Raw genomic sequence first — 57671 nt, 5'->3', positions numbered from 1 at the left:
ACCAGTTCCAGGGGATTAAACCGTAACCCCCGGTGGCAAATCAGGTAACGGTAAAAACGGCGCAGTGCCGAGAGGAGACGGTTGATGGTGGCTGCCGACCGGTCCCGGCCCTTCAAGTTATTGACTAGGTCCATGATGGCGTATTGGTCAACCTTTTCCCACTTGTTAATCTGGCGTTCTTTTTCAAAAAAGGCCATCGCCTGCTTCAAGTCCCGTTGATAGCTTTCCAGGGTGTTTGCTGCTAGCCCCTTGCTTTTTAAATACTGAATGTAAGTAGCTATAGTTTTGTTCATCACTAATCATTCTTTTTCAAAAGAACCAGCTGACCATTTTCTTCCTTGACTAGTCGCTCCTTCAGCAGGTGACCCACCGCCCGTTTAAATTGACCCTTGGAAATACCAAACACCTGGCGAATAATCTGGGGATCAGTTTTATCGGTATAGGGAAGCCGGTGGTTTAGGTCATGATCAAGCATTGTCAAAAGCATCTGTGCATCTTCACCGATTGCTTGGTAGGCCCGGGGCTTAAGTGAAAGGTTTAAACTACCGTGAGCTGACAGGCCAATGACCCGGGCCTTGACCCGTTGACCAAGCCGGGGTTCTTGGTCCCGCTCACTAGGGTGAATAAAGCCCAGGTGGTAGTCGTCGGTAATCACATGGGTTCCATTAAGCTTAAGGCGGTAAACAGTGGCCATTATATCCCGGTTTAAGAGCTTTTTGCTGGGGGCTTTTGAAATTGTGTTATAGATGGCGTCGTCTGCCAATTTTCCCCAAATCCGGTCCTTATCATCTACCTGCAGGGCCATTAACAGCCGGTCACCTGGCTGGGGCCAAAGGTGCTTTAGACTCGGCAGGTCATCTAGTGAAACAACGATATCCTTGTTGGAAAGGCCGATGTCGACAAACACTCCTAGATCACGACGAACACTGACGACTGTGCCGTAATCATAGTGGTCAACCTGCACTGAGGGAATATACGCACAGGTCATCTGTAATTGGTGATCTTCGTTTTCATAAACAAAGCCGCGGACCTGTCCTCCAATGTGAAGTACTTGTGGGCTCTCCACTTTAGGCAAACGATAAGTCTGGCCGTTACGGTCCGGCTGGACAAAGTAGTCCTGTTCATTTTCATCAATTATCACCGCGGAAACAACTTTTCCTAATGCTGAATTCATAATTTACCCCGTTCTTTACTTTTATAATCCTGCTTATTATTTTACACGGCCACCCTTAATTTGACCAGGACTGCTTTTACGACAAAGGTGAGATATTATTAGTTCGTTTTTCCGACGCGAAACAGGCCTGTCGGGAACCCCGCCGACGCAAAGCTCGTGGAAACACAAAGAGGACTCTAGTGTTCGGGTTTCCCGAACTCTAGAGCCCCTTTGTGGATTACACTGTAGCATTTTCAACTATATAAGAGACTTATATCACAGCTTTTTATTCTTAGATTAACTATTAATTAGTCAATCGTCTTAACACGCATCATGTTGGTTGCACCTGGTACACCCAGTGGAACACCAGCAACGATGATAATCTTGTCACCCTTCTTAGCAAAGCCAAGTTCAACAGCCTTTTGAGCAGCAAGGTCAAACATCTTATCAGTGTCCTTCATTTCGTCAACAACGTAAGGTTGAACACCCCAGTTGATCATCAAGCCACGTTCTACCCGTTCATTAGGAGTAAGGGCAACGATATCAGCATTTGGACGGTACTTGGAAATCATCTTAGCAGTGTAGCCAGAAGCAGTGTAGGCAACGATGGTGTGGATGTCTAAGTCCTTAGCGGCATTGGAAACAGCGGAACCAATGGTTTCAGTTACGTCAGACTTATCCCAGTCAAAGGTTTCAGTACCGAATTCCCAAAGGTGGTTTTCAGCCTTGATGTCGATGGCGTTCATCATGGCAACAGATTCTACAGGGTAGTCACCGTTGGCACTTTCACCAGAAAGCATGGTTGCGTCAGTACCATCAAAGACGGCGTTAGCAACATCAGAAACTTCGGCACGAGTTGGCCGTGGGTTTTCTTGCATGGAGTCCAGCATTTGGGTAGCAGTGATAACTGGCTTACCTAATTCGTTGCACCGCTTGATCATGTGCTTTTGAACGATTGGCACGTTTTCAGCAGGAATTTCAACCCCCATGTCACCACGAGGAACCATCAGACCATCAGCAACTTCAATGATTGCTTCAAAGTTGTCAATACCTTCTTGTGATTCAATCTTTGGGAAGATTTGAACGTCTTCCATGTTCTTTTCCTTGAGAAGTTCACGAATGTCAAGGACATCTTGTGGCTTCCGAACGAAGGATGCGGAAATAAAGTTGATCTTGTTGTCAAGACCGAAACGAATGTCGCTGGAGTCCTTCTTGGTAATTCCTGGCAGGTTAATGGAAACACCAGGAGCGTTAACACCCTTCCGAGAACCAAGAACACCGTGGTTCAATACCTTGCAGACCAGTTCCTTGTTAGCGTCATCCTTTTCTTCAATTTGCATGTCAATCAGACCATCATCGAAGAGAACGTGACCGCCAACGTGGGTGTCATCGTAAAGGCCTGGGTAGGTAACAGCAATCTTATCATGCGTACCTTCAATAGAATCATCCATTGAAATCCGTACTTCATCACCAATGTTGTATTCGATCTTACCTTCCTTTTGAACGGTGGTCCGAATTTCAGCACCCTTAGTATCAAGCATAATACCAACGTGCTTGCCGGTGATTTTTTCGGCCTTCTTAACGTTTTGCATCCGGCCCAGGTGTTCTGGGTGGTCACCGTGTGAGAAGTTGAAGCGGAAAACATTTGCGCCCGCTTGGATCAACTTAACGATTGTATCAACATCAGTACTTGCAGGACCAAGCGTACTTACAATCTTGGTTTTCTTCATAAATGAATCTCTCCTTTGCATTTATGCATCAACTGCGGTCTGCCATTTGCATCCCTCATTTGCACACTTGTATAATAGCACTTTTCAAAATTGGTGTCTGTAATTTTTATGCAAACTTTCCCAAGAAAACGCTACCATCGCAAAATTATTATTATTTCTAATCAATATTTAATGTTTTAACTGTTGAAGAACAACGTTTGCTGGTCCTAAAATTTGTCCTAATCCCTGCTGAGTCGCGGTACTGGTGTCAAGCCAGCGGCTAGCAGGCTCCAACATTTTAACATCCGTCTGCGGGTAGTAAAGAAGGACGGGGACCCTTCCCCGGTGTTGGGCCATGAACTGATGGAGCTCTTTTATTATCGTGGGCTGGTCCTTCGCCGGGTTAATCCGCAGAACCCACCGAGCGTGGGGGATAAATTGCTGACGAACTTGTTTAGCATCCCGAATCGTCTTAGCGATTACCTGTCGCCCATGACCGGGGCGTTGCTCACCATGACCAGTGATTACTAGGACCCGATTTTTCACTAGTAGTTGACTATTTTCCTGATACTGGCGGGGGAAAACGGTTATATCAACCAGCCCACTTTCGTCTGAAGCCGTGATAAAGGCCATTTGCCGGTGGTCCTTCTTAGTATAAATTGTCTTTACCCGGTTAACAAAAACGATCAAGGTCACCGGCTGGCCGGGTTGTAACGCTTTAACCGACGTTACGTTTAACCGCTGCGCCAGGTCGCGATACTGGCTAACCGGGTGACCCGACAGGTAAACCCCAAGATATTCATTTTCCTTGGCTAACCGGGTCGTTAGCGGGAATTCAGACCGGCGGCTAATCGAGGACTGGAGACTTGGATCCGCGGCAAAATCACCGAGCATCCCCAACAGTTCGATTCCCGACAACAATTTGGGCAAGCTGGCAATCATTTCCGCTCGGTTGTAGCCCAGGCCATCAAAAGCCCCAGCATAAATTAAGGGGGCGATTAATTCCGCCTTTTGCCACTTACTCGGCAAGCGGTTAATAAAATTGCGGATATCCGTGAAGGGGCCGTTTTGGGTGCGTTCCTTAAGAAAATCGCTAACAAAATAACGGCGGGCCCCCTTGATGGCACTAAAGCCAAAGTATATTTCCTGGTCCTTGATGGTAAAGTTCTGCTGGCTCACGTTGATTTTAGGCCCGTTAACCTTCACGTTCATCTTCTGAGCATTGGTAATGTGCTGGCGAAGCTTGGCCACATTCCCCTCCGCATTCATTAGAGCGGTGTAAAATTCTGCGGGATAGTGACATTTAAGATAGGCCATTTCAAAGGCCATCTTGGAGTAAGCAACCGCGTGGGAGCGATTAAATCCATAGTTAGCGAAGCGGGCAATATAGTCAAATACCTGGTTTGCCAGTTCTTGACGGTAGCCCTTTTTCTCGGCGCCGGTCATGAATTTAGCCCGCATTCCCGCCATTGCTTGCTTTTTTTTCTTACTCATTGCCCGCCGCAGCAGGTCGGCCTCACCAAGGGTAAATCCCGCCATTGCCGAAGCAAGTTGCATTACTTGTTCCTGGTAGACCAAGATTCCATAGGTAGGCCCCAAGATTGGCTGAAGGGCATTATCAGGGAGCCTAACCGCCTCTTGACCTTGCTTTCTGGCAATAAAGTGCGCGATATTTTCCATCGGTCCTGGACGGTAGAGGGCATTAACCGCCACGATATCTTCAAAGCAGTCCGGATGAAGGCTAACCAAGACGTTGCGAATCCCAGCCGATTCAAACTGGAAGACCCCGTCTGTCATTCCCCGTTGGAACAAGGAAATCGTCGCTTGGTCATCTAATTTTACCTTGGCCAGGTTAAAGTTTGGCTGACGCTTTTTAATCAATTTGATTGTGTTATCCATAATTGACAGGTTGCGTAGGCCCAAGAAGTCCATCTTCAATAGCCCGAGGGCTTCCACCGTGTCCTTAGGGAACTGGGTCATCAAAAGGCCGTCACTCCCCTCTTGCAGGGGGACGATCTTATGCAACGGTTCTTCGGAAAGGACAATCCCGGCTGCGTGTGTTGAATAGTGGCGGGGAAGGCCTTCCAGTTTCTGGGCCACATTAAAGAGTAACTTTATCTTCGGTTGGTCGGTCAGCAGGTTACGTAATCGCTGCGACTCAGCGACTGCTTGTTGCAGGGTAAAGTGCAAGTTCTTAGGTAAAGTTGCCATAACCGTGGACAATTCATACTGGGTCAAGCCAAAGACCCGGCTGACGTCACGAATAACCTGCTTTGCCGCAAGGGTCCCAAAAGTAATAATCTGAGCGACCCGGTGGTGACCGTACTTATGGTGGACATACTGGAGAACCTCTCCCCGGCGATTATCCGGGATATCCAGGTCAATATCAGGCATCTGTGCTCGTTCCGGGTTCAGAAAACGCTCAAAGAGTAAGTGGTACTCTAGTGGGTCAACCTCGGTAATGGCCAAAGCATAGGCCACAAGGGACCCAGCTGCTGACCCTCGCCCGGGATCAGTCGTTATTTTCATCTGGTGGGCATAATTCATTACATCCCAAACGATTAGGAAGTAATCATCAAAGCCCATCTGGTGAATTACCTTTAGTTCCCGGTCTAAACGCTGCTGGTAGTCAGCGGCCGTGAAACCGCTAGCGACGGGGCGCTTCTTTAACCCCGCAAGGCACAGGTCCCGCAAATATTTCCCCGCCCTTTCACCATCTTGAGTTGGGAAATGCGGTAAAACTGGCGACTTAAACTGCATGGTAACGTCACACTGGGCCGCAATCCGGTTTGTTTCCGCAGCTGCCGTCTGCAGGCCAGCACGCTGGTAGTCAGTAATCACCTGTTCTTTAGGAGACAGAAAGTTTTCCCCCACCTCCTTAGATTGATTGGCAAGATCCTTTAGCTGGGCTCCCTGACCAATCGCCTGGAGGACTTTAGTGGCAAAGAGGTCTGTTGGGTTTAGATAGTCAACCGGGGCGGTGGCCACTAATGACACGTCATTCTGGTGGGCAAAATCGTCCAATGCGGCCCGCTCAACGCTATCTAAGCTGAGGTTCACCCCTAGGTAAAAATTATTGTGCGCAATTGATCCCTGAAATTCATCCAGCCAACTATTTCCCTGGCGTAGGAGGCTGAGCAAACCCACCTGGGTCGGGACTAAAACGATAACGTCCCCTAGGTGCTTGCTAATGGTTGCCAGGGAAAGTGGCAGCTGGTCATGGTCCCTTGTTTGGTGGATTGTCGAAATATCCATCAGGTTTTGATACCCGATCTGGCTTTTGGCTAGTAAAGTAAGCTGCAGGCGGGTTTGGTTAATATCTGCCAGGTGTACTGTCATCTCTAGACCAATCAAGGGCTTGATTCCGGCCTCTTTAGCGGCGTTATAAAACTCAACAGCTCCGTACAAAATGTTTTCATCAGTCAGAGCCATTGCCGAATAGCCGCGCTCTTTTGCAGCCTGAACCAGGTCATTAATCTGGATGGGACTTTTCAAAAGACTGTAACTACTGTGCACCTGTAATGGTACGTAATCCACGAAGGCCACTCCTTTCATGAGAAAATTATAACAAAAGTTCACCTTACTGGTGACTTTTTGCCCCTGCCTTTCTCTTTTAATTGTGCTAAAATGAAGTTTATACAGAGGGGATGAAATTCATGAAGACCTTATCAAAGAACATCATTGCTGCACTGTGGGGACTAATCCTCGCTGAAGTGTTAGCATACATCACTTCCCAACTTGAAGGGATGACACCTAACTACAAGTTAATGGCAATCATCGGTGCCGTCATGGCCATCATCGCCGTTAACTGTGTAAATGCCATTACCGGCAAGGCTGACCCTGCTAAACAAGAAAAGTAAAACTCAGCTTTTATTAAAAAATAAGGGACCACGAACATTGTGGCCCCTTATTTTTTAATAAAAAGCGGTTACTAGTGGTCAGCCAGGTTTAATTCGTTAATCTTGAGCAAAACATCCAGTGCCCGTTCCATCGTTTGTAAGGATACGTATTCATACCGACTGTGCATGTTTTCGCCCCCCGCAAAGAGGTTGGGCGTCGGCAATCCCATATAAGAAATTGTCGACCCGTCGGTTCCACCCCGGACCGGGTAGATGTCAGGCTTTATGCCTAGTTCTTCCATTGCCCGCTTAGCAAGGTCGACCACGTCCATGTGATCCTTTAAGGCATCCTTAAGGTTGTAATACTGGTCATAAAGTTTCATCGTGATCCGCTTTTCGCCGAGTTCAGTATTCAAGCCAGCGACGATTCTTTGCAGGAGGTGCTTCCGTTCTTCAAAGGTCCGCCGGTCATGATCACGAATCAAGTAGGTCAATGAGGCATGGTCAACGGTCCCATTGAACTTGTAGAGGTGGAAGAAGCCCTCTTTCCCAGTTGTTTTTTCAGCCCGTTCGTGGCTTGGCAAACTATCATGGAGGTCAATGGCTACTTGGATAGCGTTGACCATTGTTCCCTTGGCCACCGCCGTATGAACGTCCTTTCCCGCGATTTCAATTTCCGCCTGGGCGGCATTAAAAGTTTCGTATTCAAGCTCGCCAAGTGGCCCCGCATCAACAGTGTAGGCAAAGTCAGCGCCAAAGTCCGCCACATCAAAGTGGTCAGCCCCGGTGCCGATTTCCTCATCTGGGCCCAAGCCAATCTTAATCTCACCATGCTTAACTTCCGGGTGCGCCTGTAAATAAGCGGCCATCGTGACAATCTCGGCCACCCCAGACTTGTCATCAGCGCCGAGGAGGGTTGAACCGTCGGTGGTAATCAGGGTGTCACCCTGGTACTTTTTCAGCGAAGGAAAGTCCGCCACCGTTAACCGGTACTTGCCATCCTGGTCTAACTGGATATCTGAATGACCATCATAATCTTTTACAATCTGCGGATTTACATTATGGGCATTGAAGTCGGCCGTATCAACGTGGGAAATAAAGCCAACCACCGGAACATCTTGATCAACGTTACTTGGGATGGTCCCCATTAAATAAGAACTCTGCTGGTTAATGTGGACATTTTCAACTCCCAAATTCCGCAATTCATCTGCCAGTTCATTCAGAAAAGCAGTTTCCTTGGGGTCTGACGGAATGGTTGACGAAGCCGGATTGGAGCGGGTCTCGGTTTTGACATATTTTAAGAAACGGTCTAATAGGCCATCATATTTTTCAACAGACATCAGAAAAGTCCTCCTTACTGGTTAACGATAAAGGTAAACGGGTCGGTATTGATAGTATTTTCACAGATATCAAATTCCCAACCGTTTTCCCCCTGCCACTGCTTAAATAGGCGGGCAAGTTGGTGTTCACAGATAGCTTCAATGTGGTGACCAGGGTCAACCACAGTCAGGTGATTAGCAATCATATCATGGGCAAAGTGGTAGCTAACATCCCCCGTTACGTAGGCATCCGCCCCCGCTTGAACTGCCTGCTCATAGAAATCCTGGCCGGCACCACCCAAGACGGCTACCCGGTGGATTGGCTTTTCGAAATCAGCAGGATTGACAATCAGCCGGAGGCCAGGAACCTTGAAAAGCCGTTGACAGAAGTCGGCAAATTCGCGCGCATTCATCGCCCCATTGATGGTGCCTACCCGCCCCATTCCGACGGGTTCGTTACTTACCGGGTCATTACCAGCCGGTACCAATGGCTGGCAATCTGTCAGGCCCAATTTAGTTGCCAGCCAATCGTTCATCCCGCCGTTAGCAGTATCCAGGTTGGTGTGGGCAGCGTAGACCGTGATGCGGTTAGAAAGGATTTTAGCATACATTGCATTTTGGGGGTTACGGGTATCTAAGTCCTTAGCGGGGTGAAACATCACCGGGTGGTGGGCAAAGATAAAGTCAACCCCCTTGCTAACGGCCTCATCGACCGTTTCGGGGCGCACATCTAAAGTTGTCATTAGCCGATGGATTGGCTGGTCCGGATCCCCTATCTGCAACCCGACATGGTCCCAGTGCTCCGCCAGCTGTGGGCTGGCAAATCTTTCAAAACGTTTGATTAACTCCGTTCCCTTAGTCATACTGTATGGCCTCCTCTACCATTGTTAATCGTTTCTTCAGTTGACTAATCTTCGCTTGTGGTGGCTGTTTAGCCGCCGCCATCTGCCGAAGGACCCTGTTCTGGCGTTGCTGATATTCTTGCCACTTTTGCTTGAAGATGGGGCCCTTCTTTTCCAAAAGGAAGGGGCCAAGCATTAGCTCATACTCGCTGTAGGTGAAAGGAACCACTGACGGTTCCGCCACAATGATTTCATAGATGTGGTCATCTTCTTCGATTAACCGTTCGTCCATAATCTGGTAGCTATTTTTTAAGAGCCACTGCCGTAACCGGTATTCACCAACGTTCGGTTGTAAAATCAGGCGCTTAACACCCGCTAATTGGGCCCGACCCCTTTCTAGGATGTCGGCAATCAGTGCTCCACCCATTCCCGCAATTACAACCGTATCGACCTTATCTGTTGGCCGAATTGCAGATAGACCATTGGCAAGGCGGGGACTGATTGTCTTTGTCAGGCCATTTTCTGTAATTTCCTTAACCATGTTGTCATAGGGGCCGGCAGCAACCTCACCGGCAACTGCAAATTGAATCCGCCCTTTTAGGGCCAAAGCTGCTGGGAGGTAGGCATGGTCCGACCCAATGTCGGCCAAGCGGGCACCCTTGGGGACAAATGCAGCCACTTGGGTTAGCCGTTTTGAAAGGTGTTTCTCGTCCACGTTATCATTTCCTTTTTTCTTATTCACTTACTAGTATACCAAAAGGATAAGCGGACTTGAACAGGACAGATAATCATCAGTTTAAAAGCACTTAGGGGCTGCCCTAAAGTGGCCAGGCCCTAAGTGCTTATCTTCTTGTTAATTTCTAGCTAAGTTGCTTAACGTATTCACTGATTCGCCGTAACGCTTCCTTGATATCCTCATCAGATGAAGCATATGAGAGACGAATATAGCCTTGTCCACCAGCACCAAAGGCACTACCAGGTGTGACCCCAACTTTGGCTTCCTTGGCCAGATTACGGGCAAACTTTTCATCATCCATTCCGAAGAATTGTGGAATCTTAGCAAAGATGTAGAAGGCCCCTTGAGGAGTTGCCATCTCAAAGCCTGCCTTGGTTAGCCCGGCAATAATCATGTCCCGCCTGCGTTGGTATGCCTTCCGAAAGGCAATTGGATCATCCAGACCATTCGTAAGGGCTTCAGCAGCCGCTACCTGGGTGTTGTCCGTAACTGTCGTAACCAGGTATTCGTGCATCTGCAAGATCTTCTTCGCAATCTTTGCCGGAGCGGCAACATAACCAATCCGGTAACCGGTCATGGCATGTGACTTTGAGAGCCCTGAAATCAGAATTGTCCGTTCTGGAATAATTGATGCGATTGAATAGTGTTGTACATCGTAAACTAATTCGCTGTAAATTTCATCTGCAATTACATAGAGGTGGTGCTTTGCAATTACCTTTGCTAACCCCTCCAGAACTTCCTTTGGATATTCACGACCGGTTGGGTTATTCGGGTAATTCAGTAAGACGGCCTTGACACCATCACCCTCCTTTTCGATAGTCTTTTCTAACCGTTCGGGGGTCAGAACAAAATTATCAGCAGAGGTATCAACTTGGACCCCGGTAGCTCCCGTCATTGAAATCAACGGGAAGTAAAGGGCAAAGGTTGGGGTTGGAACAATTACCTTATCACCAGTATTGAAAAGCGCGAAGAAGGTCGAGTCAAGGGCTTCAGTTGCCCCAACCGTGACCACAACTTCGTTATCCGGGTTGTAATTTACCTGGCGCGTCTTTTGGACATAATTACTAATCGCCTGCAGCAACTCCGGCTTCCCGGCCTGTGGTGCGTAGTGGGAATCGTTATTTTCAATACTCTTAATAGCCGCCTGCTTAACGTGTTCCGGTACGTTGAAATCGGGTTCTCCGATTGTCAACTTAATAATTCCCGGAATCTTAGAGACTTCCTTATTGAATGCCCGAATCCCCGAGGGCTTCAAAGCGTTCAACTTATGACTAACGGTACCATAAAGATCTGATGATAATTCAGGCATATTCGTTCTCCTTTTGTAAAATAAACTATAAACAACTTGCTTTAATTCTAATATTATGTGAAAAAAGCGTCAAGGATTTTCTAACAATATTCTAATCTTAGTTTAAAAATGAACGAGGATTAGATCACTAGTTTACCTTGCCGCCTACCAACACAAAATAAGCCTTCAGTTCAGAAAAATCTGAAAACTGAAGGCTCATGTAGTAGTATTTTCAACTATTTAGACAGCTGCTTAATTATTTTACGTATATATTAACTAGGACAGCTTATTCCAGGAAGTCCTTTAGCTGCTTAGAACGGGATGGGTGACGGAGCTTCCGTAAGGCCTTGGCTTCAATCTGCCGAATCCGTTCACGAGTAACGCCAAAGACCTTTCCCACTTCCTCAAGGGTCCGGGTTCGACCATCATCAAGGCCAAACCGCAGTCGTAAGACGTTTTCTTCCCGGTCAGTTAACGTATCCAAGACGTTTTCCAACTGTTTCTTCATCATTTCGTAGGCGGCATGGTCAGCTGGACTAGTAGCATCTTGGTCTTCGATAAAGTCACCCAGGTGGGAGTCGTCCTCTTCACCGATTGGCGTTTCCAATGAAACTGGTTCCTGGGCAATCTTCAAGATGTTCCGGACCTTTTCAGTTGGCATGTCCATTTCGGCACCAATTTCCTCCGGTAGAGGTTCCCGACCAAGGTCCTGGAGTAGTTGCCGCTGAATCCGAATCAGCTTATTAATGGTTTCGACCATGTGGACCGGAATCCGAATTGTCCGGGCTTGATCAGCAATTGCCCGGGTAATCGCCTGCCGAATCCACCAAGTTGCGTAGGTAGAAAACTTGAAGCCCCGCCGGTAGTCAAATTTTTCGACAGCCTTCATTAACCCCATGTTACCTTCCTGGATCAAGTCAAGGAATTGCATTCCCCGACCGACGTAACGTTTAGCAATGGAAACCACCAGCCGCAAGTTGGCCTCAGCCAGCTCCTGTTTAGCGACCTCGTCCCCTTGTTCAATTCGCAGGGCCAACTGAACTTCCTCGTCCGCTGTTAAGAGGTTAACTCGGCCAATTTCCTTAAGGTACATCCGGACAGGGTCATTGATTTTGACCCCCGTTGGCGCGGAGGTATCTTTCATTGCCTTCTGTGACAGTTTTTCCGTTGCCTTAAGTGCCCGGGGGTCAGGGTCACCATTCTCGTCAACCACACTGATACCGGCATCCTCAGCATTTTGCAACAGGTTATCGATACCATCGGCGTTCAGCTCGTATGGTTTAGCAAGCTTTTCTGTTAATTCATCATAGCGAATTTCCTTTTTCTTCTTGTATTGACGAATCAGCTTCCCAACAGCAGTATCATATTCTTGTTGGTCAAAATCATCACTATTTGAAATAACAAGACTCTTTTTCTTACTCTTTGCCATATTAATTAGTCTCCTCTGCTTTATACTGTTGCTGCTTTTTCAATAAATCAACTAATTTAACCGTTAGCTGCATCACCAATTCCGTATTGTTCAGCGTGTTAGCTTCCTTCAGTTTCCTTTGTACCTGGTCAATTTGGCTAGCGAGCGGGGTCTGGTGCATGATGATTCGCACACAATCATCAATTACCGGCATTTTAATTACCGGGTTGACATTTAACTGTTCAATCAGACTAAGGGTATTACGCAGGTCATCCTCATTTAGGTAATTCAAGAAGTCGGCTACCGAATAGTCACCATGTTCAGTGAAATAGCTTGCTGCTAATAGATACAGCGTCTGATAGCGTTCATGGACGAAGTGAAAGTTATCTTCCGCCGTAACGTGTGCCCACACCTCTTGACTATGAAGCATGTAATACAAAAGCATCCGTTCGGCCAGTTCTGTCCGGCTAAGTGCCTTTGCCGACTCCTGAATTGCCGGCTGGGTGTACTCCTGGCGCGATACCACCTGCTGTTGGTAACTCTGCCCCGGCGTTTGCGGATGAATTCCTAATTGTTCCGACAGCTGGGCTAACTGACTCTTCAGAGCCGCCTTATCAAGGGAAAACTCCTCCGCAAGCTGTCCTAGGTACATATCCTGTTCGACCGGCGATGTTACCTTAGCAATTACCTTCAACGACTGGTCAAGGTAGTTGATCAACTCACTCTGTTGGCTTAAGTTACGGTCATTGCGGAAGAAACGCAAGTAAAAGTCAACCACCGTTTCTTCGTGCTGGCTGAGGTACCGCTGAAACTTCTCACCACCACATTTCTGGACATACTCATCTGGATCAATTCCCGCCGGTAACTGGACAATCCTAGTCACCATGCTGCCAGTGACTTTCTGGTCAACTAACTTAATCGCGCGGTCAATCGCGTTTTGCCCCGCACTATCACCGTCATAGCAAATATCAAGTTGGGGTGTTGACCGCTGGATAATGGCCACCTGTTCCTCGGTAAAACTAGTCCCCATTGAGGCAATCCCGTTTGAAACACCAGCACCATATGCTGAAATAACATCCATAAAGCCCTCAAATAGGTACATCTTGCCCGTTTGTTTTGCACCCTTTCGGGCAACGTCAAGGTTAAAAAGGGTTCGCCGCTTATTAAAGATTGGGGTTTCAGGACTATTCAGGTACTTTGGCAAGTCATTATCTGCAGTACTGAGTAGTCGTCCGGAAAAGGCAATTACCTGCCCCCGTTGATTTTTTATCGGATAAATTACCCGGTCAACAAAACGGTCATGTAGTTCCCCTGCCTGATCTTCTTTAAACAACCCCGACTTGCGGAGAATCTGGTAATCAGTCTTTTGCTGATCACAAAATGCCTTCAGTACCCGCTGCTCCGGAGCGTAACCAAGCTGGAATTGTTCCACCAGGTCATCGGTCATTCCCCGCCGTTTTAGGTAGGCCCGCGCGGGGGCACCAGCGGGGGTGTTAACCAAAATATGGTGATAGAGCTGGGCAGCTTTTTGGTGCAGGGCAATTAATTGGCCACGTTCACTGTTGGCAAATTGGGAAGTGCCCTGGTTAGTGTCTGCCTGGTATTGCTGGGGCAGTTCAATTCCACTATCCTTAGCAATCTTTTGCACTGCCTCGACAAAACCAATATGCAGGTAATCCATTAGAAACTGAAAAACGTTACCGCTTCGTCCACAACCAAAACAGTGGTAATACTGCTTTTCTTCGTTCACCGAAAACGACGGGGTCTGCTCCTCATGAAAGGGGCACAGGCCGGTAAAGCTTTTCCCCGCTTTTTTTAACTGAACGTACCGCCCAATTACATCAACAATATCAACCGAATTACGCACCCGATCGATTGTATCACGTGGTATGCGCGCCATTGAACCACCCCACTTGATTAATCTGCGTACAGTAACGAAAGGTCGCAACCATACGGAATGCGACCCTCCTCTACTTATCAACACATAATTCACTTAATATATATGATACCACAAGTCAACGGTAAAACAATCAAAAAGCTTACTTAACAATTAAATCATTTAAGTTCCCCATAATACCAGCAAGACGGGCAAGAATCCCCAACTGGGTAAGCCGGTTGTTACGAATATCTTCGTTCTTGTCCATAATCATGTTTTCATCAAAGTAACTGGTAATCACTGGTTCTAAGGAACGAAGCGCAGCAAAGTTCTCCGCAACCGTCCGGTCCGCAGCCTGCTTTTGCAGGTCATTAACCGCATCGTAAAGCTTTTGCTCGGACGGATTTTTAAATAACTCGGGGTTAACCCTGGCAGCAGAATCTTGGTTACCCTTCTTAGCAATCCGCAGGACCCGGGTCAAAGCTTCAATGGCGGCCTTAAAGTCACCATCATTCTTGTGCTCGTTAATTGCTTGGGCCGCCTCAAAAATGTTTGCCAGGTCGTTAACCTTCGTATCACTAACAGTATCAATAATATCGTGACGAAGCTTCCGTTCACTTAGGGCCTGCTTAACCCGGTCCAAGAAGAATTGACGAACAGCATCAGCATTCTTTGAAAGGTCAAAATTAGTCTTAATATTAGCGGCGGCAAAGGCCTTGATAATGGCTGCCTGAATACCGAGCAATGGCAGGTGCCAATTTCGGTCGTTAATAATCCGCACGATTCCAAATGCCTGACGACGCAGAGCATATGGGTCATTTGATCCAGAAGGAATCATGCCAACCGCAAAGAAACTTAAAATGCTGTCGAGCTTATCAGCGATTGCAAGGATAGCTCCTAACTTTGTTTGTGGTAGTTCCCCTTCAGCTGAAATTGGCATGTAATGTTCCCGAATAGCAGTGGCGACATCATCTTTTTCACCGAAAAGCTTAGCATAGATTTCACCCATTACCCCCTGAAGTTCGGCAAACTCACCGACCATTTGGGTGGTCAAATCAAACTTGTAAATATGGGCAGCCCGATCAAGGTCAGCCAGCTCATCATTTGTCAAGTTAAGCCGCTTACCAATTAACCCCGCAATCACAGCTGTCCGCTGCATCTTGTCATACACGGAACTAATCTTGTCGTGGAAACTGACCCGTTTCAGACGCTCAACATACTGGTCAATCGTCAACTTCTGGTCTTCCTCGTAGAAGAACTTAGCATCTTCCAGCCGCGGAACCAGAACCCGCTCGTTCCCTTTAATGATGTTTTTCAGGTATTCCTTGTTTCCGTTCCGTACGGCGATAAAGTTTGGCAAAAGGTTACCGTCATGGTCGCGAAGGTAGAAGAAACGTTGGTTATCCTTCATTGAAGTAATCAAAACTTCATCTGGCAGCACCAAGTACTTCTTATCAAAGGACCCCGCAAAAGCGGTTGGCCATTCAACCAGGTTGTTGACCTCTTCCAAAAGGTCCGGATCTTTATCAATCACCCAGTCGTGTTCTTCCACAATGGCGTCAATTTGATCGTTGATAACCTGCTTACGCTTAACAGGATCAACGATTACGTAATCTTTATACAAGGCACCTACATAGTCAGCAGCCTTTTGCAATTCAATGTCATGTCCCAAGAAACGATGCCCGCGGGTAGTCCGGCCGGCCTTAACATCGAGAATCTGGAACGGAACAACCTGGTCATTAAGCAGGGAAACCAACCACCGAATTGGGCGAATGAATTGCAGGTTGTGGTAACCCCACTTCATCAGTGTTGGAAAGGTCATTGCAGTAATTACGTCTGGTAAGCCCTTCAGTACATCGGCAACGGGCTTACCGGCAATGTGCTTTTCAACAAAGACGTATTCAACACCCTTGACGTCCTTAAATTCAATATCATCAACGCTGGCCCCTTGGCCCCGGGTAAAACCGATTGCCGCCTTCGTCCAGTTACCATCAGCATCCTGAGCAATCTTCTTAGCGGGTCCCTTGACGGATTCATCAATATCTGGTTGCTTGTCGCTCAGGCCACTGATCAAAAGTGCTAGCCGCCGTGGGGTTGCGTATTCCTGAATGTCGTCAAACGAAATCCGTTGTTCCTTCAGGTAATTAGCTACCCGTTGGTGAAGTTGCTTAATACTTGGCGTAACAACATGCGCAGGCATTTCTTCAACGCCCACTTCTAACAAATATGAATTAGCCATCTTACTTGTCCCCCTTCTGCGCTTTTTTAGCCTTCTTGGCTGCTTTTTTAGCAGCGCGTTGCTTGGCCTTCTCAGCCTTCTTGGTATACTCATCAAGTGTCTTTTGCCGTAGCTTATCATCATGGATCAATGGGAAGCCCCGTTTCCGCCGCTCTTCGACAAAGGCCTTAGCGATGGACTTAGCCATGATCCGAATCCGGTGTAAGTAACCTGCCCGTTCAGTAACGGAAACTGCTCCTCGGGCATCCAAGAGGTTAAAGGTATGGCTGCACTTCAGAACATAGTCATATGCCGGGTGCACTAGGCCCAGCTTAATTAGCCGCTTAGCTTCGGTTTCGTAATCATTAAAGGCCGCTAGCAACATGTCCTGGTTACTTTCTTCGAATGCGTACTTGGAGTGCTCGTATTCTGGTTCCTTAAAGATATCACCATATAAGACCCCGTCAGCCCATTCCAGGTCGTAAACAGAGTCAACATTTTGAATATATTCAGCGAGTCGTTCCAAGCCATAGGTAACTTCTGAAGCCACGGGGTTCATCGGCAATTCACCGACTACTTGGAAGTAGGTAAACTGGGTAACCTCCATGCCGTCGAGCCAGATTTCCCAACCAACACCGGCACAACCCATTGATGGATTCTCCCAGTTATCTTCTACAAACCGAATATCGTGTTCTAGAGGGTCGATTCCAAGTTCCTTCAAGCTTCCCAAGTACAGGTCTTGAATATTATCTGGTGATGGTTTCATGATCACTTGGAACTGGTGGTGCTGGTAAAGGCGGTTCGGGTTTTCACCATAACGACCATCAGCGGGCCGCCGGGATGGTTCGACATATGCAGCGTTCCATGGCTCTGGGCCAATTGCCCGTAAAAAGGTGTACGGACTCATTGTCCCGGCACCCTTTTCCGTGTCGTAGGCCTGCATCAGCATACAGCCCTGCTTTGCCCAGTACTGTTCAAGCGTGAAGATGATATCCTGAACACTCAGCTTCTTTGTTGTCATCTGAATACTTCCCTTCATATCAAAAAATCCCTACAGTTACGGAATAGTAACTGCAGGGACGAGATTACATCGCGGTTCCACCCTGCTTTTTTGCATCTCTGCAAAACAGCTTAGTTAAAGATGACTGGTAGAGGGCCTACAACGGGACCTTCAATAGGGCTTTCACTCTCCCCTACTCGCTTAATAAAGGCATAACCGTTGCTTTTCTCCGTCAACGTCAACTAATATTCAAATTAAGTGTTACCAATAAACATTTTTAATAATAGATAAACTTTTTCAAATTGTCAATCGTCGGTCGACAATTTACCCATTTTTTGTTCAAGACGGTTCATCTGGTTGATAAATCGTTTGCTCTTCAGGCGGAGGCCCACCTGGTCATTGTAAAGGGTATCTAAGACGTACTGAAGGCGCTCCTTGGTAAAGGGATTGAATTTAATGGTGTTCACCTGCTGGAGATTTAGGACCGCAAACTGCTGCAAATAATAGGCGGTCCGACGGTCAAGATGAAAGCGCCGCTGGTCCAGGTACCAGTGACGGTCACACAGCATTCCACCATACTGTTCCGAAAAATCGAGGGGCCGGTGACGGTCACCACAAATAACACACCGGTCCCAGGTCGGAGCAACCCCAAAGACCGTCAGCAACTGGGTCTCAATTACGTTGGTGACAACCTGTTCATCCTGTCCCCGGTTAATTAGGTCGAGTGCCGCCGCCACTTGGTTAAACCAACCGCCAATCCCCTGGCCATCTGTGAAGGCATGGTCAACTAGGGAAAGAATGTAGGTGGCGTAAGCATTACGCCGCAGGTCGGTAGCAATCCCCTGGTACTGGTGCGTTTCACTCGCTGTGTTCACAAAACTAAGTCCCTGGTTATCAAGTGAACCAATATAGGTTCCGTGCGTAAACGGTAAAAAGTCGCTGGCCATCTGAAAGCCGCGTTTCTTACCATCACGGATGTAAAACATCGCCGGGCCAATTTTATCCGTCAGCATCTTGACAAGCAGGTCCCGCTCCCGGTAGTCCCGCCGGTAAATAATTATCCCTGTAAAATCAGTGGTCTCCCGGGCCATCATTAAGCCCCCTTGAAGCGATTAATAGTCCTTGCTGCGGTAACCATAGTCCTTAAGCATTGCTGACTTATCGCGCCACTTTGGCACAACCTTGACCCACAGCTGGAGGAAGACATGGTCACCAAGCAGGTGTTCAATATCCTTGCGGGCCATCGTCCCAATTTTCTTGAGCATCTGACCTTTTTTGCCAATGATAATTCCCTTTTGTCCCGGCCGTTCGACAACAACGTTAGCAGAGATATGAACATGTTCTTCATCCTCCCGCTTAACAGAGGTGACGTCGACAGCAACGGAATGGGGAACCTCATCCCTGGTCAGCATGAACACCTTTTCCCGAATCATTTCGGCAATGACAAAGCGCTCGGGGTGGTCGGAAATTTGATCATCTGGGTAGTATTGAGGTCCGTTAGGTAGGCCCTTAATCAACTGGTTGATTAACTCGTTAACGTTGTTCCCCTGGAGGGCAGAAACTGGAATGACCTGCTTAAAGGAGAGGTCATTTTTGTATTGGTCAACGATATCAGGCAGTTCGTTAGGGTGAACCTGGTCAATCTTGTTGACAACCAGATAAATTGGTTTTTTAACCTGCCGTAACTTCTCAATAATAAAGTTGTCACCAGGCCCCCGCTTCTCGCTGGCACTGACAACGTAAACTACAGCATCGACCTCGTCTAAAGCAGATAAGGTCGACCGCTCCATAAAATCGCCAAGCTTGGTAACCGGCTTGTGGACGCCAGGCGTATCAATAAAGACGATTTGGGCTTTAGGACTCGTGTAGATCCCTTGGATCTTATTCCGGGTCGTTTGCGCAACGTTACTCATGATTGCCACCTTTTGACCAACAATATAGTTCAACAAGGTTGACTTACCGACGTTAGGTCGTCCAATTAGAGCAACAAAACCTGACTTATAGTTTGGATTATCCATTTTCTTCTCCCTACTTAAATAACTGTATAATGTATGGGCCAAATATTATCAGCCCCACTAAAACGGCAAAACAAGCCGCAATCAAGACCCCCCCGGCGGCCACGTCCTTTGCCTTCTTTACTTCAACATCATAGTGGTGGCTGACCAAGAGGTCGGTGACGGCCTCAGTAACGGTGTTCAAAAACTCAGCGGCAAAAACTAAAAAAATCACCAGGAGGAGCCATAGCCAGTCTGCCGCTCGGATATGAAAGAATATCCCGGCGAGAACGACCAAAAAGGCAGCCAGGACATGGTAACGCATATTACGTTCCTCACGCAGCATCGTAATAATTCCATCAAAGGCGTGGCTCATCGCCTGCAGGAGGTGATTGTTTTTAGTTACCTGGTGCTTATCTTTTGAGTCCATACTCATCTAGTATCTCCCGCTGCAATGTAAACATCCTTTTCTCATCGGCTGGCTTTTCATGATCATAGCCATTTAAATGGAGGAAGCCGTGAACAACCAGGAACCCCAGTTCCCGGTCGCTTGAGTGACCCAAAAACTTAGCCTGTTCCGCTACCTTGTCAATTGAGACAAAGAGGTCGCCGAGGTTCTCCGGTAGTTCTGCTGCCAATGCCGGGTCCATAATGATGGGGGTCTCGTCCCCACTCTCCTCTGCAGCAAAGCTTAAAACGTCGGTCGCCCGGTCAACCCCTCGGTACTGTTTGTTAAGTTTGCGAATTGCGGGGTTTGTCATCAAGGTCACCGACATCTCGGTGTTGTCCTTAAGGGCTAATTTGCGGGCAGCAAATTGCAAAACGTCCTTAACCAGGGCCAATTGATTCTCACTTACCTGGCCTCCAGTCTCATCGTACACTGTCAGGTCCACCACTATTCCTCCTTCGACGTCTTTTTGTCCTTACTTACTTTTTTAGTGGCGTGCTCTTCATAAGCTGTGATGATACGGGCAACAACCGGGTGCCGAACCACGTCTTCGGCACTGAAGCGAACGAACTTGATTGACTGGATGTCTTTCAAGATTCGTTGCGCACTCACTAGCCCACTCCGCACACCATGGGCTAAATCAATTTGTGAGATATCACCGTTAACGACCATCTTAGAGCCAAATCCCAGGCGGGTTAAAAACATCTTCATCTGAGCGTTGGTGGTATTTTGTGCCTCATCGAGGATGACAAAGGCACCGTCCAAAGTCCGGCCCCGCATGTAGGCTAATGGGGCGATTTCAATGATCTCCCGTTCCATCAAACGTTGGGTATGGTCAGAACCTAGGATATCGTTTAAGGCGTCGTAAATTGGCCGCAGGTATGGGTCAACTTTTTCCTGCAGGTCACCGGGAAGAAAGCCCAGGCTCTCCCCCGCTTCAACAGCCGGACGAGTAACGATAATCCGTTCGACTTCACCACGTTTTAGGGCCGCCACCGCCATTGCAACTGCCAGGTAGGTTTTCCCTGTTCCGGCGGGGCCAATACCAAATGTGATATCATTATGCTTCATTGCGTTGACGTACTGGCGCTGGCCAAAGTTCTTAACACGAACTGCACGTCCCTTGCGGTCTTTGATGATAGTCTCACTGTAAAGGTCCGCAAAGTATTCCAAAGTCCCCCTGTGGGCCATCTTCATTGCGCTGACAATATCAGTACTGTGCAGGTGAATTCCCTGTTGAAGAAGGTTAACCAGCGCATGGAAGACGTCGATTGTCAGTTTTACGTCTTCCCGACGCCCACTGACTTTTAAATTGCCGCCAAAGGGATTCAGGGTAACCTCCATTCCCTGCTCAATCAGGCTGACGAACTTATCTTGGGGCCCTAAAATACCAACCTCGATTGCGGGTTGGTCAATTTGAAATATTTGTTCATATTCTGCCGTGCTTTCTGCCAAATTATTCAATTCTCCTTTAACGATTAAATTACGTTTTTTCAGATTGATTATATCATAGCTTCCCCCTGGTTAATAATCAAAGCGTCCCCAGCTTCTTTCAAAGAACATAAAAAAGTTCTGACACCAGCCAAGCGCTGACATCAGAACCTTTCAGTCTCGTATTACTTATTTAATATCTGTTTCGCGGCAGTAATCTGCGCCTTAACCTGGGCAAAACCAGTTCCGCCGAGCGAGTTCCGCCGCTGGACCGCGACGGCTGGCTTCAAAACTTGGTAGACATCATCTTCAACCCGTGAATCAATTTGCTTAAACGTACTTAGTGGAATGTCTGCTAGATCAGTGCCAGTCTTAATCCCCTTGAGGACCAACTCACCGACAATCTCATGGGCCCGCCGAAACGGGATCCCCTTAGTGGCCAAATAGTCCGCCAGCTCAGTGGCGTTGGAAAAATCATGGTGAGTGGCATGGGCCATCTTATCCTTATTAACATGCAAGGTTTCAACCATCCCCGTCATGACCTTCAGACACGGTAGGATAGTCTTGACGGTATCGAAGACCCCTTCCTTGTCCTCTTGCATATCCTTATTGTACGCCAGCGGCAAGCCTTTCATGGTGGTCAAAAGTCCCATCAGACTGCCAAACACCCGGCCGCTCTTTCCACGAATCAGTTCCGCCATATCCGGATTCTTCTTCTGGGGCATAATGGAACTACCGGTCGAATAGGCATCCGATAGTTCAATGTAGTTAAATTCATAACTACACCAGTAAATGATTTCTTCACATAAGCGGGAAAGGTGTACCATCAAAATACTGGCGTTACTCAGGAACTCCAGTGCAAAGTCCCGATCACTGACAGCATCTAACGAGTTGGCGTACGGTTTATTGAAACCGAGAAGTGCCGTGGTCATTTCCCGGTCAATCGGAAAGGTCGTCCCAGCAAGGGCTGCCGCCCCCAGTGGGGAGAGATCAGTATGCTGCTTATTAAAGGTAAAGCGCTCCACATCCCGTTGAAACATTTGAAAGTAAGCTATTAAGTATTGACCGTAAGAGATTGGTTGGGCGTGTTGCATGTGGGTGTAACCCGGCATGATGGTTTCCACGTTCTTTTCGGCAAGGCTGACGAGGGACTGCTGAAGATCCTTGAGGGCAGTAATAATCTTGGGCAGCCGTTCTTTAACGTAAAGGTGGAAATCAGTTGCTACCTGATCATTACGACTACGTCCAGTATGGAGTTTACCGGCAACTGAACCAATTTTCTTGGTCAAGAGGGCCTCAATATTCATATGAATGTCTTCATTCTCCACGTCAAACGGTAAGCCGTGTTTCTCAAGCTCAGTCATTAAATCATTTAACCCGTCAATAATTTTATCGGCGTCCGCCCCAGGTAAAATTTGGGTCTTCTTTAGCATCTTTACATGGGCTAGCGAACCCATGATGTCTTCTTTTGCCATCTCCCGGTCAAAGGAAATGGAGGCGCCGAATTGGTCGACGAGCTGGTCGCCACCCTTTTCAAACCGGCCACCCCACATCTTCTTAATAGGCATCCGTTACTTCCCCTTTCTCTAAATGGTGGTTAGCTTTTTCTTGGACTTGGGCATAGACCTTGTCAGGTAATTCCCAGAGCTTAATGAAGCCGGTTGCGGCCTTTTGATCAAACTCATCCGCAGAGGTGTAGGTTGCCAAGTTCTTATCGTACAAGGAGTTTGGTGACTTCCGTCCTTCACAAATGACATTACCCTTGAACATCTTTACCCGGACAACACCGTTAACCACTTTTTGCGTTTCATCAATGAACGATACTAACGCCTTCATCAATGGTGAGTACCATAATCCATTATAAATGATTTCCGCCATCTTGCCTTCAATTACCGGCTTAAAATGGGCAACTTCCCGCTCTTGAGTCAGGTCTTCAAGGTCCTTGTGGGCAGCAAGCAAGACGGTCGCAGCAGGACATTCATAAATTTCCCGGGACTTGATGCCAACCAACCGGTTTTCAACGTGGTCGATCCGGCCGATCCCGTTAGTACCGGCAATTTTATCAAGCTTCATGATTAGCTTGTCCAGAGGAAGTTCCTCACCATCAAGGGCGGTTGGTACCCCCTCTTTAAATGTAATTTCCATCACGGTTGGCTGGTCAGGGGTTTCTTCAATTGGGCTTGTCCGTTCGTAGGCGTCCTCGGGAGCCGCTGCCCACGGATCTTCAAGGATCCCACATTCGTTGGCCCGCCCCCACAGGTTTTGGTCAATTGAGTATGGACTAGCCTTAGTAATTGGTACGGGAATATTATTGTCCTTTGCATATTGAATTTCTTCTTCCCGTGACCAATGCCAATTCCGAATAGGGTCTTCAATCTTCATTTCAGGGGCTAAGGCGTGAATACCAGCTTCGAACCGGACCTGGTCGTTCCCCTTCCCAGTACAACCGTGAGCAATTGCGGTGGCCCCGTACTGCTTGGCGGTGGCAACCAGCTTTTGGACAATCAGTGGCCGTGACAGTGCCGAAACTAGTGGGTACTTTTGTTCGTACATCGCATGGGCCTGCAATGCGGGAAGAACAAACTGTTCCGCAAAGTCCAACTTAGCGTCAATCACAACTGACTTCCAGGCACCAATTGCAGTCGCCTTGTTTTTGATGGCTTCTAGATCAAGACCCTCACCAACATCGATACAGCAGGCAATTACGTCATAGCCCTTGTTCTTTAACCAGGCAATTGCAACAGAGGTATCAAGGCCACCGGAATAAGCCAGCACAATTTTTTCTTTCGTCATTATTATCGTCTCCATTCATTTGTTTGCATATTTATTAATTGAAATTAATATACAATGTTTTTGAATATATATCAAGCAATTTTGCAAAATTTCCGTATTTTATTCAGAAATATGTATAGTCAAACTGGATGGACGGTATTTAAGCAGTTAAAAAGTGGTTTAACTACCCGTGCTCACGAGTAATCAAACCGCTTTTCAATTATCCTTATTTAGTTTTGATTATTGATGGCCTGTTCCTTAACCAGTGGAAACTGGGCAAGTTCCTCGGCGTCTAAATCAACATTATGCATTTGTACAGCATTGATCTGGTTATTTTCATAGGTCGTGTAGTAGAAGGTCCCCGTAGCCAGGTTGACCCCATCGGAGTAGATTGTATATTCAAAAGTATCCGGTGCAACCTCGTCAAGCCCCTTCTGCTGTTCAACCGCATGTAGACAGTGGAAGTAGTTGGTAACATTTTCCAGCTCACTGCCTCCCGCCGGTGCATTATGCAGGGTAAAGCATTCCTTAACAAAACGGCTTTCGGAATCCATCCCCCCTGGCAACATGTGGGAGCCCAGGCCCCGACTGTATGTCTTGAGTTCTTTCTTTGGCATTAAGGTGTTAACCGGATCAGCTGGTGAAACACTCTGGTAATTTGCCAGATTCGTCATCTGGGATGGAAACTCGGGGTTATTGGTCAGGACACCCACTGGATTATCGTAAATGTGAAGACCACTCTGGGTGGATTCAACAACAATTGATGCTCCCTGCCGGTCAGCAATCAACCAATGGAGTGGAGAAAGCTGGAGCTGTTCAGAGAAGTTGATATTTACCAAGTTGAGGTTGGTGAGTAGTTTCTTTGCCTCGGCAACGTCTTTACATTGGCCCAGAACATAAGGAATAAATTCGAATGGTGAAACGTTATCTTTGCCCTCTTCAACGGGGAAGAAGTGCGCCAAACCGGCAAAATTCAGTCCGGCCATTCCAAGGCCCTCTTCATTGGCCCCGTCAAAGTATAAAGGATAGTTTTCCTTGACGATAGCCATACCAATAATAGCGTAATGATGTTTTAATGCTGTCATTTGCCGAAATTCAAGTGGATAATCACGTGGTGTGACTACTACTTTTTGACCAAATGAAACTTCCAAATCGAGATTGCGCCCAAAGTAGTGGTCCCCAGCAGTATATAAAATTGATGTGCACATATAAAAGCCCTCTTCCTTAATACCCCCTCATTCTACTCCTTTATTAAAGAAATAGTCATTTAAAAAATGCCAACCACCTAAAGGGGCGGCTGGCTAAAGTGTTTATAAAGTTATTTATTGCTCAATGCTTTTTTAACAGCCTGGTTAACAACCTTCCCATCGGCTTGGCCCTTAACTTTTGGCATTACTGCCCCCATAACCTTGCCGAAGTCTCTCATACTAGTGGCACCAACTTGGGCAATCGTATCGTTAACAATCTTAAGAACGTCATCTGCAGATAACTGTTTAGGCATGTACTTTGCCACAATTTTGAGTTCCGCGTTGGTCTTATCAACCAGGTCCTGACGACCCGCCTTTTCAAATTCGGCCAGTGATTCTTTGCGTTGTTTATATTCACGTGACATAACCGCTACTTCTTCATCCGGTGTCAGATCATGCCCTGCTTCAATCTGCGCATTTTGAACGGCCGCCTTTAGCATCCGGACAACTCCCAAGGTCTCCTTATCACGGTTCTTCATTGCCGAAATCATGTCAGTCGATAATTGTTTCAATAATGCCATCTTCAAGTCCTCCTCATAACTCATATTAAGAAAAAAGCTCCCACCACATCGAAGGTAGGAGCAAACATTTTAGTAGCGACGACCACGCTTGTTCTTGCGCTTCCGTGCTGCTTCAGATTTTAACTTACGCCGAACACTAGGCTTTTCGTAGAATTCACGCTTCCGGTATTCTTGCAAAGTCCCATTGCGCGAAACTGAACGTTTAAAGCGTCGAAGAGCGTCGTCTAAAGATTCATTCTTACGAACGACTGTTTTTGACATCTTGATTCCCTCCCTCCGAGCTTAAAGTTACGTTTCAGGCTACTTACACCTTTCACTACAAAAGGTATTGTACCTAATTCCACCCCCAGTGTCAATATTTACTCCGCATTTATCAATAACTATTTTTAAACCAATTAATGATTTTAGTCTTCTCATATATTTAATGAAGAAAAAATAATTCCCCGTTCACGATAACACTCGCATAGTGAATATTTATGCTTTATTTGCGAAAAAGTGTTGCATAAATAGTGAATGAGGTGTATATTCATTTACAATAATTATTTTAATTCTATTGGCAAAGGAGATTAAGAATTATGAAGCACTTTAAGCAATTATTGATGTTATGCATTCTTTGTGTTTCAGTGTTTCTAGCGCCGCTCAATGCGTTTGCTGCTGCAACTAGTTCAAGCAGTAGCACCAGTTCGAGTTCTACCGCGAACTCAACGAATGCAGCGACCGATGATTCACTACAAAGGATTAAGCAAAAGGGAACGCTGGTCGTGGGGACCAGTGCTGATTATCCACCGTACGAATTCACTACCAAGAAAAATGGTAAAACCGAGTACGTTGGTTTTGAAATGGATGTTGCCAAGCAGTTTGCCAAGGACCTGGGCGTTAAGCTGGTTATCAAGAACATGGACTTTGACTCCCTCCTGGTAGCCCTTGAGTCTCACAAGGTCGACACCGTCATTGCGGGGATGAACATTACCCCCGAGCGGAAGAAGAGCGTTGATTTCTCTAAGCCTTATTACACTGGACATAAGTACTTCCTGATTAACAAAGCTGACAAAGCTAAGTACAAGTCTGTTAACGACTTCAAGGGCAAGACTGTCGGTGCCCAAAACGGGGCAATGGAATATAACCTGGTTAAGCAAAATATCCCGAACGTCCAGGAAAAGGGTTTGGCCAAGATCACTTCATTGGTAATCGCTCTCCAATCCCACAAGGTTGATGGAGTCTTAATGGATGAAGCCACTGCTAAAGCATACGCAAGCAACAACTCCAACCTCTACACCTTCAACTCACATATTAAGATTGACTCTGGTGGGATTGCGATGGCCTTTCCAAAGGGTGATAAATCACTAGAAGCTGCGGGAAACCAAACTGTCAACAAGATCAATAAAGAAGATTTGATTAACAAGAAGTGGATTCCACAAGCTTCCAAGTACATGAAGTCTTACAAGAAGCACAACACAGTTGCTTCATACTGGATATTCTTTGCTAAGGGGGTTGAATATACCCTGATTATCACCGTTATCGCTGTCTTCTTCGGTTTCCTGCTCGGGACCCTGTTTGCATTGATGCGGTTGTCACAAAACAAGATCCTGCACGGAATTGCCGTTTGCTACATTGAGTTCATTCGGGGAACACCGATGTTGGTCCAAATCATGTTTGTTTACTTCGGGATTGGGGCCGTTATCCAATCACTTCCTGCGCTGGTTGCGGGGATCATTGCCGTATCAGTTAACTCCGGTGCCTACGTTGCCGAGGTCATCCGTTCTGGTATTCAGTCCTTGCCGATCGGTCAAACTGAGGCCGCCCGTAGTCTAGGAATGACGAAGAAGCAGGCCTTCCACTTTGTCATCATGCCACAGGCAATGCGTAACATTTGGCCTGCCCTGGGGAACGAATTTATTACCCTGTTAAAGGATAGTTCACTGGTTTCCACAATTGGTGTTGGCGAATTGATGTACCAGACCCAGTTAGTTCAAGCAGATACTTACAAGGGTGTCTTACCACTGTTTATCACTATGTTGATCTACTTTGTGCTGACGTTTACGTTGACAAGAATCCTGAACTACTTCGAAGGGAGAATGAAACATGCCCACTAAAATGATCGAAATTCAACACCTGAAAAAGGAATTTAACGGTAACGAAGTCCTCAAAGATATCTCTGAAGAAGTCGAAAAGGGACAAGTAATTTGTGTGATTGGTCCTTCTGGTGCCGGGAAGAGTACTTTCCTGCGGTGCCTGAATGTCCTTGAAAAGCCCACTGCGGGTAAGGTCCTATTTGAAGGCCAGGATTTGACTAATATTTCTGACCCTGAACTGGACAAACTACGGGAAAAGATGGGGATGGTCTTTCAAGGCTTCAACCTTTTCCCTAACATGACCGTTGTTGACAACATCAAGATTGCCCCCATCAAGGTTAAGGGACTAAGTGAAGAAGAAGCAACCAAAACCGCAATGGGGCTTCTTAAAAAAGTTGGCCTTGAGAACAAGGCAGACGTTTATCCGGACAGCCTTTCCGGTGGTCAAAAGCAGCGGGTGGCCATTGCCCGGTCTCTGGCAATGGACCCGGAGGTGATGCTCTTTGACGAACCGACCAGTGCCCTTGACCCTGAGATGGTTGATGAAGTGCTGAATGTTATGCAAGAATTAGCTGATTCCGGAATGACGATGGTGGTGGTAACCCACGAGATGGGCTTTGCCAAAGAAGTGGCTGACCAAATCTGGTTTATGGCCGATGGCTACATCCAAGAAAGCGGCAAGCCAGAGGACTTCTTTAGTCACCCAACTAGTGACCGGGCAAAGGAATTTTTGAAGAAAGTTCTTAAATAAAACCTTAAAAGAGGCTGGACATGTAACGTGCCCAACCTCTTTTATGTTAAGGAAGAAGCTAACCAATAAAATCACCACTGCTCACTGGCAATTATTCCTGCGGGCTGACCCTAGCCGCAAGCTAGTGACTGCTATCTGAAGAATGGAACTGTATTTGAGCTCCGGCAGGGTTCATGCTTACTCGCTACCCGCGTTTTCCTTACCAGTTAGCGCGTCCCGATTAAAAATCAAGAACCTGGCTGTTTCCCAAAATTTGAAAACCGCGGGCTAGCCACATTCTTACTTAACTTTGCCAAGGAGTACGCTCACCAACACCACTACCGTAAGTTAATTATCGGCACCGGGTCGACGAGCTTCAAACAACTGTACCTTTATCAAAAGGTGGGTTTCCGTGCGGTTGCAATTAGGAGCAACTTTCTCACCGATAATTACCGCAACCCAATCTTTGAAAACCACCTCCGCTTACGAGATATGATTGTTCTCAAAATGAATACTGATTGACTTTAAACATGTTAAAGGGGTTGTGACATAAGTCTCCTATATAGTTATAGTTGAAAATGCTACAGTGCAATACACAAAGGGACTCTAGCATTCGGATTTTCCGAACACTAGAGTCCTCTTTGTGCTTTATAAAGACTTGCTTCGACTCGACGGGGGTTCTCCACAGGCTAGCTTCGCATCGAAAAACGAACTAGCAAGCTAGCCCTGTCTCCCCCTTAGCATGTTTATTTACTTGTCCTGGCGGTAATCAACGTCATCGTCAAACTTAATCTTCAAGTCATCCAATTGTTGTTGGCTAACCTTCCCTGGCGCAGCCGTCAGTGGTTCGACGGCCTTAGAGTTCTTTGGGAATGGAATAACGTCCCGGATATTGTCTGCTTCAGCCAGCAGCATTACCCACCGGTCAAGGCCGAATGCCAGTCCACCTTCTGGCGGCATCCCCATCGTGAGGGCCTTCAGTAAGAAGCCAAAGCGCGCTTCAGCACGTTCCTTGGTATATCCCAGAGCCTTTAAGACCTTTTCCTGGACCTTTGGATCGTGGATACGGATTGACCCACCACCAATTTCTTGACCGTTCAGGATAATGTCATAACTTTGGGCGTGGGCCTTGTGCGGATCCTCACCATCTTCAAGGTAGTGGAGGTCCTCTTCATTCAACATGGTGAACGGGTGATGGGCAGCAATCCACTTGCCGAACCCTTCATCATATTCAAACATTGGCCAGTTAACAACCCAGAGGTAGTTCCATTGTCCTGGCTTAATCATGTCCATTTCCTTGGCAATTGCCCGCCGCAGGTAGCCCAAAGAGTCACAGACAACGTGGAAACTAGCCGCAACAAAGAGGATCAGGTCTCCTTCATTTGCACCCATTTCGGCATTAATTTGAGCCGCTTTATCATTTAGAAACTTAGCAACGGGACCGCTGTAGCCATCAGCAGTTACCTTAACCCAAGCTAATCCCTTGGCACCATAACGCTTGATGTATTCTTCCTTCTTGGAAATGTCCTTCCGGGAGTACTTATCAGCACCACCGGGCACACAGATGGCCCGGACAAAGTCACCGTTGGCCACCGTTCCGGAGAAGACCTTGAAGGCACTGTCCTTGACGATGTCCGACAGGTCGTGAATCAGCATACCAAAACGGGTGTCGGGCTTGTCAGAACCATACTTATCCATTGATTCCTGCCATTCCATCCGGGGGAACGGTGTCTTAACATCAATCCCCTTAACTTCCTTCATGACCCGCTTGATTAGGCCCTCCGTTTCGGTTTGGATGTCTTCAGGTGTGGCAAAACTCATTTCCGTATCAATCTGGGTGAATTCTGGCTGACGGTCCCCCCGCAGGTCTTCGTCCCGGAAACACCGGGCCAGCTGGTAGTACTTATCAACCCCTGCAGCCATCAGCAACTGCTTAAACAGCTGTGGTGATTGTGGCAGGGCATAGAAGTGACCAGGGTAAACCCGGGAAGGAACGATATAGTCCCGGGCCCCTTCTGGCGTTGACCGGGTCAAGTCCGGCGTTTCCACGTCCAAGAAGCCTTCACCATCGTAATAGTTATGAACGATGGAGGCAACCTTGCTCCGTAGCTTCAGGTTCTTCATCATTTCGGGACGCCGCAAGTCGAGGTAACGATACTTCATCCGTAGGTCTTCCGTTGCGTCAACATTATCCGTAATATCAAACGGTGTGGTTTCTGACTTGGCAAGAACCTTGATGTAGTCCACGGCAACTTCAACCTTCCCGGTCTTCATGTCGGGATTGATTTCCCTTTTTGCCCGCAGTTGAACCTTACCGTGAACTTCCAGGACATATTGGCCCCGTACGGCATTTGCAACCTTAAATACCGCTGGATTATCCTTTTCGTTGAAGACTAATTGAACAATTCCTTCCCGGTCCCAGAGGTCAATAAAAATCAGGCCACCAAGGTTCCGGCGCTTAGCAACCCAACCTTTGAGGACGACTTCTTGACCGACTTGTTTTTTACTGGTATCACCAGCGTAATTAGTACGTTTCATTCTCTAACTTCCCCTTTTTTATCCACTTCCAAAAATAAAAAAGCACCCCTGTTTTTCAACAAGGGTGCTAATGCACGGTACCACCTTGGTATCTACTCAACGATAACGCTAGCTTCCTAGCGGGGACATTGCCCAACCTAAAAAGTGTCAATCGGCGCTTCTTCTGACGGGCTTTCACCATCCCCGTTCGCTATTACTTTGAAGGTGCCGAGCATTCTTTTATCTTCGGTCACGAATATTTAATTTCAGTGTTAACCTTACTCGTCCCCGCCTGGAAAGTCAATACCCGGCAAACTTGCTTTTTAAGATATCAAATTTAAAATGAGGGTAACACTGATGAAGGGAGTCATATAATGAGCAAGCTAAATCACAGCTGGTTTACCCGGTTGCCGCTTAAAGACATTACTAGTTTTCAGCCGGTCAGCGGTGGTGACATTAATGAGGCTTACCGAATTGAAGCCAGTGGTAAGAGCTACTTCATTAAGGTCCAACCGAACCACCCAGCAAGCTACTTTAAACACGAAATCAACGGGCTCAAGGCCCTGGGGAAAGTTGTCAACACGCCCACTCCCCTGTATAACGGGGCGATTGATGGTCACGCCTACCTTGTCCTCAACTGGCTAACAGAAAGTGCCGGTAGTCAAGCTGACCTGGGGCGGGCGGTTGCTGACCTCCACCAACACTTTAATCCTCGGTTTGGCTTCGTTGACAATCACCAAACAAAGGTCCTCGTGAAGAACAATACCTGGAACGATAGCTGGAAAGACTTTTACGTTAACCAGCGCCTGCTTCCTGAGGTTGCGGCAGCGCAGCGGGAAGGTCGCTGGAACCGCTGGCGGGAAGAACACTTCCAGCAAATGGTTAAGAAGTTTCAGCAGTATTATAACAATCACGAAGTTAAGGCAAGCCTCCTTCATGGTGACCTCTGGGCAGGCAACTTCATGTTTGCCAACGATAAGCCCTACCTCATCGATCCCGATGCCGTCTATGGTGACCGTGAGTTTGACATCGCCATGACGACAATCTTCGGGGGCTTTGATAACGAATTTTACCAGGCCTATACGGAAAAGTTCCCCTTCACACCGGGAATTAACGACCGCCTGCCCTGGTACCAGTTCTACTACCTGTGCATGCACCTGATCCTATTTGGTGAAAGCTATGGGGGTGCGGTCGACCGAATTTTAGGCCGTTACTAGGGACAATAAGGGGACCATATTCAACCCCACTGTATTAAAGGGGATAAAGTAAGCGCCAGTGTTCGGGAAAGCCGAACACTGGCACTCATTTTTTATATTATTTTCATTTTTCAAAAATGATTGTTGTCGGACCGTCGTTCTCCAGGTCGACCTTCATATCTGCGCCAAATTGGCCAGTCGCAACATGAACACCAGTTGCTGCTAACTTAGCATTGAAGCGATCGTATAACGGCGCTGCAATGGCTGGCTTAGCCGCCGCCGTGAAGCTTGGCCGATTTCCCTTCCGGGTATTCGCGTAAAGGGTGAACTGTGAGATTGACAGGATTTCGCCGTTGACGTCATTCAGTCCCCGGTTCATCTTGCCATTTTCGTCTTCGAACACCCGTAAGTTAACAATCTTATGGACCAGGTAGTCAAGCTGCTCGTCCCCGTCGTCAGGGCCAAAACCAACCAAAAGCATAAAGCCCCGGCCAATTTTGCCAACCGTCATGCCATTAATCGTTACTTGAGCATAGTTGACCTTTTGCAATACAACGCGCATTAGACGACTCCTTTCATTAACGAATTACCCGCTTAACAACGTAGACATCCCGAATGTTCTTTAAGGCATCCATAATTAACTGGAGCTGAGTTAGGTTCCGCACCCCAATTGTGAGACTGATTGTGACCATCTTATTATGATCTACCTTACCATTAACGGAGTTCAAGTAACGGGTGCTATTGTTGACTGAACGAAGAACGTCATTCAACATACCGTTTCGGTTATAACCCTGGACCTCAATGTCAGCACTGTAGTTAGTTTTATCACCGTGGGGATTTGCCCAGTACACGCTGACAATCCGCTGACCACTCTTTTTGGCAGCCCGGATATTGGGACAGTCGGCCCGGTGGACGGAAACTCCGCGACCCTTGGTAATGTAACCAGTGATTTCATCACCGGGAACCGGGTTGCAACAATGGCTTAACCGGACCAATAAATTGTCAACGCCCTCAACGACGACGCCCTCACTTGATGCCTTTGCCTGTTTCTGTCGTTCCCGCTCATCAGGTTCCTGAAGGGTCTGGTGACCCTCTAAGACAGCCCTTTCTGCTGCCTCCTTACGATCATCTTCGGCTTTCTTCCGGATGTCGGCAGTGAACCGATTGCGAACACCAACCGGTGCCAAATCGCCAAAGCCAACTGCCGCAAACATGTCATCACTGCTCTTGTAGTGTAGGCGGCTGGCAACTTCTTGACACTTCTCTTCCGTCATTAGCTCTGAAGGAACATAACCTGCTTCTTGGAGCTGACTCTCAAGCATTCGCTTCCCCTGTTCAATGTTTTCCTCCCGGTTATGGGCCCGGAAGAAGGAGCGAATCTTGTTGCGGGCCCGCCGCGTTGACACAAGTTCTAACCAATCCCGGCTTGGACCTGCTGATGACGAGGACGTCAGGATATCAACAATATCACCGTTCTTGATTTCGTAGTCCAAAGGAACGATGCGGCCGTTAACCTTGGCCCCTGTTGTATGGTTACCGACTTCTGTGTGGATTTGGTAGGCCATATCGAGGGGCCCGGCCCCTTTCGGCATTTCAATTACATCCCCCTTAGGAGTGAAGGCGTAAACCTTATCCGTGAAAATATCACTTTGGATTCCCTGCATAAATTCATCGGTTCCGTGACTCTCACTGCGCATCTCCAGGATTTCCTTAACGACGTTCAGCTTCTGACTATCTTTAGTCTGCTTAACACCGTTGGTCTTCCCTTCCTTATAAGCCCAGTGGGCTGCAACCCCATATTCAGCAACCTGATGCATGTGGTGGGTCCGAATTTGGACTTCTAGTGGCCGCCCTTCTGGCCCAATAATCGTAGTGTGAAGGGACTGGTAACCATTAGCTTTCGGCATCGCAATGTAGTCCTTAAACCGTCCCGGCATTGGTTTCCAATTCGTGTGAATTGCCCCCAGTGCTGCGTAGCAATCCTTGATTGTATCGACGACAATCCGAATAGCCAAGAGGTCGTAAATCTGGCTAAATTGCTTGTGCTGAGTAACCATTTTCCGATAAATCGAGTAGATATGTTTCGGCCGACCATAAATTTCAACATTCGGTCCCAGGTCAAGGTCACTAATGGCCTTCCTAATCAACTTGATGGAGTGGTTGATGGAATTCACTCGTTGGTCTCGCCGTGAATTCATCAGGTGGACAATTCGGTAGTACTGCTGAGGGTTCAAGTAGCGCAGGGAAAGGTCTTCCAACTCCCACTTGATAGTACTGATCCCCAGCCGGTCAGCAATTGGGGCGTAGATTTCCAGGGTTTCGTTGGAAATTCGCCGTTGCTTGTCTGGACGCAGATGCTTAAGTGTCCGCATATTGTGCAGGCGGTCAGCCAGCTTGACAATCATCACCCGAATATCCTTCGACATCGCTAGCAGAAGTTTCCGGTGCGTCGCGGCCATCTGTTCCTTATTCGACTTATATTGGATCTTACCGAGCTTGGTATCCCCATCGACAATCATGGCAATCGTGGGGCCAAATAGCTCCTTAATGTCGTCCAGGGTTGCCCCGGTATCTTCGACAATGTCATGCAGGCAACCTGCACAAACCGTTTCCGGGTCCATCTGAAGGTTAGCCAGAATTCCCGCTACTTGAATGGGGTGAATAATGTAAGGCTCACCGGACTTACGCCGTTGGTCGTGATGACAAATTTCGGCAAAACGGTAAGCCCTTTCAACTAGGGCCACGTGTTCCTCGTTCATGTATGATGCCACCATCTTATGAACATCTTCATGGGTCAACTCTTTTGTTTCTGACATAAAGACAACCTCCCTTCGTCTTAATTTTGCTTACGCGTCGAGCAGGATAGGTAAGTGATTGCTAAGTAGGCGGCAGCAAAGTAGTACGTGTACTTTGGCATCCAAACGTAAGCAGCCGCTAAAAATAAGATTGGGAAGACAAACAGTGTCCACCAGCGAGCGGCGTGGCGGTAAAGATAACTGCCTAACCAGATGCAGTAACAGCAATTAACCACAACCAGGACCCAGCCGACCCACATTGCCTTGGTAAACGGCAAAAACTTGAGTGCCAAAACTGGTACTAGGACCCCAAAAAGGATTCCCCCGCCCCACAAAAACATGTCAACATTTTTCTTGATCCAATTCATTCTCTCAACACCTTATACTTTGACAATTTAATGCCCAAATTTATCTGCTTAATTGTAGCACAAATCTTAGTTAACCGGGGTTGCCAACTCACAAGCATAGGAAACAGCAGCCAGAAAGTACAGGGGAGCTGTTTCCGTTCGCAAAATCCGGGGCCCGAGGCCAACCGGTTGGACACCTGCCGTGGCCATTTGGTCAACCTCCGCCGTTGTGAGACCACCTTCTGGGCCAAACACGGCAAGCAGTGACTGCTGAGCCTTAATTTTTTGTAGGCACTGAGCCAGGACACTCTTTTCTCCCTGCTTGGCAGACTCCTCCCAGGCAACGAGACGAAAATCAGCCGGGTTAGCCGCCAGCGCCCGCCCGAGGTTCGGATAGTAGGCCACCACAGGTTGGTAATTACGGTGAGATTGTTCGGCAGCAGCATCCGCAATTTTTTGCAGGCGGCCAACCTTTCTTTGCTGCTTGTTTGGCGTCCAGTGGCTAACCGATCGCTGTGCCTCAAAGAAAACGATTCGTTTAGCCCCTAGTTCAGTGGCCTTCTGTACGATCAGCTCTGGCTTCTCCTTAGTCTTGGGAAGGCCACATAGGATAGTCACGTCAACCGGGAGTTCACTATTCTTGCCTAAAGCGCGGTCGATTTTGACAATCGTCTCTGGTTCCGTAGCCGCAACCTTTGCTAGGTAAACCTGGTGGTCAGCGAGGACAAGCTCGACTGGTGTGCCAACTTCTGCTCTTAAGACAGTCGTCAGGTGGTGGGCAATCCCTGCCGGCAGAACCAATCGACCATCTTGGGCACGCTCATTAATGAAATAACGCTGCATCTTACTCGTCCTCCGTTGGCTTGTGAGCAATAATACCGTGCCAGTCCTTCATCTTAGCTTCACTATTGATAATAAAGCCCTGGGCTGTTAGTTTTTGACGAATCAATTCCGCCTTATCATCAATAATTCCAGAGGTTAAGAACAGTCCACCAGACTTTAGATTCTCGTAGGCCTGTGGAATTAACGGAACGATAATCTCCGCTAGGATGTTTGCGACCACAATATCGACTTGCGTGTGAATGCCATCCAGCAAGCTATTAACACCAAGTTTGATATCACTGGCAACGGGGTTTAGGGCAATATTTTTCTTTGCCGAACGAACCGCAACTTTGTCAACGTCGTATGCGGCCACCGCACCTGCACCAAGCTGTTTAGCAGCAATACTGAGCACTCCAGAGCCCGTTCCGACGTCAATCATCGACTCGCCACCGCGTACAACCTTTTCGAGTGCTTCCAGCATCAAGCGGGTTGTGGGATGGGTCCCGGTTCCAAAGGCCATCCCAGGGTCAAGATAAATTAGTTTCTCACTCTGCTGGGCCGGCTGATAGTCTTCCCACTGGGGCACGATGGTCAGTTCATTAGTAACCCGTAGTGGGTGGTAATACTTTTGCCAAACAGTTGCCCAATCCTTATTGTTGACCGTTTCTGCTGTTACCTGGTCATTTCCCGGGTTCAGTCCATAATCTTTTAGCTTGGCAACCCGCATTTTGATTGTCGGGACAATTTCCGGCATAAGGGTTTTCTCCGGAAAGTAGCCGGTTACCGCGGCCCCTTGTTTCCGGTGTGGAATCTCATCCGGGTCAACAATTTCGCCGTGTTCTCCATACCTTCCCGGACGGAGATTGGCGAAATCGGCAGCATCGTCAATTTGAATTCCCTCTGCCCCTTCATTCGTTAAGATATAGCTAACCGCTTCGACAGCTTCACTCGATGTCACAACCGTAACTGATGTCCAGTTCATTTTTTCCTCCTTGAATTAAGAAAATCGTGACCACCCTTCGATGGTCACGATTCCTGCTCATAATAATTATTCGTCATCATCAACATGGTGATTCTCTTCCTCACGCGCCCGCTTCTTCTTTTCCATGTGGTGCTTTAAATAGTCAATCAAATCCGACTCGGTTAAGAAGATCCGCGGGTGGTGCTGGTGGTGTAAACGAACGTCGATTTCATTGATCTTCAGGCGCCCTGTCCAGGTATGGGAGTATCGAATGATTACCCGGTTGTTAAGCCGATGCTTACCAAAGCGAAAAACGTAGACATGTTGAGGAGTCATCATCGGCCGAATGTATTCACGCTTGTACATTAAATCATTGTCACGCATGAACTGTTTAGTACGATTTAAAATGGTAATCACCTCCTCCGAAATTATTTGACTAACTTTCTTCCATGAAAGTCAATTGTAGGTATTTTTATTTTAGCACATGTTCTGACTCTACCAAAGTTAAAACCCTATTAAGTTTGCCCTTTAGAAAATATTCTTCCCGCTTATTTTTCAAGCTTAAGTACCCAATTTTGCCAAGCTTGTGAAATAGTTATTTTGTGATAAGGCTAATATCAACATGTTAAAATTATCTTATATTATAGATTTTTCACAAAGGAATGCTATAATATTTTTTGGAGATTTAATCTCGATAATTGCAAAAGATGAAAGGGAGATTGCTAATTATGTCTAAGAATCATCAAAAAGTTGTCCTCGTCGGTGACGGGGCCGTTGGTTCAAGCTATGCTTTCGCAATGGCCCAACAGGGAATTGCTGAAGAATTCGCCATTGTTGATATTATTAAGAAGCGTACTGAAGGTGACGCTTTGGACCTGGAAGATGCAACTGCATTCACTGCTCCAAAGAACATCTACTCCGCTGACTACGACACTTGCAAGGACGCCGACCTGGTCGTTATCACTGCCGGTGCCCCACAAAAGCCTGGTGAAACTCGGCTTCAATTAGTTGACAAGAACTTGAAGATTATCAAATCCGTTGTTGAACCAATTATGAAGTCTGGTTTTGATGGTATCTTCCTGGTTGCTGCTAACCCAGTTGATATCTTAACTTACGCTGTACAAAAGTTCTCTGGTTTTCCAAAGAATAAGGTCGTTGGTTCCGGTACTTCTCTGGACTCCGCTCGTCTGCGGGTTGCCCTTGCTAAGAAGTTCAACGTTGACCCACGTGATGTTTCTGCTAACATCATGGCTGAACACGGTGACTCCGAATTTGCCGCTTACTCCAGTGCTACTATTGGTGGTAAGCCATTGCTAGACATCGCTAAGGAACAAAGTGTTTCAACTGACGAACTCCTTAAGATTGAAGACGACGTTCGTAACAAGGCATACGAAATCATTAACCGCAAGGGTGCAACCTTCTACGGTGTTGCTACTGCTTTGATGCGGATCTCTCGTGCCATCCTGCGTGATGAAAACGCTGTTCTCCCAATCGGTGCTCCAATGAACGGTGAATACGGCCTGAAGGACCTCTACATCGGTACCCCAGCCGTTGTTAACGCTTCTGGTGTTGCTCGTGTTATTGAAGTTCCACTTAACGACCGTGAAAAGAAGGCTATGGCCGCTTCTGCTGCTGAACTGGAAAAGGTTGCTAAGAACGGTTTGGCTAAGCTGGAAGGCAACAACTAGTATTTAAATTATTACTTCTGAGGGTCTGGGTTACTATCCAGGCCTTTTTTATTTGCCATTTTTCTGCTGGTTAGGATATGATAAGGTTACTAATCTTTAAGGAAGGGACTTCCCTTGTCTAAAATTAACGAACTGCAAAAAAATTATCAAAGCTAACATTGACGTCGCCTACATCAGCGACCCAATGACCATTGGCTACCTCACTGGCTTTTATGAGGAACCATTAGAACGGGTAATGGCCCTGCTTGTCTTCCCTGATGCTCAGCCGTTCTTCTTTACCCCGGCCTTGGAAGTAGAGGCCGCTAAAGGGGCGGGCTGGTCAGGCGATATCTACGGCTACCTTGATCATGAAGATCCCTTCACCATTATTGCTGAACACGTCAAGGAACGTGTCGCCCACCCCATCAAGTGGGGAATTGAAGAAAATCGCCTGACCGTTGACCGCCTGCTCCACCTTAAAGAACAATTCCCTGATGCTAAGTTCGCTACTAACCTGACACCGGTGATTGAGTGAATGCGGTTAATCAAGAGCCCTGATGAGATTGAAAAGCTTAACCGGGCCGGCAAGTGGGCAGACTTCATGCTCGAAGAGGGCTTTAAGAACCTCGCTATTGGCCGAAGTGAGCAGGAAATTGCGGCTAACCTCGAATACGCCTTGAAGAAGCACGGAATCATGCACACCAGCTTTGATACCCTTGTTCAAGCGGGCGCCCACGCCGCTGAACCACATGGTGCTACATCTAGCAACCGGGTCCAGAATAATGAACTTGTTCTCTTTGACCTCGGCTGTATTGTGGAAGGCTACGCTAGTGACGTTTCTCGTACTGTCGCAGTTGGTCAATTAAACACTAAGCAAAAGGATATCTACCAAGTCTGCCTTGAGGCTCAGCTGAGCGCCCAGGAAGCTGCCCGTCCAGGAATCACTGCGGAGGAGTTAGATGCTGTGGCCCGGAACGTAATTACCAAGGCCGGTTATGGTGATTACTTTATCCACCGTCTGGGACACGGTCTAGGAATGAGTGATCACGAGTTCCCTTCAATCATGGCTGGAAACAAGCTGGTCCTTCAGCCTGGTATGTGCTTCTCAATTGAACCTGGAATCTATATCCCAGGTGTCGCCGGTGTCCGGATCGAGGACTGCGTTCATATTACTGCCGATGGCTGTGAACCCTTCACCCACACCAGCAAGGAGCTTAAAACATTTAACCTTTAATGGGGACCCTAAATAACCATGATAAGACTTTATCATTGGTTATTTTCTTTTTAAACCACCACAATTGCGGTATCATAAAAGATGAACTACTATTTGGAGGGATAAAGATGCAAAAGAAAAATTGTGATGCCTGCACCTCAATCATGGTTGGGAAGAAGGCGGCCCTTGCGAGAACACCAATCATTTCCCGCAACGAGGACCGGGTGAAGGCAATTGAACCCAAGCGTTTTATTGTCCAGCCCGCTGTTGATGGACGAGATGAGACCTATATCTCGCCTTACAATAAGCTGACGGTGGAAATGCCGACCGCCGGGATGCGCTACACCTCGCTACCGAGCCTTGATCAGAGTGCCGGTCCAAACGAGGAAGCCGGGATCAATGAGGCTAACGTCGCCGCTTCGTTTACCGAAAGTGTTTACGCTAATGATCGGGTATTAGCCTACGACCCCTTCATCAAAAATGGGCTTGCCGAGGACTCTCTCTGTACCCTGGTCCTCCCCTTCATTCATTCTGCACGGGAGGGTGTTTCTTATACCGGTAAGCTGATTGAAAAATATGGTTCAACAGAAGGTAATGGGATGCAGTTTGCAGATCAAGATGAGGTCTGGTACATGGAAGTTGTCACTGGCCACCAGTGGGTTGCCGTTCGCATCCCCGACGACTGTTATGCGGTAACTCCAAACCAGGTTGCAATTGAAGACATTGACTTTAATAGCCCGGACGACTACATGTGGGCCCCACAGATTCGTGAATTCGTCGAACAGCACCAGTTGAACCCAGACGATGATAAGTGGAATTTTCGTCACATTTTCGGAACCAGTACCCAAAAGGACCGTCACTACAACACTCCCCGAACATGGTTTGCACAACGGTACCTCAGCCCGGTAGCCGCAAAAGGTCAAGAACCGGAAGATAATGACATGCCGTTTATCCGTAAGGCCGAATTCAAGATTGCGGTCGAAGACGTCCAGTACGTCCTTAAATCCCACTTCAATGAGACCAAGTACGACCCAATGGGAACAGCACCGGAGCGCAAAACTTACCGGGCAATCTCCCTTTCCCGGACCGCTGAATCGCATATTCTTCAGCTGCGCGACCCCCAACAGTTCCAAACCAGTATTCATTGGCAGGAACTCGGGGTTCCCGCCTTCAACCCCTACGTGCCATTCTTTGCTAATGCCACGGATACTGATGAATCTTACCGGGTTGTTCCCAACAAGATGGACCTTAAGAGTGCCTATTGGTTAAATGAAGCCCTCGCCGAAGTCGTTGAAAGTCACTATAATGATTTCATTGAACAGGATGAAGACTACCAAAAGGAGCTAAACGAATGGGGGCGGCGGAAGATTGAAGAAGTTGACCAAAAAGCCCAAACACTGACTGGTGAAGAGCTTACTGCCTACTTAACAGCCCAAAATCACGCAATTGCCAGTCATTATAACCAGCGAACCAAGGAACTGCTTTTTGACCTGTTGACCCAGGGATGTGAGCTTTCCCAAATGTCGTTTAAGATGGACCCTAACCTTTAAATACGATAAAAATCCCAAATTACCTTAAAAATCAAATGAGCAGCTACAAAATTAATTATCTTGTAGTTGCTCATTTTTATGTTTATCACAGTCTTAATTAGACTACTTTCACTCCACAGAACCATTAAAATTGTGTTTCTTTCAGGAAATGTAGATATGCACTTTCAGAAAAATCGCTATGATATCAGCGATTAGCGCTCGTCGGTTTCCTCATCGGTCTTCAAAACGGCCATGAACGCCGCTTGGGGGATATCAACCTTACCAACGGCCTTCATCCGCTTCTTACCACGCTTCTGTTTCTCCAAAAGCTTGGCCCGTCGGTCAGGATCTCCCGTGTGAATTCGAGCGGTAACGTCCTTCCGGTAAGCTTTGATGTTTGTCCGGGCGATAATCTTAGAACCAATTGCTGCTTGAATAGGAATCTCGAAGTTTTGTCGGGGAATGATCTTCTTCAGCTTGGAAGTAATCTCCCGCCCCCGTTCAGCGGCAAAGTCCTTATGGGCAATGAAGCTCAGCGCATCGACCTTGTCACCATTCAACAGGATATCAATTTTGACCAAGTTGCTTGGCTTATATTCATCAATTTCGTAATCCATTGAAGCATAGCCCCGGGTCGAACTCTTCAGCTTATCAAAGAAGTCAAAGATAATTTCAGATAATGGCACATGGTAAATCACGTTTACCCGGGTGTCACTGAGGTACTCCATGGTCTCAAAAATGCCCCGTTTCCGTTGACAAAGCTCCATCACGGGACCCACGTAGTCATTTGGCACCATGATTGATGCTTTGACGTAAGGCTCCTTAATCGCCTTGATTGAGGAAGCGTCCGGCATCTCAGCTGGGTTCTCCACCTCAACCGTGGAACCATCAGCCAAGTCAACGTGGTAGGTAACCGATGGGGCCGTGGTAATCAGGTCAAGGTTAAATTCACGCTCCAGGCGTTCTTGCACAACATCCATGTGCAACAGCCCCAAGAAACCGCAACGAAAACCGAAGCCCAAAGCCTGGGAACTTTCCGGCTCAAACACAAGTGCAGCATCGTTTAATTGCAACTTTTCGAGGGCCTCACGGAGGTCGTTAAACTTTGCATTGTCAGTCGGGTACAGGCCGGCATACACCATTGGTGTCATTTGCCGATAACCCGCTAACGGCTTGTCCGTGGGGCGGTCAGCATCGGTCACGGTATCCCCAACCCGGGTATCCTTGATGTCCTTGATTGCAGCGGTGATGTAACCAACATCCCCCGCCATCAGGACATCCCGCGCTAGTGGTTTGGGTGAGTTAATACCAACTTCGGCAACCTCGTACTCGGTTCCACTATTCATCAGCCGAATCCGGTCGCCCTTCTTCACGGTCCCCTCAAATACCCGGACGCTTAAGACAACCCCGCGGTAATCATCGTACTTCGAATCAAAAATTAAAGCCTTAAGCGGCGCAGTCAGGTCACCAGTGGGTGCGGGAATATCCTTAACAATCTTTTCCAGAACCTGGTCAACGTTGAGACCCGTCTTCGCACTGACGTCAACGGCCTCATCAGTTTCCAGGCCAATTTCGTCTTCAATCTGGGCCTTGGTCCCCTCCGGATCAGCGGATGGTAGGTCAATCTTGTTAATGACCGGGAGAATTTCCAAGTCGTTATCCAGGGCAAGGTAGACATTGGCCAATGTCTGGGCTTCCACTCCCTGGGTGGCATCTACGACCAGGATTGCCCCTTCACAGGCCGCCAGCGAACGCGAAACCTCATACGAGAAGTCCACATGCCCCGGGGTGTCAATCAGGTGAAAAATGTAGTCCTGACCATCCCTGGCGTGGTAGGTAAGAGCCACCGCATTTAGCTTAATGGTGATCCCCCGTTCACGCTCCAGCGGCATATCATCGAGGACTTGGTCCTTCATTTCACGCTTACTAATCGAATCCGTCATTTCTAAGATCCGGTCAGCTAGTGTTGACTTACCGTGGTCAATATGGGCAACAATTGAAAAATTACGGATGTGCTTTTGGCGCTCCTTCATTTCTTCCAGACTCATTGTCATGCTTAATTCACTACTTTCTACGAAAATACTCTAATCTAGTATAACAAAGACAAACCAAAATTTAAAAAACGAGGTCGTGGCGTCACTGCCATGATCTCGTTTTTGCTTGATTAACTTTAGTTTTCAATTACCACCCGTGTACCAGCGGGAACATTGTGCTGAATCCAGTTTGCATCCGGGATTGGCAACCGAATGCAACCTTGTGACCCGGCAGGAACACCGAGCAAACGCAATTGAGCTTGGTCAAAGTGACCATCGTGCCATGGTGCATCAAAGACAACGCTGTGGAAGAGATATACCCCATGGTCCTTCCATGAGGTCCAGTGTTCACCATAGTCAAAGAGGTCTCCTCGCTCGTTTTGAACGTAGTAGGTCCCCGTTGGCGTCAGGCTGACCCCATTGACATATCGACCAGCGGTACAGTACATCGTGTAGACAACGTTATTACCGTCCATTAGGTAAACCCGGTTTTGGCCAATCCGGACGTGAATCCAGAAGTTCTTTAACTGGCTGACATTCGGGTATGGGCCGTACTCAGATGGCATCCGGTAATCAATTGGCGTTCGCATCAGACTCATTGAAACAGGACTAGAAGTGTAGTCAACGTAGTTACCGTTTCCGAGCTTATCATCTGTAAAGCGGTGAATGATGCGCACGTTTTGGTTGCGGAGCTGGTTTGGCATCCCAAAGGCTAGCTGGTAGCCGGATTGACCGCTATTATAAATTGCCGGGAAGGCATTGGCCACGTCAGCTCGTGCCCGATTCTTGTCCAGAACTTCCTGTCGGTACAATTCATGACCATTTTGGTCAATAAAAATCAGAAACTGGTATGGCTTATTGGCCGCCTGGTTGCTGGCGTGCCAGCCACTAACGTAAATTGAGTTGGCACTGATACTAATCTGGTCAAAGAAACCGGCATTAGTGGCATAGTCGGGGCTGTACTGATCATCAAAGTTGCCATTACCCGCAGCATCATCACTGAAGCGCAGGATGACTTTTAACGTTCCATTAACCGTGCTTAGGTCTAAGGGAACGGTGGTTGCAAAACCGCTTTGGGCGCTATTATAAATTTGACCATAGCGCGCTGCCACATCGGGCCGGTTAGTCAACGTCAGTTTAGCCCGCTTAACTTCTTTGCCGTTGTTCAGGATGATCACATATGGGTGCTTGTCACTGAGGGCGGCGTCACTAGCCATCCACCCAGCAATCTGCAGTCCCTGCTTAGACATTTTAACGTTGTCCAACCAAGAAGCCCGTTGGTTAAGAACGACTGGTGCAGACCAAAAGTCATTGTACTGTCCCTGGTCACCATTTTCTTGATCACTCGTGGAGTAACGACTGACTACTACATAACTATGCCCCGGAATTAGTTGAGTCTTATCCAGGTCAAAGCTTCCGCTAAAGCCGCTCTGAACAGCGCCAGTCACGTTTGGCAGCGTCCGGGCAACGTCAAGACGCTTAACCGTGGTTGTATTTACCACCGCCACTTGCCGGCGAGCGGTCAGGTCATAGAGAATTGCGTAATGGTTGTTCTCAAACCCACTCAAGTTATCAACGTGCCAACCGCTGAAGGTTAAATGCTGACCATCACTCAGGTTAAAGCTATCCAAATAACCCTGGCTAAACTGATGGCCACTGGTGATCGGACTAAACCAGTAATCAACGTAATCACTATTACCGTCACTTGCACCGGCGTACCGACTAATGACCTGTAGTTGGTGACTGAGGTTCAACTTAGTCAGTGGAATCTTAACGGTAAATCCGGATTTAACAGCACCCGCAATTCCCGGAAATACTTTAGCAACGTCGGGACGCTTAACTGGCGTAACAAGTTGTCTAGCCACTTCTTGATTACTAGTCCGGTCGAGCACAATAATAAAGTGGTGGGCCTTGCCGGCGGCCAAGTTCGTTGCGTGCCAACCGCTAATAACCACTTGACTCTTAACTACCGTCGCCTTATCAAGGTTAGCACGGTTGTTACGATCAATCGTAATCGGGGCAAACCAATAGTCGACCGCGTTACCATTTCCCCGAGCATCATTTGTGTAGCGACTAACAATCTGCACCTGGTTTAACTCTGCCAGGCCCTTACTAAGGTCAAAGCTCGTATTAAAGCCCGATTGGCCCGCACCATATACATTATGAACCCGTTGGACATCTGCGCGGGGTACAGCCTGGTCAGTCACGTTTTGTCGGCCAATCTCCTGGTTAGTTGCCTTATTGACGGCAATAATGTAGTGGTAAGGGCGGTCCTTAGCAGCGTTGGTAGCGTGCCAGCCACTCACGGTCAACTGTCCTTGCTCATTAATCTGGGCACGGTCAAGGTTAGCGTAGTTACCCTGGTCAGCATGGTCGTAGTTTGTATTCTGTACCGGTGCTGACTGATCTTCAACAGGCGCTGTTTGATTTGGTTGAGTTTGTTAGCCAGTCGCCACTACTGGTGCTGGCCTAGTATCGGCGGCAAAACTATTAGTTTGACTTAGCCAAAGAACAAAGCCGCAGCTGGTCATTGCCAGACAGCCAGCAGCAATCTTCTTTGCACGATTGAAATCGATTAACATTGTCTAATCCCCCAATAATAACATATTCTTTATTATTATACTCCTTTATGAAAGCGGTAACTAAAAAAAGCCAGGAAACCGGACACCTTGTCCCATTTTCTGGCTTAATTATTATTATATTAACGATCCTCAAAGGCGTCCTTAAGCTTATCTAAGACGGATTTTTTGACGCCCTTGACATCCTCACCACTGGCCGCAGCGAAGGCCATCATCGCCTCCCGTTGCCGTTTATTGAGGTTCTTCGGTGTTTTGACGTGGACAGTAACCTGCTCATCACCAGTCCCCTTACCATTCAAGTAAGGAACACCCTTCCCCCGTAAGCGGAAGTTGGTCTCGGATTGCGTTCCAGCAGGAACCTTTAGGTCAACGTCACCATGAACGGTCTTAACCTTGATTTCGTCCCCCAGTGCAGCTTGGGCAAACGAAATATCCCGGTCAACGTAAATAGTAGTGCCATCACGCCGGAAGTCTCGACTCGGGGTAACTCTGAAGACAATGTATAGGTCACCAGCCGGTCCACCGTTTTCACCAGCATCACCCTGGCCTTCAAGGCGCATCTGCTGGCCATCATCAACCCCAGCGGGAACTTTAACTTCCAGCTCGTGCTTTGCATGAACATGCCCACTACCGTGGCAGGTCTGGCACTGATCAGCAGCTTTAATTACCTTACCAGTCCCGTGACACTCTGGACAAGTGGTTTGGGTCTGCATACTCCCCAGAGGTGTCCGCCGTACAGTGACGATTACACCGCTTCCGCCACACCGTTTACAAGTCGTCGCGGACTTACCTGGTTTGGCACCGGTCCCGTGACAGGTTTTACATTGCTCATCACGATCGTACTTAATGGTCGTCGTTTTCCCAAAAATGGCATCCATAAACTTCAGCGTCATGGCATACTGGAGGTCCCGACCCTGACGCGGGGCAGTCGGGTTAGGCCGCCGACTGCCGCCACCACCAAAGAATTGGCTGAAGATATCATCAAAGCCACTGGCGCCGCCAAAGCCCTGACTACTAAAGCCGCCATTGCCAAAGCCACCAAAACCTTGGCCCGCTCCGGCCTGTGGACCAGCAGAACCAAACTGATCATACTGGGCCCGCTTTTGCGAATCACTTAAGACATCGTAAGCTTCATTAATCTTCTTAAATTTTTCTTCCGCACCAGGTGCATGGTTTACATCCGGGTGGTACTTAGCAGCGAGTCGCCGGTAAGCGTGTTTAATATCTGCTTCCGAGGCATCTTTTGAGACACCTAAAACATCGTAATAGTTTTCTTCTGCCATTTATATCCCTCACAACTTAATTGCTTGTATAGTTATACCACAGATCGGAAACGAAAGTAAAAGCCAAAGTCCTAAACTGTGGCCTTTGGCTTTTACAATGCATCTAGCAATTAGAAATTACTTCTTGTCGTCTGGGGTAACATCCTTGAAGTCACCATCAACGGTGTTGCCATTATCATTGCCCTTTTGGTTACCGTTATTGCCGGCATTGCCAGTAGGGTTTGCACCGCCCTGGGCATTCCCTTGAGCTCCTTGGGCCTGCTTGTAAAGCTTGACACTCAAGTCTTGGATAACCTTGTTGAGAGCGTCCTTCTTGGCCTTCATGTCATCAAGGTTACCGCTTTTCTTGGCCTTCTTCAGGTCGTCACGAGCACTTTCGGCCTTCTTGATGTCTTCGTCAGGAACCTTGCCCTTAACTTCCTTTAAGGTCTTGTCAACTTGGAAGAGTTCTTGGTCGACCTCATTCTTCAAGTCAACTTCTTCCTTCTTCTTCTTGTCGGCTTCAGCGTGTTCTTCGGCATCCTTCTTCATCCGTTCGATTTCTTCGTCGGACAGACCAGAGTTGGACTTGATAACAATCTTTTGTTCCTTACCAGTTCCCATGTCCTTGGCAGAAACGTTAACAATCCCGTTCTTATCAATGTCGAAGGTAACCTTAATTTGAGGAACACCACGAGGAGCAGCTGGAATGTCTGTCAGCTGGAAGTTCCCTAAGGTCTTGTTGTCGGCTGCCATTGGCCGTTCACCCTGAAGAACGTGAATATCAACGGCAGATTGATTATCAGCGGCCGTTGAGAAAATCTGACTCTTGGATGTTGGAATGGTCGTGTTCCGGTCAATCAACTTGGTGAAGACCCCACCCATGGTTTCAATACCAAGAGAAAGTGGTGTAACATCAAGTAGAACAACATCCTTAACATCACCGGTCAGAACCCCACCTTGGATAGCTGCACCAAGGGCAACGGCTTCATCAGGGTTGATGGAGTGGTTTGGTTCCTTACCAGTCAATTCCTTAACCATTTCTTGAACAGCTGGAATCCGGGTTGAACCACCGTTTAGGATAACCTCATCAATGTCATCAAATGAAAGGTCCGCATCCTTCAAAGCGTTCAATACTGGTTGCTTCGTCCGTTCAACCAGGTCATTAGTCAACTGGTTGAATTGGGCCCGGGTCAAACTCTTCTCCAAGTGCAGTGGACCATTTTCACCGGATGAAATGAATGGCAGGCTGATTTGAGCTTCTTGAACACCGGAAAGGTCCTTCTTCGCCTTTTCAGCGGCATCCTTCAACCGTTGCAAAGCCATCTTATCTTTAGAAAGATCAATCCCATGTTCCTGCTTAAAGCCGTCAATTAACCAGTCCATAATCTTTTGGTCGAAGTCATCCCCACCAAGGTGCGTGTCACCGTTAGTAGAAAGAACTTGGAAGACCCCGTCACCTAATTCCAAAATGGAGACATCAAACGTCCCACCACCAAGGTCGTAAACCAGAATCTTTTCATCCTTGTCCTTCTTGTCCAGACCGTAAGCCAGAGAAGAAGCAGTTGGTTCGTTGATAATCCGCTTAACGTCCAAGCCAGCGATCTTTCCGGCATCCTTAGTGGCTTGCCGTTGGGCATCGTTGAAGTAGGCAGGTACTGTAATAACAGCCTTGTTAACGGTGTCGCCAATGTAATCTTCCGCATACTTCTTGATGTATTGAAGAATCATTGCGGAGATTTCTTGTGGCGTGTACTTCTTGCCATCTACTTCAACTGTGTAGCCGGCTTCACCCATATGACTCTTGATAGAAGAAATCGTGTTCGGGTTAGTAATTGCTTGTCGCTTGGCAACTTCACCAACTTGGGTTTCACCATTCTTAAATGAAACAACGGATGGCGTTGTCCGACTTCCTTCTGGGTTAGTAATAATCTTGGGCTCGTTACCTTCCATAACGGCAACGGCGGAGTTAGTAGTACCTAAATCAATACCAATAATCTTGTTACTTGCCATTGTTTATCCCCTCTCTTATATTTTTATTGTGCCACAACAACCATTGCAGGACGCAGAACCCGGTCCTTCAGCTGGTAACCAGCTTGCAAGACTTTGACAACCGTTTCCGGTTTTTGATCACCCTTTACTGGGACGGTTTGAACCGCTTGGTGCAAGGTCGGATCAAAAATCTTTCCTTCTGCGGGGATCTCAGTGACCCCATGGTCCTTTAAGGCTGCCGTTAAGTGGTCGTGGACCATTTGAATACCCTTTTTTAGTTGTTGGCCATTTTCATCTTTAACTTCAATCGTGAGTGCCCGCTTAAGGTTATCAAGAACGGGAAGAACACTCTTTGCCAGGTCCTGACCATCATACTTCAAGATCTGGGCGCGTTCCTTATTAAAGCGGGTCGTCATATTTTGAATTTCCGCTTCGGCACGTAGATACTTGTCATCTTTATCCGCAAGTTGTTTTTTCAAGTCATCCACTTGCTTTTGCAACTTTTCACAGCGGTGGTGGCACTGACCCTTGTGGCCACCATGGTGTTCAGCTTTATTATCAGTCTGAGCAGCTTTGCCATCAGCTTTTGGCTGCTCTTCCTGCTTTTGCTTTTCTTCTTTTGCCAAATGACTCGCCTCCTATGAATCGTAATAGTGTCGGTAAAAGTCAAGTAGTCGCTTGGCTAACTCCTGACGAAAGGCATTTACAATTCCAATCGTCCGTGAGTAAGGCATCCTCGTGGGCCCTAAAACAGCAATGATTCCCTTACCATACTGGTCGACATCATAGCTTGCCGTAATTAGACTATAATCCTTTAACACCTGGTCCTTAGCAATTTCCGAGCCAATCCTGACGTTGACATCCTTATCATCAGATCCCGTGTCAAGAAGGTGCGACAACTCATCATTTTGATCAATTAGGCTATATAACACCTGCAGGGCTTGCGGATCTTGGTTATTAGAAAATCCCAAGATGTTAAGCCGCCCGCCGACAAAGAAGCGTTCCCGAGCGGCCCGGGAAACAACGTTGTCAAACAAGTCCAAGAAGCCGTCAGAACCATGCATATATTGCATGATCCGCTTTGGGATGTCATCATTCAGCCGTTTAACTACTTCAGTCAGCGGTCGCCCGACCAACTGATCATTAATCATCCTGATTACCGCTTGGAGTGCATCGGTATCAAAATTACGTGGCAGGGTAAACGACTGACTCTCGACGTCCCCACTGTCGGTAACCAAAATGGCAATCACCTTATGGTTACCCAACGGGACCACCCGAAAACCACTTAACCGGACATCGGGCTTTAGGGTAAATGCTGTGTAAGAAGTCAGGTCTGACAAGATATCTGCTGAATGCGAAACAATCTCATCAATCTTTTGAAAACTCGTCCCTAAAGAATTCTGGATAACAACCAGGTCATTATCCGTGAGCGCATTTGCATCCAGCAGATGATCGACGTAGTATCGGTAGCCACGCTTTGAAGGCACCCTCCCCGAGGACGAATACTCTTTTTTGATTAGCTGGTGATCTTCTAATACCGCCATCTCATTCCGGATTGTTGCTGAACTAACCTTAAATGGTAACTTTTCAGCGAGGTGCTTTGATCCTACCGGTTGACCGGTTGAGGTGTATTGACGTACAATCGCTTGCAGGATTGCCTTTTGTCGTTGTGTTAGCATTTTGATCACATCCCTTTTTTAGCACTCTTTAGGGCTAAGTGCTAAACACACTTAATAATATACCAATCACCTGTTTAAAAGTCAAGGAATGTCAAATTAAATCTAAGGAGATTTTACAATTGAGTACAGACAACCACCGTTACGTTCAACCTCATAATGCTCAAGAGGCCATGGAGCTCATCCAACGGCTCTTCAACAAGTACCGAAGTGCCCCATTAACCAACGAGCTGCTTGCCTACCATAATAACCTCATCTATCGTCTCCAATCCGATATCAAGGACGCTGCAAAAAAGGAGGGCAGTCCAAAGCGGGTTAAGGAGATCGACCAGATGACTAACATCATGCGCTCATGGACTAACCTCCGCTTAACCGGCCACCCATTTCACGGTAAAATGCACCACTTCCGATTGGTTACCACGGATGGGCCGAAGTTTAAACGGCAGGTCCACAAGATTCACCAGGGCAACAACCACCGGGCTAGTCGTCACTAGGGATTTTTTTGGGGGTGGAGAAACGAAAGGGCCCCAGTTAATATTACAGCACAGTACCCAAAGAGGACTTTAGCATTCGGGAAATCCGAATACTAAAGTCCTCTTTGTCCTTTCTAAAGGCTCACTCTTTTAATGAATTATCTGGCTTGTAATTGCTGGTGGTGCCTGCACGACCTGACGTGCCACTTGTTCATCATGCTTTATTTGTGCCACTAAACTAGTAGCATCCGCAAATTTTTGCTCACCACGAAGGTATTGGTACCAGCGAACCGTTACCTCTTCGCCGTAAACCATTTGGTCAAAGTCAAATAGGTAAATCTCAACGGTCAGCTGGTTGTGGTCACCAAAGGTAATATTATGGCCAACACTGGCCATCCCCCCGTACCAGTTTTCACCAATTTTAACATTAACCGCGTACACACCAATTCCTGGTATCCTCTCCCGTGATGGTGTCTCCACATTGATTGTGGGGAAGCCCAGGGTCCGGCCTCGAGCAAGGCCATGGACGACCAACCCCGTGGTCTGGTAATAGTAGCCTAATTCTTGGTTAGCAGTCTGAACGTCCCCGCGGTCAATTGCCTTCCGGATTGCCCGGGAACCAACCTTCTTGGTCGTGCCCGGATCAGTAAATTTAGGAACTGTTACCACAGTGAACCGGCCTCGCGCATAGGCAGGCAGGTTCGTCATAGTAGCAATTTTAGCCGGACCATAGGTGTGGTCAAAACCCGCCACCACGACTTGGCTATGAAAAGCGACGAGATAGTGGTCGACAAATTCTTGGGGAGTCTGGTTGGCAAAACTCGAGGTAAAACTAACTAGGTACACCAAGTCAACGCTGAGCTGTTTTAAAAGGGCTAACTTCCGGTCAGTAGTGGAAAGGTATTTAAAGCCGCCGGGATATTGCCGGTAAACAACTCCTGGTGCGTGACCATAGGTTAGGACTGCCAAGGGTAACTTCCGCTGGTCAGCAATTTGCCGTGCCCGCCGGATGACCGCTTGATGGCCACGGTGGACCCCATCGAAGAACCCCATCGCCAGCACTACCGGGCCGTCAGGAATTAATTGCTTGTTGATTGGGTGGTGTATTTTTATAACCTGCAATGTTGGGCCTCCTAGTTCGTCAAAAACATCTTTGTTGGCTGATAGGCGTGGTGGTGTGCATCAAAGTGGTAAAGCGCCTTAACTTGGTGACCATACTTGAGGACCAGCTCTGCTGCTGATGAGGAAAGCTCAGCTGGCTTTAGCCAACCCCCGTTCTGAACAGCTTTCCACTGGTCTGCGTTAAGCTCAACCGCCGGATAATCACGGAGGGCGTAATCAAGTGGATAAAGGTAATGGTTAATTGTCCCTGCTGTTACGGCGTCTTGAATATTCCCCAGACTTAGTGTCTGATCAAGGGTAAAGCCACCACTTTTTAGCCGGGTTAGCCAACTCATTGTTCCCGGATAGCCGAACCGCTTTGCCAACTCAACTACCAGTGTCCGTACATAGGTCCCTTTACTGCAGGCGACCTTAAAGCGGACCCGTTCTTCCTGCTTCCCCTGATCATAATCAGCACTTACCAGTTCAAACTTGTCAATCATCACGTGGCGAACTGGACGGTCAACACTTTTCCCCGCCCGTGCATATTCGTAAAGGCGTTTCCCCTTTACCTTTACCGCTGAATACATGGGTGGAATTTGGGTAACCGCCCCCGTCAACGTTGTCATCTGATCACGGATAACATCTGGGGGAATCTCCCTAGTTACCGGCTGGGCAGCAATCACCTCACCGTCAAGATCCTCCGTTGTCGTCGCCTTGCCGATTAACAGTTCACCCTGGTAAACCTTCCCTGACTGCATCAAGTACTCAACGACCTTCGTCGCCCTACCAATACAAATTGGCAGGACCCCATCAACAGACGGGTCTAGGGTCCCCGAGTGACCAATCTTTTTTGTCTTCAGTATTCGTCGCAGGCGGTTAACACAGTCAAAGCTGGTCATTCCCCGTTCTTTATATAAAGGAATAATTCCGTCCATTCGTTTGGTCCTCCGTATACAAAAAGGAGCAGGTCAAAGATTTACCCCGCTCCTCGTGTTTTAGTCAGTTACTTTTCTTGTTGATGAAGCTTATTGATCAGTTGGTCAATCCGACTGCCATAAGCTACGGACGGGTCACGTTCAAACTTGATCTCCGGTGTTTTAAAGATATTTAGGCGGGCGCCTAATTCAGAGCGGATTAAACCCGTGGCCTTATCCAAGCCTTCTTGGGTCTTTTCACCCGCCGAGGCCTTGTCAGACAAGATACTGTAATAAATCGTTGCCTGTTGCAAATCACCAGTAACATCAACGCCAGTGATTGTAACGCCTTGCACACGTGGATCACGAACCCGCTTCAAAAGGATATCATCGACTTCGCGTTGAATCTGCTGCGCAAGCCGGTCAACGCGATATTGTCTGTTTGGCATTTTGCCTCCTCCTTTATTTAACTGGTACTTCTTTCATCTGGTAAGCTTCAATAACATCCTTTTCCTTGATGTCATTGTAATTAGCAATCGTTAAACCACATTCAAAGCCGGCCTTGACTTCCTTAACATCGTCCTTGAACCGCTTAAGTGAACCCAGTTCACCTTCGTAAACGACCACGCCGTCACGAACCAAACGGACCTTAGAATCACGGGTAATCTTACCAGAAGTAACCATTCCTCCGGCAATCGTCCCGACCTTGGAAGCCTTGTAGATTTGACGAACTTCAACTTCACCAATCGTTTCTTCCTTGTATACCGGTTCAAGCATCCCCTTCATGGCATCCTCAACTTCTTCAATGGCGTTGTAGATAACCCGTTGGAGACGGATATCAATATTACTGGAGTCAGCAAGCGACTTAGCAACCGGTGTTGGCCGCACGTTGAAACCAATGATAACCGCGTTTGAAGCTTCGGCCAAGGTAACGTCACTCTGACTGATTGCCCCGACTGCTTGGTGAATGATGTCAACCCGGACGCCATCAACCTTGATCTTCTGCAGACTTTGACTAAGGGCTTCAACTGACCCCTGAACATCGGCCTTAATAATTAATGGCAGGGTCTTCATCTTCCCCTTCTTCATAGTGGCAAAGAGGTTGTCCAGGGTAACGTGCGAAGTCTTTTGCCGTTCCTTGTCTTGAGCCCGCTTTGCCCGTGCTTCACCAGCTGCACGAGCGGTCTTTTCATCGTCAAAGACAACGAACCGGTCCCCGGCTTCCGGGACTTCGTTAAGCCCCGTAATTTCAACAGGGGTCGATGGGGTAGCTGTCTTAATCCGCCGACCATTTTCGTTGGTCATCGTCCGAACACGGCCGAAGGTGTTACCGACAACGATTGGGTCCCCAACATGCAAGGTCCCTTGTTGAACCAACACGGTTGCCACAGGTCCCTTACCTTGATCCAGTCGTGCTTCAACAACGGATCCCGCCGCGTTTTGGTCAGGGTTAGCCTTTAATTCCATCATTTCAGCTTGGAGCAGGATCATGTCCAACAACTCGTCGAGGTTCTTGCCAAACTTAGCGGAAATCTTGACGAAGATGGTGTCACCGCCCCAGTCTTCTGGAATCAGGTTGTATTTAGCCAGCTCTTCAGTAACCTTATCAGGGTTTGCACCCGGCTTATCAATCTTGTTGACGGCAACAATGATTGGCGTCTTGGCAGCCTGGGCGTGGTGAATGGCTTCCACTGTCTGCGGCATTACCCCATCATCAGCAGCAACCACCAGAACGGTAATATCGGTAATGTTAGCACCACGGGCCCGCATTTCGGTAAATGCAGCGTGCCCTGGAGTATCCAAGAAGGTAATCAGGTTATCGTTGTAGTGAACTTGGTAGGCACCAATTTCCTGGGTAATCCCACCGGCTTCATGTTCAGTGACGTGTGAGTGCCGCAACTTATCCAGCAGGGTAGTCTTACCATGGTCAACGTGCCCCATGACAGTAACTACTGGTGGCCGCTTAACAAGGTGCTTGGTATTGTTCTGTTCGTCTTCAAACATCTTATCAATGTCAGAAACGTCAACCTCAACCTTTTCTTTGGCGTCAATCCCGTAGTCAGTTGCCAAGAGCTCGATAGTGTTCTTGTCAAGGGACTGGTTTTGGTTGATCATTACGCCGAGCATAAAGAGCTTCTTAATAATTTCCGCTGGAGAACGGTGTAAGATCTTACCCAGGTCCTGGGCATTCATCCCCTCAGTGTACTCCAGCACTTCTGGTAATGGCTTATCCTTCCGCTGAGTTGGTTGCTTGTGGTTCACTTCACGGAGACGGTTATTCCCCTTGTTACGCCTATTGCGCTTCTTGTTTTTTTTGTTGAAGCGCTTACCATGTCGTTCATTATTTTTCAAGCTACCGCCAAAACGACCGCCGTTGTTTTGGTTACGGCGGCTTTCGTTATGCCGCTTTTCATTGTGCCGGTTTTGGTGTTCTTCACGAGGCCGTTCATTCTCATGCCGGGCAGGCTTGTTGGCCTTCTTTGGATGGCTTTCATGGTCCCGCTTATTTTGGTGCTTATTGGACGGCGCTTTTTTGTGGTCATCCTTTGCCTGGTGGTTCTTATGGCGGTTGGCCGGTTTGGTATTGGTCTTTTTTTGACCACCATTCTCATTTTTAACAACTTCCCGTAATTTGGCCGCTTGAGCGGGGGTTACGGAAGACATGTGACTTTTAATTTCCATTCCTTGTTGGTTAGCAACCTTAACAAGGTTCTTACTTGGCATTTTGAGCTCTTTAGCTAGTTCATAGATTCGTTTCTTGGCCATATGCTCACTCTCCTATTCCATTGTCATTAATTCCTCAAACTTTCTTGCAAAACCTGGTTGCATCACACCAATAACGGTCCGTGATTGGCCCGTTGCCTGACTGAGCTGGTCTTTAGTAAAGGCTTGTGAGTACGGAATATGGTAGTACCGACACTTGTCAGTAAACTTCTTAGCCGTTGCAACACCAGCATCCCCTGCCAAAAACACAAACTTTGCCTTATTAGTTTGAATATTTTTTAATACTGTTTCTTCACCACTGGTTAACTGACGGGCACGCCGCGCTAACCCAAGCAAACCGAGTGCCTGTTGGCGTTTATTTTTCATTTTTCCCGAATAATTCCTGGCGAGCTTGCAAGTGGTCGGTATACTTGATCAGTTCATCATAAAAAGCGTCATCGAGCTTAACGTGAAACGCCTTTTCAAATGTCTTTTCCTTTTTAGCCCGCTTAGCAATTTCAACATCAGCCGCAATGTAGGCTCCCCGGCCGGCTTTCTTACCGGTGGGATCCAAAGAAACCTCATTTTCCTTGTTCTTGACTACCCGGATAAGTTGGCGCTTTGGCATCATTTCTCCGGTGACGATATCTTTGCGCATTGGTACTTTTCTCTTTTTCATTATTTTCACCCCACTGCTCAATTATTCTTCATCAGATGTTTGACCGTCAGTTGCTTGTTGGTCATCATCACCTGTTAGTTCACTGTCATCCGCTGCTTCTTGGGCCTGAATTTCTTCCATTTCAGAAGCAGACTTAATATCAATCTTGTACTTGGTCAAACGAGCCGCCAATCGAGCATTTTGCCCCCGCTTACCGATTGCTAAGGAAAGCTGGTCGTCCGGAACAACAACGGTGCATGACCGTTCCTGTTCTTCTTCACCATCCTCACGTTCAATCGTAACCGGGTCATTGAAGATGACGTCAAGGACTTCCGCCGGGTTAAGGGCGTTAGCAATGAACTTAGCCGGATCCCTTACATATTCCACGATGTCCATGTTTTCACCATCAAGTTCGTTGACAATTGCCTGAACCCGAGAACCCCGTGGTCCAACACATGTTCCAACCGGGTCAACATTGTCATCGTTGGAGTAAACAGCGACTTTTGCCCGGTCACCGGCCTCCCGCGCGATATTTTCAATCAACACGGCGCCATCTTTAATCTCAGGGACTTCCCGTTCAAAGAGCCGTTTCAATAGCTCTGGAGCCGTTCGACTGACGTAAATTTG

General features: G+C 47.6%; 51 protein-coding genes and 1 pseudogene (2 of these 52 only partly in view). 9 read left to right on the top strand and 43 right to left on the bottom strand.

Features of this window, described 5'->3' with window-relative positions; translation table 11 throughout:
- From KZE55_RS05005 to dnaE, 4 genes are all read right to left on the bottom strand, one after another.
- On the bottom strand, window positions 1-293 hold the 5' portion of the coding sequence (locus KZE55_RS05005; protein WP_222259804.1) for a tyrosine-type recombinase/integrase. Its footprint begins 595 nt before the window's first position; 293 of the gene's 888 nt are visible here — the first part of the coding sequence; it begins with the start codon at window positions 291-293; its stop codon lies off the left edge, out of view.
- 2 nt (window positions 294-295) lie between these two features.
- Window positions 296-1174, bottom strand: coding sequence for a CvfB family protein (locus KZE55_RS05000; protein ID WP_222259802.1), 879 nt, complete (start codon window positions 1172-1174; stop codon window positions 296-298).
- Between the two features lie 287 nt (window positions 1175-1461).
- Window positions 1462-2883 (bottom strand): pyruvate kinase, encoded by a 1422-nt coding sequence (gene pyk / locus KZE55_RS04995; protein ID WP_222259800.1) that lies wholly within the window; start codon window positions 2881-2883, stop codon window positions 1462-1464.
- A gap of 168 nt (window positions 2884-3051) precedes the next feature.
- A complete protein-coding gene (gene dnaE, locus KZE55_RS04990; protein ID WP_222259798.1) occupies window positions 3052-6399 on the bottom strand; it encodes a DNA polymerase III subunit alpha in 3348 nt (1115 codons plus the stop codon).
- Window positions 6400-6518: 119 nt separating this feature from the next.
- Here dnaE and KZE55_RS04985 point away from each other — a divergent pair, with 119 nt between their 5' ends.
- Window positions 6519-6722 (top strand): DUF2929 family protein, encoded by a 204-nt coding sequence (locus KZE55_RS04985; protein WP_222259778.1) that lies wholly within the window; start codon window positions 6519-6521, stop codon window positions 6720-6722.
- A 71-nt stretch (window positions 6723-6793) separates the two neighbouring features.
- On the opposite strand, the gene pepT is transcribed toward KZE55_RS04985, so the two are convergent.
- The 18 genes from pepT to rpsU form a co-directional block, all read right to left on the bottom strand.
- Complete coding sequence (pepT, locus tag KZE55_RS04980) at window positions 6794-8041, bottom strand: peptidase T (RefSeq protein WP_222259776.1); 1248 nt, start codon at window positions 8039-8041, stop codon at window positions 6794-6796.
- A 14-nt stretch (window positions 8042-8055) separates the two neighbouring features.
- Window positions 8056-8883, bottom strand: a complete 828-nt coding sequence (locus KZE55_RS04975) for a Nif3-like dinuclear metal center hexameric protein (RefSeq protein WP_222259774.1) — start codon at window positions 8881-8883, stop codon at window positions 8056-8058.
- Window positions 8876-9577, bottom strand: a complete 702-nt coding sequence (locus KZE55_RS04970; protein ID WP_222259763.1) for a tRNA (adenine(22)-N(1))-methyltransferase — start codon at window positions 9575-9577, stop codon at window positions 8876-8878. Before KZE55_RS04970 ends, KZE55_RS04975 begins: the two co-directional genes overlap by 8 nt.
- Window positions 9578-9722: 145 nt before the next feature.
- Window positions 9723-10907, bottom strand: coding sequence for an aminotransferase class I/II-fold pyridoxal phosphate-dependent enzyme (locus KZE55_RS04965; RefSeq protein WP_222259761.1), 1185 nt, complete (start codon window positions 10905-10907; stop codon window positions 9723-9725).
- Between the two features lie 265 nt (window positions 10908-11172).
- Window positions 11173-12315: an RNA polymerase sigma factor RpoD gene (gene rpoD, locus KZE55_RS04960; RefSeq protein ID WP_222259759.1), complete on the bottom strand. Its 1143-nt coding sequence runs from the start codon at window positions 12313-12315 to the stop codon at window positions 11173-11175.
- 1 nt (window position 12316) lies between these two features.
- Window positions 12317-14194 (bottom strand): DNA primase, encoded by a 1878-nt coding sequence (gene dnaG, locus KZE55_RS04955; RefSeq protein ID WP_222259757.1) that lies wholly within the window; start codon window positions 14192-14194, stop codon window positions 12317-12319.
- Between the two features lie 139 nt (window positions 14195-14333).
- Window positions 14334-16409, bottom strand: coding sequence for a glycine--tRNA ligase subunit beta (gene glyS, locus KZE55_RS04950; RefSeq protein WP_222259755.1), 2076 nt, complete (start codon window positions 16407-16409; stop codon window positions 14334-14336).
- Between the two features lies 1 nt (window position 16410).
- Window positions 16411-17409: a glycine--tRNA ligase subunit alpha gene (gene glyQ, locus KZE55_RS04945; protein ID WP_261313311.1), complete on the bottom strand. Its 999-nt coding sequence runs from the start codon at window positions 17407-17409 to the stop codon at window positions 16411-16413.
- A 284-nt stretch (window positions 17410-17693) separates the two neighbouring features.
- Window positions 17694-18479: a DNA repair protein RecO gene (gene recO / locus KZE55_RS04940; RefSeq protein WP_222259751.1), complete on the bottom strand. Its 786-nt coding sequence runs from the start codon at window positions 18477-18479 to the stop codon at window positions 17694-17696.
- 21 nt (window positions 18480-18500) lie between these two features.
- On the bottom strand, window positions 18501-19406 hold the full coding sequence (gene era / locus KZE55_RS04935; RefSeq protein WP_222259749.1) for a GTPase Era: 906 nt from the start codon (window positions 19404-19406) through the stop codon (window positions 18501-18503).
- Between the two features lie 10 nt (window positions 19407-19416).
- On the bottom strand, window positions 19417-19812 hold the full coding sequence (locus KZE55_RS04930; protein ID WP_222259927.1) for a diacylglycerol kinase family protein: 396 nt from the start codon (window positions 19810-19812) through the stop codon (window positions 19417-19419).
- Window positions 19796-20275 carry an rRNA maturation RNase YbeY gene (gene ybeY, locus KZE55_RS04925; protein WP_222259747.1) on the bottom strand — a complete coding sequence of 160 codons (480 nt, stop codon included), beginning with the start codon at window positions 20273-20275 and terminating at the stop codon, window positions 19796-19798. Before ybeY ends, KZE55_RS04930 begins: the two co-directional genes overlap by 17 nt.
- A gap of 2 nt (window positions 20276-20277) precedes the next feature.
- On the bottom strand, window positions 20278-21285 hold the full coding sequence (locus KZE55_RS04920) for a PhoH family protein (RefSeq protein ID WP_222259738.1): 1008 nt from the start codon (window positions 21283-21285) through the stop codon (window positions 20278-20280).
- 161 nt (window positions 21286-21446) lie between these two features.
- Window positions 21447-22829, bottom strand: a complete 1383-nt coding sequence (gene argH, locus KZE55_RS04915; protein WP_222259736.1) for an argininosuccinate lyase — start codon at window positions 22827-22829, stop codon at window positions 21447-21449.
- On the bottom strand, window positions 22819-24054 hold the full coding sequence (locus KZE55_RS04910) for an argininosuccinate synthase (RefSeq protein WP_222259734.1): 1236 nt from the start codon (window positions 24052-24054) through the stop codon (window positions 22819-22821). Before KZE55_RS04910 ends, argH begins: the two co-directional genes overlap by 11 nt.
- 209 nt (window positions 24055-24263) lie before the next feature.
- A complete protein-coding gene (gene bsh / locus KZE55_RS04905; protein WP_222259731.1) occupies window positions 24264-25241 on the bottom strand; it encodes a choloylglycine hydrolase in 978 nt (325 codons plus the stop codon).
- 110 nt (window positions 25242-25351) lie between these two features.
- Window positions 25352-25801, bottom strand: coding sequence for a GatB/YqeY domain-containing protein (locus KZE55_RS04900; protein ID WP_222259729.1), 450 nt, complete (start codon window positions 25799-25801; stop codon window positions 25352-25354).
- 69 nt (window positions 25802-25870) lie between these two features.
- Window positions 25871-26062, bottom strand: a complete 192-nt coding sequence (gene rpsU / locus KZE55_RS04895) for a 30S ribosomal protein S21 (RefSeq protein WP_047770440.1) — start codon at window positions 26060-26062, stop codon at window positions 25871-25873.
- Between the two features lie 314 nt (window positions 26063-26376).
- Here rpsU and KZE55_RS04890 point away from each other — a divergent pair, with 314 nt between their 5' ends.
- The 3 genes from KZE55_RS04890 (at window position 26377) to KZE55_RS10470 (ending at window position 29125) form a co-directional block, all read left to right on the top strand.
- Entirely contained in the window at window positions 26377-27894 is a 1518-nt protein-coding gene (locus tag KZE55_RS04890) for an ABC transporter substrate-binding protein/permease (RefSeq protein ID WP_222259727.1), read from the top strand.
- The gene (locus tag KZE55_RS04885; RefSeq protein ID WP_315853401.1) at window positions 27884-28624 is read left to right on the top strand and encodes an amino acid ABC transporter ATP-binding protein; all 741 of its coding nucleotides are present in this window, start codon (window positions 27884-27886) and stop codon (window positions 28622-28624) included. Before KZE55_RS04890 ends, KZE55_RS04885 begins: the two co-directional genes overlap by 11 nt.
- Window positions 28625-28843: 219 nt before the next feature.
- Window positions 28844-29125: a GNAT family N-acetyltransferase gene (locus tag KZE55_RS10470; protein ID WP_396442469.1), complete on the top strand. Its 282-nt coding sequence runs from the start codon at window positions 28844-28846 to the stop codon at window positions 29123-29125.
- A 228-nt stretch (window positions 29126-29353) separates the two neighbouring features.
- On the opposite strand, the gene aspS is transcribed toward KZE55_RS10470, so the two are convergent.
- A complete protein-coding gene (aspS, locus tag KZE55_RS04880) occupies window positions 29354-31141 on the bottom strand; it encodes an aspartate--tRNA ligase (RefSeq protein WP_222259725.1) in 1788 nt (595 codons plus the stop codon).
- 353 nt (window positions 31142-31494) lie between these two features.
- On the opposite strand from aspS, the gene KZE55_RS04875 reads away from it, so the two are divergent.
- Window positions 31495-32337, top strand: coding sequence for a fructosamine kinase family protein (locus KZE55_RS04875; protein ID WP_222259723.1), 843 nt, complete (start codon window positions 31495-31497; stop codon window positions 32335-32337).
- Window positions 32338-32440: 103 nt separating this feature from the next.
- Here the strand turns inward: KZE55_RS04875 and dtd are convergent, their stop codons facing one another.
- The 6 genes from dtd to KZE55_RS04845 form a co-directional block, all read right to left on the bottom strand.
- Entirely contained in the window at window positions 32441-32878 is a 438-nt protein-coding gene (gene dtd / locus KZE55_RS04870; RefSeq protein ID WP_222259721.1) for a D-aminoacyl-tRNA deacylase, read from the bottom strand.
- Window positions 32879-32894: 16 nt separating this feature from the next.
- The gene (locus KZE55_RS04865; RefSeq protein WP_222259719.1) at window positions 32895-35132 is read right to left on the bottom strand and encodes a RelA/SpoT family protein; all 2238 of its coding nucleotides are present in this window, start codon (window positions 35130-35132) and stop codon (window positions 32895-32897) included.
- 20 nt (window positions 35133-35152) lie between these two features.
- Window positions 35153-35479, bottom strand: coding sequence for a hypothetical protein (locus KZE55_RS04860; protein WP_222259718.1), 327 nt, complete (start codon window positions 35477-35479; stop codon window positions 35153-35155).
- A gap of 66 nt (window positions 35480-35545) precedes the next feature.
- Window positions 35546-36301, bottom strand: coding sequence for an RsmE family RNA methyltransferase (locus KZE55_RS04855; protein WP_222259716.1), 756 nt, complete (start codon window positions 36299-36301; stop codon window positions 35546-35548).
- A gap of 1 nt (window position 36302) precedes the next feature.
- Window positions 36303-37262, bottom strand: a complete 960-nt coding sequence (prmA, locus tag KZE55_RS04850; protein WP_222259714.1) for a 50S ribosomal protein L11 methyltransferase — start codon at window positions 37260-37262, stop codon at window positions 36303-36305.
- 66 nt (window positions 37263-37328) lie between these two features.
- Entirely contained in the window at window positions 37329-37625 is a 297-nt protein-coding gene (locus KZE55_RS04845; RefSeq protein WP_222259923.1) for a hypothetical protein, read from the bottom strand.
- A gap of 344 nt (window positions 37626-37969) precedes the next feature.
- On the opposite strand from KZE55_RS04845, the gene KZE55_RS04840 reads away from it, so the two are divergent.
- The 3 genes and pseudogenes from KZE55_RS04840 (at window position 37970) to KZE55_RS04830 (ending at window position 41671) form a co-directional block, all read left to right on the top strand.
- Complete coding sequence (locus KZE55_RS04840; RefSeq protein WP_222259712.1) at window positions 37970-38929, top strand: L-lactate dehydrogenase; 960 nt, start codon at window positions 37970-37972, stop codon at window positions 38927-38929.
- Between the two features lie 114 nt (window positions 38930-39043).
- A pseudogene (locus tag KZE55_RS04835) lies at window positions 39044-40142 on the top strand (M24 family metallopeptidase).
- Window positions 40143-40249: 107 nt separating this feature from the next.
- Window positions 40250-41671, top strand: a complete 1422-nt coding sequence (locus KZE55_RS04830) for a C69 family dipeptidase (protein ID WP_222259709.1) — start codon at window positions 40250-40252, stop codon at window positions 41669-41671.
- 191 nt (window positions 41672-41862) lie between these two features.
- Here KZE55_RS04830 and lepA read toward each other — a convergent pair whose 3' ends face one another.
- The 7 genes from lepA to hrcA form a co-directional block, all read right to left on the bottom strand.
- Entirely contained in the window at window positions 41863-43698 is a 1836-nt protein-coding gene (lepA, locus tag KZE55_RS04825; protein ID WP_222259921.1) for a translation elongation factor 4, read from the bottom strand.
- Window positions 43699-43820: 122 nt separating this feature from the next.
- Window positions 43821-45989, bottom strand: coding sequence for a L,D-transpeptidase (locus KZE55_RS04820; protein ID WP_261313310.1), 2169 nt, complete (start codon window positions 45987-45989; stop codon window positions 43821-43823).
- A 135-nt stretch (window positions 45990-46124) separates the two neighbouring features.
- On the bottom strand, window positions 46125-46265 hold the full coding sequence (locus tag KZE55_RS04815; RefSeq protein ID WP_222259707.1) for a hypothetical protein: 141 nt from the start codon (window positions 46263-46265) through the stop codon (window positions 46125-46127).
- Between the two features lie 119 nt (window positions 46266-46384).
- The gene (gene dnaJ / locus KZE55_RS04810; RefSeq protein WP_222259705.1) at window positions 46385-47545 is read right to left on the bottom strand and encodes a molecular chaperone DnaJ; all 1161 of its coding nucleotides are present in this window, start codon (window positions 47543-47545) and stop codon (window positions 46385-46387) included.
- Window positions 47546-47662: 117 nt separating this feature from the next.
- Window positions 47663-49537: a molecular chaperone DnaK gene (gene dnaK / locus KZE55_RS04805; protein WP_222259703.1), complete on the bottom strand. Its 1875-nt coding sequence runs from the start codon at window positions 49535-49537 to the stop codon at window positions 47663-47665.
- A gap of 23 nt (window positions 49538-49560) precedes the next feature.
- Complete coding sequence (grpE, locus tag KZE55_RS04800) at window positions 49561-50142, bottom strand: nucleotide exchange factor GrpE (protein WP_222259701.1); 582 nt, start codon at window positions 50140-50142, stop codon at window positions 49561-49563.
- Window positions 50143-50154: 12 nt separating this feature from the next.
- Entirely contained in the window at window positions 50155-51195 is a 1041-nt protein-coding gene (hrcA, locus tag KZE55_RS04795) for a heat-inducible transcriptional repressor HrcA (RefSeq protein WP_222259699.1), read from the bottom strand.
- 170 nt (window positions 51196-51365) lie between these two features.
- Between hrcA and KZE55_RS04790 the strand changes: the two genes are divergently transcribed.
- Window positions 51366-51686, top strand: a complete 321-nt coding sequence (locus KZE55_RS04790) for a hypothetical protein (RefSeq protein ID WP_222259909.1) — start codon at window positions 51366-51368, stop codon at window positions 51684-51686.
- Between the two features lie 129 nt (window positions 51687-51815).
- On the opposite strand, the gene ribF is transcribed toward KZE55_RS04790, so the two are convergent.
- The 7 genes from ribF to nusA all read right to left on the bottom strand — a co-directional run.
- Window positions 51816-52787, bottom strand: coding sequence for a riboflavin biosynthesis protein RibF (gene ribF / locus KZE55_RS04785; protein WP_222259697.1), 972 nt, complete (start codon window positions 52785-52787; stop codon window positions 51816-51818).
- Between the two features lie 11 nt (window positions 52788-52798).
- Window positions 52799-53704, bottom strand: a complete 906-nt coding sequence (truB, locus tag KZE55_RS04780; protein ID WP_047769149.1) for a tRNA pseudouridine(55) synthase TruB — start codon at window positions 53702-53704, stop codon at window positions 52799-52801.
- Window positions 53705-53772: 68 nt separating this feature from the next.
- Window positions 53773-54132: a 30S ribosome-binding factor RbfA gene (rbfA, locus tag KZE55_RS04775; protein ID WP_222259695.1), complete on the bottom strand. Its 360-nt coding sequence runs from the start codon at window positions 54130-54132 to the stop codon at window positions 53773-53775.
- Window positions 54133-54145: 13 nt separating this feature from the next.
- Complete coding sequence (gene infB, locus KZE55_RS04770; RefSeq protein ID WP_222259693.1) at window positions 54146-56449, bottom strand: translation initiation factor IF-2; 2304 nt, start codon at window positions 56447-56449, stop codon at window positions 54146-54148.
- Window positions 56450-56461: 12 nt separating this feature from the next.
- The gene (locus KZE55_RS04765; RefSeq protein ID WP_047769143.1) at window positions 56462-56773 is read right to left on the bottom strand and encodes a L7Ae/L30e/S12e/Gadd45 family ribosomal protein; all 312 of its coding nucleotides are present in this window, start codon (window positions 56771-56773) and stop codon (window positions 56462-56464) included.
- A complete protein-coding gene (gene rnpM / locus KZE55_RS04760) occupies window positions 56763-57065 on the bottom strand; it encodes an RNase P modulator RnpM (RefSeq protein WP_222259691.1) in 303 nt (100 codons plus the stop codon). The genes KZE55_RS04765 and rnpM overlap by 11 nt, the downstream gene beginning before the upstream one ends.
- A 21-nt stretch (window positions 57066-57086) precedes the next feature.
- Window positions 57087-57671, bottom strand: partial view of a transcription termination factor NusA gene (gene nusA, locus KZE55_RS04755; RefSeq protein ID WP_222259689.1) — the 3' end only. 609 nt of this gene lie beyond the right edge of the window; only the last 585 of its 1194 coding nucleotides appear in the window; its start codon lies beyond the right edge, outside the window; its stop codon occupies window positions 57087-57089.

Origin of the sequence: Limosilactobacillus panis, assembly GCF_019797825.1 — a bacterium.
Classification (GTDB): Bacteria; Bacillota; Bacilli; order Lactobacillales; family Lactobacillaceae; genus Limosilactobacillus; species Limosilactobacillus panis_A.
This window is presented reverse-complemented; position numbering and strand designations above follow the sequence as displayed.

Coding starts and splice junctions, on each gene's coding strand:
- KZE55_RS05000 (WP_222259802.1), bottom strand. CDS start 1,174: ATGAATTCAGCATTAGGAAAAGTTGTTTCCGCGGTGATAATTGATGAA.
- pyk (WP_222259800.1), bottom strand. CDS start 2,883: ATGAAGAAAACCAAGATTGTAAGTACGCTTGGTCCTGCAAGTACTGAT.
- KZE55_RS04985 (WP_222259778.1), top strand. CDS start 6,519: ATGAAGACCTTATCAAAGAACATCATTGCTGCACTGTGGGGACTAATC.
- pepT (WP_222259776.1), bottom strand. CDS start 8,041: ATGTCTGTTGAAAAATATGATGGCCTATTAGACCGTTTCTTAAAATAT.
- KZE55_RS04975 (WP_222259774.1), bottom strand. CDS start 8,883: ATGACTAAGGGAACGGAGTTAATCAAACGTTTTGAAAGATTTGCCAGC.
- KZE55_RS04965 (WP_222259761.1), bottom strand. CDS start 10,907: ATGCCTGAATTATCATCAGATCTTTATGGTACCGTTAGTCATAAGTTG.
- rpoD (WP_222259759.1), bottom strand. CDS start 12,315: ATGGCAAAGAGTAAGAAAAAGAGTCTTGTTATTTCAAATAGTGATGAT.
- dnaG (WP_222259757.1), bottom strand. CDS start 14,194: ATGGCGCGCATACCACGTGATACAATCGATCGGGTGCGTAATTCGGTT.
- glyS (WP_222259755.1), bottom strand. CDS start 16,409: ATGGCTAATTCATATTTGTTAGAAGTGGGCGTTGAAGAAATGCCTGCG.
- glyQ (WP_261313311.1), bottom strand. CDS start 17,409: ATGACAACAAAGAAGCTGAGTGTTCAGGATATCATCTTCACGCTTGAA.
- recO (WP_222259751.1), bottom strand. CDS start 18,479: ATGGCCCGGGAGACCACTGATTTTACAGGGATAATTATTTACCGGCGG.
- era (WP_222259749.1), bottom strand. CDS start 19,406: ATGGATAATCCAAACTATAAGTCAGGTTTTGTTGCTCTAATTGGACGA.
- KZE55_RS04930 (WP_222259927.1), bottom strand. CDS start 19,812: ATGGACTCAAAAGATAAGCACCAGGTAACTAAAAACAATCACCTCCTG.
- argH (WP_222259736.1), bottom strand. CDS start 22,829: ATGCCTATTAAGAAGATGTGGGGTGGCCGGTTTGAAAAGGGTGGCGAC.
- KZE55_RS04910 (WP_222259734.1), bottom strand. CDS start 24,054: ATGACGAAAGAAAAAATTGTGCTGGCTTATTCCGGTGGCCTTGATACC.
- bsh (WP_222259731.1), bottom strand. CDS start 25,241: ATGTGCACATCAATTTTATATACTGCTGGGGACCACTACTTTGGGCGC.
- KZE55_RS04900 (WP_222259729.1), bottom strand. CDS start 25,801: ATGGCATTATTGAAACAATTATCGACTGACATGATTTCGGCAATGAAG.
- rpsU (WP_047770440.1), bottom strand. CDS start 26,062: ATGTCAAAAACAGTCGTTCGTAAGAATGAATCTTTAGACGACGCTCTT.
- KZE55_RS04890 (WP_222259727.1), top strand. CDS start 26,377: ATGAAGCACTTTAAGCAATTATTGATGTTATGCATTCTTTGTGTTTCA.
- KZE55_RS04885 (WP_315853401.1), top strand. CDS start 27,884: ATGCCCACTAAAATGATCGAAATTCAACACCTGAAAAAGGAATTTAAC.
- aspS (WP_222259725.1), bottom strand. CDS start 31,141: ATGAAACGTACTAATTACGCTGGTGATACCAGTAAAAAACAAGTCGGT.
- KZE55_RS04875 (WP_222259723.1), top strand. CDS start 31,495: ATGAGCAAGCTAAATCACAGCTGGTTTACCCGGTTGCCGCTTAAAGAC.
- dtd (WP_222259721.1), bottom strand. CDS start 32,878: ATGCGCGTTGTATTGCAAAAGGTCAACTATGCTCAAGTAACGATTAAT.
- KZE55_RS04865 (WP_222259719.1), bottom strand. CDS start 35,132: ATGTCAGAAACAAAAGAGTTGACCCATGAAGATGTTCATAAGATGGTG.
- KZE55_RS04860 (WP_222259718.1), bottom strand. CDS start 35,479: ATGAATTGGATCAAGAAAAATGTTGACATGTTTTTGTGGGGCGGGGGA.
- KZE55_RS04855 (WP_222259716.1), bottom strand. CDS start 36,301: ATGCAGCGTTATTTCATTAATGAGCGTGCCCAAGATGGTCGATTGGTT.
- prmA (WP_222259714.1), bottom strand. CDS start 37,262: ATGAACTGGACATCAGTTACGGTTGTGACATCGAGTGAAGCTGTCGAA.
- KZE55_RS04845 (WP_222259923.1), bottom strand. CDS start 37,625: ATGCGTGACAATGATTTAATGTACAAGCGTGAATACATTCGGCCGATG.
- KZE55_RS04840 (WP_222259712.1), top strand. CDS start 37,970: ATGTCTAAGAATCATCAAAAAGTTGTCCTCGTCGGTGACGGGGCCGTT.
- KZE55_RS04830 (WP_222259709.1), top strand. CDS start 40,250: ATGCAAAAGAAAAATTGTGATGCCTGCACCTCAATCATGGTTGGGAAG.
- lepA (WP_222259921.1), bottom strand. CDS start 43,698: ATGAGTCTGGAAGAAATGAAGGAGCGCCAAAAGCACATCCGTAATTTT.
- KZE55_RS04815 (WP_222259707.1), bottom strand. CDS start 46,265: ATGTTAATCGATTTCAATCGTGCAAAGAAGATTGCTGCTGGCTGTCTG.
- dnaJ (WP_222259705.1), bottom strand. CDS start 47,545: ATGGCAGAAGAAAACTATTACGATGTTTTAGGTGTCTCAAAAGATGCC.
- dnaK (WP_222259703.1), bottom strand. CDS start 49,537: ATGGCAAGTAACAAGATTATTGGTATTGATTTAGGTACTACTAACTCC.
- hrcA (WP_222259699.1), bottom strand. CDS start 51,195: ATGCTAACACAACGACAAAAGGCAATCCTGCAAGCGATTGTACGTCAA.
- KZE55_RS04790 (WP_222259909.1), top strand. CDS start 51,366: ATGGAGCTCATCCAACGGCTCTTCAACAAGTACCGAAGTGCCCCATTA.
- truB (WP_047769149.1), bottom strand. CDS start 53,704: ATGGACGGAATTATTCCTTTATATAAAGAACGGGGAATGACCAGCTTT.
- rbfA (WP_222259695.1), bottom strand. CDS start 54,132: ATGCCAAACAGACAATATCGCGTTGACCGGCTTGCGCAGCAGATTCAA.
- infB (WP_222259693.1), bottom strand. CDS start 56,449: ATGGCCAAGAAACGAATCTATGAACTAGCTAAAGAGCTCAAAATGCCA.
- KZE55_RS04765 (WP_047769143.1), bottom strand. CDS start 56,773: ATGAAAAATAAACGCCAACAGGCACTCGGTTTGCTTGGGTTAGCGCGG.
- rnpM (WP_222259691.1), bottom strand. CDS start 57,065: ATGAAAAAGAGAAAAGTACCAATGCGCAAAGATATCGTCACCGGAGAA.